Source organism: Kitasatospora sp. NPDC088861 (assembly GCF_044750105.1).
GTDB lineage: Bacteria > Actinomycetota > Actinomycetes > Streptomycetales > Streptomycetaceae > Kitasatospora.
This window is the reverse complement of sequence record NZ_JBIVJF010000025.1, coordinates 56960-103773: the sequence shown is the minus strand read 5'-3', so window position 1 is coordinate 103773 and position 46814 is coordinate 56960. Positions and strand designations below refer to the sequence as shown.

The window sequence follows — 46814 nt, the reverse complement described above, 5'->3', positions numbered from 1 at the left end:
GCCCCCGCACCACCGAACTCCTCCGGCACGTGCACCGCATGCAGGTCACTCCCCCGCAACGCGTCCAACGCCTCCTGCGGGAACCGCCCCTGCTCGTCCACCTCCGCCGCGAACGGAGCGATCTTCGCCTCGGCCAGCGAACGCACCGCCTCACGGAGCATCTCGTGCTCCTCGGAGATACGGAAGAGATCGAACTCCTGGCTCATGATCGCCACTCCTGTTTCACGACGGTACTCAGTACCCTTCATTATGCACCCACGCGGCAAAAAGGGAACTCAGTGCCTTCACATGGCGGCACTGAGTTCCCTATCCTTTTTTCTGCCGAACTTCTGCCGAACAAGCCGGTCCGAGCGCAGGGAGATGACAGCGTGGTCCACTCAGCCATCGATGCCGACACCCGGAGCACCACGCTGTACTTCCAGCGCTGCTCGTGGTGCTGCAATCCGACCTTCCAGCGGCTGCTCTGCCCCACCTGCGGCTCCACCGAGCTGCGGCTGGAGCCCAGCGAGGGCACCGGCGTGGTCCGGCGCTGCGAGGTCGAGCAGGCCCGGACGCCGCTGGTCCGCCAGAAGTCCCTGATCCGGATGGCCGAGGGCTTCGACGTCTGGTGCATCGTCGACGGGCTGCGCAGCACCGTCCCGGTCGGGACGCGGGTGCGGCTGCTGTCCGCCCCCGGCTCCGACCAGCCCGAGCTGCGGCTGCTGCCGATGGAGGGGCCGCAGCCGCCGGTGGACGTCGAGCCGCGCCCGCTGCCGCCCGTCCAGGGCGGGTTCACCCAGCACCTCGCGGCCTTCGCCGAATAGCGTCCACCGCACGGCGGAGGGCGTGGCACCGGGTACCCGGTGCCACGCCCTCCCACTGCCGTGTGCGGGGATCAGCCCTTGCGGGCCTTCACCTCGGCGGTCAGCTGCGGCAGCACGGCGAACAGGTCGCCGACCACGCCGTAGTCCGCCAGCTCGAAGATCGGGGCCTCCGGGTCCTTGTTGACGGCCACGATGGTCTTCGAGGTCTGCATGCCCGCCCGGTGCTGGATGGCGCCGGAGATGCCGTTGGCCACGTACAGCTGCGGCGAGACCTGCTTGCCGGTCTGGCCGACCTGGTTGCTGTGCGGGTACCAGCCCGCGTCGACGGCGGCACGCGAGGCGCCGACGGCCGCGCCCAGCACGTCCGCGAGCTCCTCGACGACGCCGAAGCCGGCCGCCTCACCGACGCCACGGCCGCCCGAGACCACGATCGCGGCCTCGGTCAGCTCCGGACGGCCGGTCGAGACCCGCGGGGTGCGCGAGGTGACCTTGGCCGCGTTGCCGGTGAACTCCACCGCCACGTTCTCCACCGCGCCCGCGCCCGCAACGGCCTCGGGGGCCACCGCGTTCGGCTTGACGGTGATGACCGGCACGCCGTTGCTGACGCGCGAGTCGACGGTGTACGAGGCGGCGAACACCGACTGGGTGGCGATCGGGCCGCTGTCGCCCGCACGCAGGTCGATGGCGTCGGTGATGATGCCGGAGCCCAGCCGCAGTGCGACGCGGGCGGCGATCTCCTTGCCCTCGCCGGAGGAGGTGACCAGGACGGCGGCGGCGTCGTTGGCCTTGGCGATCTGGGTGAGGGCGTCCACCTTCGGGACGACCAGCTGGTCGGTGAACTCCGCGCCGTCGGCGACGTACACCTTGGCCGCGCCGTACTCGGCGGCCTTGGCCGCGAGGTCGGCGGCGGCGACACCGGCGCCGAGCACGACCGCGGACGGCTCGCCGATCCTGCGGGCCAGGGTCAGCAGTTCGAGGGCCGGCTTGCGGACCGCACCGTCGGCGTGGTCCACCAGGACGAGAATCTCAGCCATTGCTCAATGTCTCCGTGTTTCGCTGTGGCAGGGGGTGGGTGGCTCGGCCGGGCCGGCTCAGATGAACTTCTGGTCGGCGAGGAAGCCGGCGAGCTGCCTGCCGCCCTCGCCCTCGTCCTTGACGACCGTGCCCGCGGTCCGCGCCGGACGCGCCGCCACCGACTCCACCGCCGTCCACGCACCCGCCAGACCGACCTCGTCGGCCTCGATGCCCAGATCGTCCAGGTCCAGCGACTGGACCGGCTTCTTCTTCGCCGCCATGATCCCCTTGAACGACGGGTACCGGGCCTCACCCGACTGGTCCGTCACCGACACCACCGCCGGCAGCGCCGCCTCCACCAGCTCCGTCGCCGCGTCACCGTCACGACGGCCCCGCACCACACCGCCCTCGACCGACACCTCCGACAGCAGCGTCACCTGCGCCACGCCGAGCCGCTCCGCCAGCAGCGCCGGCAGCACACCCATCGAACCGTCCGTCGACGCCATCCCACCGATCACCAGGTCGAACCCGGTCTTCTCCAACGCCTTCGCCAGCACCGCCGACGTCCCGATCACATCCGAACCGTGGATGTCCTCGTCGTTCACGTGCACGGCCTTGTCCGCACCCATCGACAGCGCCTTGCGCAGCGCGTCCTTCGCGTCGTCCGGCCCGACCGTCAGCACCGTCACCTCGGCACCCTCGTTCGCCGCCGCGATCCGCAGCGCCTGCTCCACGCCGTACTCGTCGAGCTCCGACAGAAGGCCGTCCACACCCTCCCGGTCGGTGGTGTGGTCGTCCGCGAACCGACGGTCACCCGTCGCGTCCGGCACGTACTTCACACAGACGACGATCCTCAAGCTCATGAGTGGTTCTCCTGTCACGGTCGCGCTGGTCGATGGCCTCACGTCATGCCGAGGGTACTGAGTGCCAATCCCGGCCCGGCCGCGCCCTGCGCGCCGTGGGCGCCACCTGGACCGGCATACCGTGTCGGCGCTCTTCGACTGGTGTCGGAGGCTCCGTGAAGAGGATACGGCACTCAGTACCCCTGGTAAAGGAACTCAGTACCCTTCCCGGTGTGTGCTGGGCCTCAGGACGCCCTCAGGCGGCCAGCACCACGGCGGCCTCTCCCGTGTAGACGCGGAAGGTGAGGGACTCCTGGAGGTAGAGCCGCACGGTGTCGGCGTCGTGGGAGAGGTAGCCGACGGAGACGTCCTGGCCGAGGAAGAGTTCGAAGTCGCCGCCCCGGGTGGAGAGGAGGAGGGCGCCCTCGATGGCGGGGGCCCAGATGATGTCCCCGTCGAGGAGGCGGGCGAGGTGGTTGTGGACGGGGTAGCCGTGGTCGCTGGTCTCGTTGACGGCGGTGAAGGTGTCCGCGCCGAGCAGGAGCGAGTAGGGGCCGCCGACGCCGGCCAGGCGCAGCGCGGTGAGGGCGCGGCTGACCGCCTCGGGGTACTCGCGGACGTCCTCGGGGAGCTGGACCGGCGGGTTGGTGGAGCCGGCTCGGATGCCCTCGATGGCGGCGGCGCGGTAGCCCTCGAAGACGGCGCGGTCCTCGGCGAGGGCGATGGTGCGGGCGGCGTCCTTCACCGGCTGCCAGTCGGAGTCGCGGGAGCCGCGCTCGACGTCGTCGACGGCCTCGCGGCGGACGGTGAAGGGGACGCGCAGCTCGACCACCGGCTGGGCGGCGCGGGCGTGGGCCTGGACGCCGTCGGCGGGCGGTTCGATGCCGGTCAGGTGGCCGGTGCCGACGGCGGCGAGGGTGGAGCCGTCGGGGCCGTTCAGGTCGACCACGCGGCGGCCGGCGATGTGGAGCTTGAAGGTCTGGCGGGCCTCCTCCTCGATCTCCGCCCAGGCTGCGGCGGAGACGGGGGCGAGGTCGCGGTGCAGGTTGTTCATGGTGCGGGTCCTTGTCGGGAGGTCCGGTTCAGGGCGTGCCGCGCAGGCTGCCGATGCCGAGCGAGCCGCTCGCGGGGGGAGCACTCGGCGCGGGCGGAGCGGGCGGAGTCGTCCGCACCGGGGGCGCCGACGGCGCGGGCGGCGGGGCGTCGAGGAAGTCGGCGGTCGGGACGAAGAACAGCGAGCCGGTGGCGGCGGTGGAGAAGTCGAGCAGCCGGTCGGTGGTGCCGGGCGGGCGGCCCACGAACATGTTGCGCAGCATCTCCTCGGTCACCTCGGGATCGCGCGCGTAGCCGATGAAGTAGGTGCCGAACTCGCCGCCGCGGTCGAACGAGCCGAAGGCCATGTTGTAGCGGACGATCTTCCGTTCCTCGCCGTCCGGCCCGGTCACGGTGCTGAGCGCGACGTGCGAGTCGGCCGGTTTGACGGCGTCGTCGAGCTCGATGTCGGTGAGCTTGGTGCGGCCGACCGCCCGCTCCTGGTCCTCGACGCTCAGCGCGTTCCACGCGTCCAGGTCGTGCAGGTACTTCTGGACGATGACGTAGCTGCCGCCGGTGAAGTCCGGGTCCTCGGCGCCGACCACGGCGGCGGTCTCGGCGGCCCGGCCCTCGGGGTTCTCGGTGCCGTCGACGAAGCCGAGCAGGTCCCGGTCGTCGAAGTACTTGAAGCCCTGGACGGAGTCCACCACGGTGGCCGCCCCGGCCAGCCGGCCGGTGAGCTGGCCGGCCAGCTCGAAGCAGAGGTCCATCCGGGCGGCCCGCAGGTGCAGCAGCAGGTCACCGGGGGTGGCCGGGGCCCGGTGACGGGTGCCGGCCACCTCCCGGAAGGGGTGCAGGCCGGCCGGCCTGGGGCCGTCGAAGAGCCGGTCCCAGGCGTCCGAGCCGACGCCGGTGACGCAGGTGAGGCCCCCCTCGGGGACCCGGAAGCCGACCGCGCGGCGCAGCCCGGCGAGGTCGGGCAGCAGGTCGCGGACGGCGTCCTCGCCGCCGGGCTCGACGGTGAGGACCAGGAAGACCGCCGCGCTGGTCAGCGGGGAGAGCACGGCTTGCGGTTCGGCCTGCATGGCGAGGGTTCCTCCACGGTGGCGCGGGAGGCCGGGCGGCGTCCCGCTCATGGCCGGTGGTCAGCGTGCCGCGGCTGCCGCCGACCGGGCGGGCCGACGGTGTGACGGACCAGCGGCGTGACGGACCAACGGACATCTGATCATGCGTACGATTACACCCCATAGCGGACCATTCGGCGCGGGCGGCACTCCCCCGAACGGCCCTCCCGGACGCGCCGTCCGCCGAGGCCGTTCGGGGGCGCCCGCGGCCGGTGGGCACGCGGAAGGGGCGGACGCGCCGTCACGCGCCCGCCCCTTCCACCCCGGCTGTCAGACCCGCAGGGCCGCCAGCTGCTCGGCGAACGGCACCACCTGTTCGGGCAGCGCCGGCGCCGCCGGGCCGCGGCCGGCCAGCAGTGCCGCCAGTTCGCCCGCCGCGCGGTCGATCCGGCCCGGGAGGCCGTCGGTGAGCCCGTCCCCCGCCGCGCCCCAGTCGTCGGTGGCCGCGTAGACGGCGGTCGGCACCACCACCGCGCGCAGGTAGCTGAACAGTGGCCGGACGGCGTGCTCCAGGGCGAGCGAGTGCCGGGGCGTGCCGCCGGTGGCGGCGATCAGCACCGGCTTGCCGGTGAGCGCGTCGTGGTCGACCAGGTCGAAGAAGGACTTGAACAGGCCGCTGTAGGAGGCGGTGAAGATCGGTGTCACCGCGATCACCGCGTCCGCCCCGGTCACCGCGTCGATCGCCCCGCGCAGCGCCGCGCCGGGGAAGCCGGTGACGAAGTGGTGGGCGATCTCCGTGGCCAGGTCGCGCAGTTCGACCACCGTGACGTCCACCTGCCGTCCGTCATCGGACAGTTGACGGATCGTCGATTCGGAGAGGCGGTGGGCCAGCAGCCGGGTCGAGGACGGCTTGCTCAGCCCGGCGCTCACCACCACCAGCCGGTACGCGCTCACTTGGCCACCTCCACGATCTCCCCGTCGACGGACTTCCCGTCGGCGGACTCCTCGTCGCGGGCCGCGACCCGCGCGGCGTGCGTCGGCCCGTCCGGCACCGCGGCCGGGCGGTTCCTGGCGAACTCCTCGCGCAGCACCGGTACGACCTCCTCGCCGAGCAGGTCCAGCTGCTCCAGCACGGTCTTCAGCGGCAGGCCGGCGTGGTCCATCAGGAACAGCTGGCGCTGGTAGTCGCCGAAGGACTCGCGGAAGGCCAGCGTCTTCTCGATGACCTCCTGCGGGCTGCCCACGGTCAGCGGGGTCTGCTCGGTGAACTCCTCCAGCGAGGGCCCGTGCCCGTACACCGGCGCGTTGTCGAAGTACGGGCGGAACTCCCGCACCGCGTCCTGCGAGTTGCGCCGCATGAACACCTGCCCGCCGAGGCCGACGTACGCCTGCTCGGGCGTGCCGTGGCCGTAGTGGGCGTAGCGCTCGCGGTAGAGGGCGATCAGCTTCTGGAAGTGCTCCTTGGGCCAGAAGATGTTGTTCGCGAAGAAGCCGTCCCCGTAGTAGGCGGCCTGTTCGGCGATCTCCGGGCTGCGGATCGAGCCGTGCCAGACGAACGGCGCGACGCCGTCCAGCGGGCGCGGGGTGGAGGTGAAGGACTGCAGCGGGGTGCGGAAGCGGCCCTGCCAGTCCACCACCTCCTCGCGCCACAGCTGGTGCAGCAGCGCGTAGTTCTCGATCGCGAGCGGGATGCCCTGGCGGATGTCCTTGCCGAACCACGGGTAGACCGGGCCGGTGTTGCCGCGGCCCATCATGAGGTCCACCCGGCCGTCGGCGAGGTGCTGGAGCATCGCGAAGTCCTCGGCGATCTTCACCGGGTCGTTGGTGGTGATCAGCGTGGTCGAGGTGGAGAGGATGATGCGGTCGGTCTGCGCGGCGATGTAGCCGAGCATGGTCGTCGGCGAGGACGGGACGAACGGCGGGTTGTGGTGCTCGCCGGTCGCGAAGACGTCGAGGCCGACCTCCTCGGCCTTGCGCGCGATGGCCACCATGGCCTTGATCCGCTCGTGCTCGCTCGGGGTGCGGCCGGTGGTCGGGTCGGGGGTGACGTCGCCGACGGTGAAGATTCCGAACTGCATGCTGCTCACCACACTCCAGGTCGGCCCCTCGCCCGGGCGCTCGGGGCGCACGGGGCTCTCGGGGCGGATCGTTAAACTTTCAACCACCTTAGCACCCGGGTGCGGATCGTTATTCCCGCCCACAATTGAGGGGGGGCTCCGGAAGGGCGGCGAACCGATGGCGACGTACATCGCGGTGAGCGCGCTGAGCCACGAGGGCCTGGTGCGGCAGCACAACGAGGACAGCCTCACGGTCGGGCCGTGGACACTCTGCGCCACCGTGACCGGCAACCCGCAGACCCTGCTGTTCCCGCTCGGCCCGCCCTGCGTGGTCGCCGTGGCGGACGGCCTGGGCGGCCACCCCGGCGGCGAGGTCGCCAGCGCCCTGGTGGCCCGCCGGCTGGCCGCCGACGGCACCGGACTGGACGGCGAGGAGGCCGTCCGGGAGGAACTCCAGGAGTGCAACCGGGCGGTGTACGCGGCCGCCGCCGGCGAACCCGAGCTGGCCGCGATGGGCACCACGGTGGCCGGCCTGGTACTGCTGCCCGACCGGGCGGTGGCCTTCAACGTGGGCGACAGCCGGGTCTACCAGGTCACCCCGGACGGGCTGCGCCGGGTGAGCGTGGACGACAGCCCGCCGCTGCCGCCCGGCCGGCGCACCACCTCGGTGGTCACCCAGACCCTGGGCGGCTCGCTCGGACTGACCTTCGTCGAGCCGCACGTGCGCGCCGCACCGCTGGCCGCCGGCGACCGCTACCTGGTGTGCAGCGACGGCCTGACCGACCCGGTGCCGGAGGAGGAGCTGGCCGCGCTGCTCGCCCGGCCGCACGACGGCTCCGACCGCGCCGACGGGAGGGCCGCGTTCGAGCTCTGGAAGGCGGCGATCGCGGCCGGCGGGCCGGACAACATCACCCTGGCGCTGGTCCGGATCGGCGAATAGGCCCTGTCACCGACCTCCGTGGTCAGTACACCTGGCCGCCGACGGGAACGGACCCGCCCCGGCGGGGCGCCGAAGCGCTCCGCCGGGGCGGTCACCTGTCCGTGTTCGGTCGCTCGACGAGCGTCCGGTCAGAGTTCGCTCGTGACGCTCACCCCGCTGAAGCCCTGCTGGGCGTAGAGGCTGAAGTAGACGTAGCCGGCCGGCGGGTTGGTGATCGTCAGGGTCTCGGAGTTGTCCGGCCCCGCCGAGTGCGCCGTGCTGGCGTCGGTGTACGCCCAGGAGGCCGGGTTGTAGTAGAGGTCGCCGTTGCCGGTGCCGCCGCTGGTGGTGACCTTCACCTGCTTGGTGCCGGCCGGCACCAGGAGGTAGAAGTGCGCGTAGTTGCCGGTGGTCGCCGCGATGTTGCTGCGGGCGCAGTTGGCGTCCAGCTTGCGGATGTCGGTGCCGGCGCACTCCGGCAGCTGCGGCTGGGTGGGCGTGCCACCGCCGGAGGCGCAGGCGCCGTTGGCGCACGCCGTCAGCCAGCTGTCGAAGCCGGCGTCGTAGCGGGTGCCGATGGTGGTCTTGAGCAGGGTGCGGGCGCCGGCCCAGTCGCCCGCGCGGTACTTGGCGAGGACGGAGTCCAGGTCGCCGCGGTGCTGCTCCAGCATGTAGCGGACGGCGAGGTAGCCCCAGCGGTAGACCCGGTCCTGGTCACCGTAGGCGGTGTCGAAGAGGTCGCTCAGCTTGTAGGTGTGCTGGGCGGCCGCCGCGATGGCGGCGTCGTTGGTCACCTTGCGGTACGAGTACGAGATGTACTCGGCGAAGCCCTCGACCCACCAGACGGTCGGGGTGGTCATGCCGGCGTTGAAGTCGCCGTACATGTCGAACCGGCCGTCGAGGTAGTGGGTGTACTCGTGGTTGAGGTTCCAGATCTCGAACGACGGGCGGGCCCACTCGGCCTCGTAGCAGAGGAAGCGCGGCTGGTTGCCGGCCTTGGCCGGGTCGCCCTCCAGGTACATGCCGCCGTTGTTGGTGTCGATGCCGTAGATGGCCGCGGCCAGCACCTGGTAGTCCAAGGAGGAGTGGAAGACCACGACCTCGATCGTGGTGTTGCTGTCGTCCTTGACCGGACCGTTGTCGCGCACCACCGAGTGGAAGTACGCGTCCTGGCCGGTGAGGCTGGTGCAGGCGGTGCCCAGCTGGGTGTTGTCCAGCGCCTGGGCGATCAGCTTGATGCTCGGGCTGCAGGTGTAGTTGACCGTCAGCACGCCCGCCTTGAGCTGGTCGGAGGCGTTGCAGGTGCCGTAGTAGGCGCAGTTGGCGGCGTCGTAGTAGCCGACCCCGTCCGCGACCGCGGCCCACTGGTAGACGGTGCGACCGTTCGGCGCGGACTGCGCGACCAGCGACTTGGCGAGCGGACGGACCTTGGGCTGGAGCGCCGTGTCCTTCAGGAAGCGGGTCAGCTCCTTGGCCGCGTTGTAGACCAGCACGCCGAAGTCGCCGCCGAGCTGGTCGTTGTTGCGGGTCGCGAAGCCGGACAGCGCGTCCAGCACGCTCGGGTCGGCCTCGACCGCCGCGTCGAAGCCGGTCACCTGGTGGCCGCGGAACAGCACCGTGAAGACCGGGTTCACCGCCCAGGCCATGCCGGCCGGGTTCCAGGTGGCGCTGTTGTAGTCGTTCAGCAGCTGCTTGACCACCGGGAGGTAGCGGATGTTCTCCTGCGCGCTGTCGATCAGGGTGACGGCCTCGCCCAGGATGGGCGCGTTGCCCGCGGCGACGTCCCGCACGTGCGCGCCGCCGAAGAAGGCGTCCAGCCCGGAGCGGATCGCCGTCTGGAGGGCGGTGCCGTAGGTGCCGACGTCGTCCTTGTGGTACCACTGCGCGAAGTACCCGGCGCGCAGGTACAGCACCAGTTGCTCGACGGAGGTCGAGTTGTCGCCCGGGTAGCTGCCGGACGCGTCGCGCAGCGCGTACGCCACGGTGGTCATCTGCTCCTCACGGAACGCGCCCCTCGCGTCCGCGCCGGTGAGCTGGAAGAGCCCGTTGATGCACTGGATGTCGGCGGCCTTGATGTGCTGGACCAGGTCGCCGCCCGTCCGGCCGGTGAAGTCGCCGACATTGCAGGGCTGTGCGGCCGCCGCGCCGAGGGCGAAGGCCTTGGCGGTCGGCCGGGCCTCGGCCGGCCGGGTGTCGAGCGGGAGCGGGGCTCGCTGGTCGGCAGAGGCGAACTGCCGGTCGGTGTGGCCGCGTTCGGGGGCGCCGGCGGCGGGCTGCGGCGCCGGTCCGGCGGGGGTGGTGGGGGCGGACGCGCCGCCGCCGGGAGCGGCGGCGGGGGCGGCCTTGCTCTGCGGGGCGAACAGGCCGATCGTCAGGAACATGGTCAGGGCGAGTACTAACAGCCTTGCCAGCTGTGGGAGTCGCAGCAGACGCGCGGAACTCACGTGGGGGCCTCCGGGCCGTCGTCGGCCGCATTGGGGGTGCGGCCGGTGGGGTGGTGAGGACCGTTGGCGACGGCGCCTCGTGGGCGGCTCCGTCGTGCACACGGTGGGGAGTGTGACATGTACCATGGCACACATCACATGACGTTGGATAGCCCCGCTCATGTGAGCGATTGGCGGGGGAACGACGCAGGGGCCGTGATGGCGAATCGCCACCACGGCCCCTGCGTTTGGGGGTTGACGCCCCGCTCGACTACTTCCGCAGCAGCAGGATCACGCCGGCCGTCACCAGGCCGACCAGGACCGCCGCCGCGCCGTACGCCAGCCGGTGCGCGCGCAGCACCGGCAGGAAGCGGTCCACGGCGTAGCGGCCCGGGCCGGTGAGGGCGAGCGCGGCGGCACCCGCCGTGAGGAGCAGCTCGTACTCGCTGCCCTTCGGGGCGAAGAAGCCGCCGCCCCAGGTGACGGCGATCGCGTTGACCATCGTGCCGACGATCGCGGCGCCCGCCAGCGGGGTCAGCAGGCCGACGGCGAGGGCGAGTCCGCCGAGCGTCTCGGTGAGGCCCGCGACCACGGCCATGGCGTTGCCCGCCGGGTAGCCGCTCATGGTGAAGAACTGACCGGTGCCGTCGATCCCGCCGCCGCCGAACCAGCCGAACAGCTTCTGGCTGCCGTGCGCGGCCATGGTCAGGCCGAGGGCCAGGCGCAGGAGCAGGAGTCCGGCGTCGTAGGCGTGCGGGGAGGTCGTCGCGGAGTCGGGGGTCACCCGGCCCGGGAGGACGGTGGTGGTGGGGGCGGTCGTGCTCGGGCTGCTGCTCGGCATGCGCGTCTCCATCGATCGGGATCGGTCGTAGGGGTGTGGTGGCGCGGCCGGGCGGGTCGTCCCGCGGCTGTTGTTCAAATTTGAACCGGCCACTCCTCGACCGTACCTTGGAGTTCGAATTTGAACAACTGACGCATCGTGGACAACTCGCGGGCCGGACCCCGCCCGGGGCAGGGTGGAGACATGGCTCAACGCAGGCAGCACCGGCGGACCGCGAAACCCGGCACGCCCTACCCCGAGGCCCTCGCCGCCTTCGGCGAACGCGTCCGGCTGATCACCCCCCGCCAGTGGGACGCCCCCACCCCGTGCGCCGGCTGGTCCGTCCGCGAGCTCGTCAACCACCTCACCGGCGAACAGCTGTGGATCCCCGAACTGCTGATGGGCGCCACCATCTCCGAGGTCGGCGGCCGCTTCGACGGCGACGTCCTCGGCGACGACCCGGTCACCACCTGGACGGAAGCCGCCGACGCCGCCCGGGACGCCTTCGCCGTCCCCGGCGCCACCGAACTCACCGTCCACCTCTCCTTCGGGGACGTCTCCGGGCAGTACTACCTGGACCAGCTCACCACCGACCTGGTCATCCACAGCTGGGACCTCGCCGAAGCCATCGGACGGCGCACCCGGCTCCCGGCGGAACTCGTCGACTTCGCCCTCGGCGAGTTCGCCGGCTACGGGGACCTCTCCGGGAGCGGCCAGTTCGACCCGCCCCTGCCCGTCCCCGACGACGCCGGTCCGCAGACCCGCCTGCTCGCCCTCACCGGGCGGCGCGACCGGCCCTGACCTGCGGCGACCGGCGTGGTGCCGGACGCCGGATACTGGAAGGAGCGGGGGCCGCGATCCGTGCGAGAGGCGGGCACGCCATGAGCCGCAGGCCGGACATCCTCGGCGAGTTCACCGCCGACCACCGGGCGGTCACCGAGCTGCTCGACCGGATCGAGCAGGCACCCACCGGCGCCGCCGAGCGCACCGACCTGCTGGCCCGGCTGACCGACCTGCTGTTCACCCACTGCGCGGCCGAGGAGGAACACCTCTTCCCGCTCGTGCAGCACGACGTGCCGGACGGCGGGGCGCTGGTGTTCGGCAGCATCCACGAGCACCTGGCGATCGGGCAGTACCTCTCCGACCTCCAGGGGCTCGGCCCGGCCGACCCGGCCTTCGACACCCTGCTGCGCGGCCTCGCCGACACCCTGCGGCGCCACCTCGCCGTCGAGGAGAAGCAGCTCTTCCCGGCCGCCCGCAAGGCCCTGCCGGCCACCACCCGAGCCGCGCTCGGCGACCGGCTGCGGGCCGAACGCGCGGAAACCGCCGAAGACGCCGAAGACGCCGAGGCCACCGGGCCCGCCGAGGCAGGCACCGCCGAGGCAGGCACCGCCGAGGCAGGCACCGCCGAGCCGTGAGCCTCAGTTCTTCGGGCTGATCACCGCGAAGCGGCCGCCCTCCCGGTCCTGCAACCGGGCCACCCGCCCGTACGGGGAGTCGAAGGCGGCTCCCACCGCCGAACCGCCCAGCTCCACGGCCCGGGCCAGCGCCCGGTCCGCGTCCGGGACGGCGAAGGACACCTCCCAGTGCGGCGGCAGCCCCGCCGCACCGCCCGCCTGCTCCCGCGCCAGCGCGGCCACGCTGTGGCCCTCCGCCCGCAGCACCACCCGGTCGTGCTCCCAGCGGACGTCGAACCGCTCCGGGTCACGGCCGTCCCAGCGGAACACCTGCCCGTAGAACAGGGCCGCCGCGAACGGGTCCGGCGTGCGCAGCTCGATCCAGACCGGTGCGCCCGGCAGGTCCAGCCGCCGGGCCCGGCCCAGCGGGCCCTCCCAGATGCCGAACACCGCCCCGGCCGGGTCCGCCGCGAAGGCCACCCGCCCGGCGTCGAAGGCCAGCGGGCCCACCGCCAGGGTCGCGCCGCGCTCGCGCACCGCGTCGGCGGCCTCGTCCGCGCTCTCCGTACCGAAGTAGCTGGTCCACGCCACCGGCATCGCCCAGTCGCTGCCCGCGACCCCCAGCCCGGCCACCGCCTCCCCGCCGGTCACCGCGTGCAGGTACGGGCCGAAGCGGTCCGGCCCCGGCTCGAACTCCCAGCCGAGCAGCGGCCCGTAGAACGCCTTCGCCCCCTCCAGGTCCCGGGCCGTCAGGCTCACCCAGCACGGAACGGCCGCCACGCAGCGCACCTCGGCGGTCTCACCGCTGCCCATCGCGGACCTCCTCGCCACCCGGCCGCCGGGCCCCTCCCGACTCCCACGGCCCACCGGCCGCCCGGGACGCCCACAGCCTAGGCCGAAGGGCGTAGCGCGTTCCGGGAGGCATGGCCGGGATCAGCACACCCAGTTCTTGAGCGGCTCGGTGTCCAGCGAGATCCCCACCGGCTCGGGGAGGTGGACGGTCTTGCCGAACGGGAGGATCTGCGCGGTCTCGTAACGGACGCCGTCGGGCTGGCTGTGGACGGTGACCTCGGCGGAGTCGCGGTCGATCAACAGGTAGACGGGGATGCCGGCCTCCGCATAGGCCCGAGGCTTCTCGACACGGTCCCGCTGATTGGTATCGGAGTCGCAGGAGGTGACCTCGGCGACCATCAGCACGCCGCTGGTCTCGGCCCACTCCGCCGTGCCGACGAAGGCGTCTGCGTGCGCCAACGTGCCGTCCGGGCGGGCAAAACTGCCACGGTAGCCCTGGATCTTCAGCCCCTGATCGTGCAGATAGAGCTCAGGCCGAGCCTGAATGCAGATCCGCAGCAGCCACTGAATCATTCGGCCGTGGTCGCCGCCTGGCACGGGCTTGACCCCCAGCTTCCCGTTGATGAGCTCCGGCCGGATGCGTTCGGCAGTTCGAGCCAGAAGACGAGCGAACTCCTCGAACTCCTCGGGCAGCATCTGCGGGCGGTCGGAGATCGCGGTCACGGGCTTTCCTCCTTCGCCTGGGCACCCTGTGGTGCAACGAACACACCGGCAAGTGGTCACGGGCCATCTGGATTCCGACGATAGCGCCCACCGCCCGGCCCTCCCGGTCACACCAGAGCGGGTAAATGTGACCCAGGTCACATGGAAAGGCGAAATTTCCGGGGAAGGAATCCCCGTTTGGTCTTTCGTAGACAGAAGCGGGGAGAACTTCCCCGGTATCCTGAAGGAGCAGTCGCCGTGACCACCGCCGCCACCGAGCCGGTCCGACCCGTGGAGAACGTCCGTGCGCCCAAGCTGCGCGCTGACGCGACCCGCAACCGGGAGCGGATCGTCCTGGCGGCTCGCGACGCCTTCGTCGAGCACGGCGCGGACGTGCCGCTGGACGAGATCGCGAAGCGGGCCGGGGTCGGCAACGCCACGCTGTACCGGAACTTCCCGGACCGCTCGGCGCTGGTCCGCGAGGTGGCACTGCTCGTCAAGAGCCGTATCCTGGCCCTCGCCGAGACGGCGACGGTCGAGGCGGACGCCCCTGACGGCGTCCCGTTCGACGCCCTGCAGCGGTTCGCGCACGCGACCGTCGCGGAGAAGCTCGGCGCGCTCTGCCCGATGTTCACCAGCCATGTCGACCCGTTCGACCCGGACCTCACCGAGGCCCGCGAGCGTCTGACGGCCGCCGTGGGCGGTCTGATGGAGCGCGCCCGGGCGGCGGGTGAACTGCGGGCGGACGTCGACCACGGTGACCTGTTCATCGCGATCAGCCAGCTGACCCGGCCGCTGCCGGGGACGTCCTGCCAACTGCTCGACGACTTCGTCCACCGGCACCTGCAGCTGTTCCTGGACGGGCTGCGCACGCCGGCCCGTTCGGTGCTGCCCGGCCGGGCCGCGACCTTCGAGGACTTCCAACCCCACCACTGACCCACCAGCGGTACCCCGACCGACCGACCGACCCTCCGGACCAGGCCGACCACCGGCCCGCCAGGAGCCGATCCCCGCACGCCCCGCACCGACGCCCCGTACGGCGACCAGCCGTCCCCGTACGGCGGTCGACCCTTGTCGCACGCCACGCACCGTGAAGTGAGTACCCCCATGCCTGAAACCGACGCCCGACCGGCGACGCTGCCCGATCCCCGGCGCTGGAAGGCGCTGATATTCATCGGCCTCGCCCAGCTGATGGTCGTCCTGGACGCCACCATCGTGAACATCGCCCTTCCGTCCGCCCAGCGGGACCTGGGCATCTCCGACGGCAACCGCCAGTGGGTGATCACCGCCTACGCGCTGGCCTTCGGCGGCCTGCTGCTGTTCGGCGGCCGGATCGCGGACCTCTGGGGCCGCAAGCGGACCTTCGTGGTCGGCCTGGCCGGCTTCGCCCTCGCCTCCGCGCTCGGCGGCGCCGCGGCCAACACCGCGATGCTGCTCGGCGCCCGCGCCCTCCAGGGCGTGTTCGGCGCACTGCTCGCCCCGGCCGCGCTGTCGCTGCTGGCGGTGACCTTCACCGAGGCCAAGGAGCGCGCCAAGGCCTTCGGTATCTACGGCGCGATCGCCGGTGGCGGTGGCGCGATCGGCCTGATCCTCGGCGGCCTGCTGACCGAGTACATGAACTGGCGCTGGACCTTCTTCGTCAACGTCCCGTTCGCCATCGTCGCCGCCGCGGGCGCCGTCCTGGTGATCCGCGAGCCCGCCGAGGGCCGCAACCGCAACCGGCTGGACGTCCCCGGCGTGCTGCTGGTGACCACCGGCCTGGTCTCGCTGGTGTACGGCTTCACCCGCGCCGAGTCCAGCGGCTGGACGGCCGCCAGCACGCTGGCGCTGTTCGTCGCGGCCGCCGTGCTGCTGACCGCGTTCGTCCTGGTGGAGCGCCGGGTCAAGGCCCCGCTGCTGCCGCTGCGCGTGGTGCTGGACCGCAACCGCGGCGGGGTGTACCTGTCGCTCGGCCTGGCCGTGATCGGCATGTTCGGCCTGTTCCTGTTCCTGACCTACTACCTGCAGCTCGTGCGCGGCTACAGCCCGGTGCTGACCGGCGTCGCGTTCCTGCCGATGGTGGCGGGCATGATCACCGGCTCGACCCAGATCGGCGCCCGGCTGATGACCCGCGTCCCGGCGCGGTTCCTGATGGCCCCCGGCTTCCTGGTCGCCTCGATCGGCATGCTGCTGCTGAGCAACATCGGCCTGGACACCTCCTACCCGATGCTGATCCTGCCCGGCCTGGTCCTGATGGGCCTCGGCATGGGCACCGCGTTCATGCCGGCGATGAGCCTGGCCACGCACGGCGTCCAGCCGCGCGACGCGGGCGTCGCCTCGGCGATGGTCAACACCTCGCAGCAGGTCGGCGGCGCCATCGGCACCGCGCTGCTGAACACCATCGCGGCCAGTGCCACCACCAGTTGGCTGGCCTCGCACGCGGCCGCCGCGGCGGCCGCGTCGCCGGCCGCCGCCCAGACCCTGCAGTTCCAGGGCATGGTGCACGGCTTCACGACCGCGATCTGGGTGTCCTTCGGGATCCTGGTGGCGGCCTCCGCGATCGCCTTCACCCTCGTGAACGCCGGTCGCCCGGACGCGGCGTCGGCGTCGGGTGCCGGTGCGGCGAAGAACGACGAGGTGCCGGTGCTGGTGCACTGACGCCTGCGGGTTGCTCGGGTGCGTACGCGGCCCGTCCGGTGTCCCCTTCCTGGGGCTCCGGGCGGGCCGCTCGCCGTTCCGGGTCGACGGTTCCGGGGTCGACGGTTCCGGGGTCGGCCATTCGGGGTCTGGATCACAGCGACCCCGGGTAGAAGTGGGGACCGCTCCCCGATTATGGTGGCCCCAGCGAGAAGCGGGGAACTATCCCCACTTCCTTCCGACCGAGGTGCGTGCACATGACCCGGAATCAGAACCCAGGACGGGGGCGGCGGGCCGTCGACTGGGCGGACGGCCGGCTGGGGATCCACACCCTGGCCAGGGCCAACCTGCGCAAGATCTTCCCGGACCACTGGTCCTTCATGCTGGGCGAGATCTGCCTGTACACCTTCCTGATCATCATCCTGACCGGCGTCTGGCTGACCCTGTTCTTCAAGCCCTCCATGGGCGAGGTGATCTACGACGGCTCGTACGTGCCGCTCAAGGGCGTGCCCATGTCGCAGGCCTACGCCTCGACGGTGGACATCAGCTTCGAGGTCCGCGGCGGGCTGCTGATCCGGCAGATCCACCACTGGGCCGCCGTGGTCTTCGTCGCGGCCATGTTCGTGCACATGATGCGGGTCTTCTTCACCGGCGCGTTCCGCAAGCCGCGCGAGGTCAACTGGGTCTTCGGCTTCCTGCTGCTCTTCCTCGGCATGCTGGACGGCTTCTTCGGCTACTCGCTCCCGGACGACCTGCTCTCCGGCACCGGCATCCGGTTCATCGAGGGCGTGCTGCTGGCCATCCCGCTGGTCGGCACCTACCTCCAGATGTTCCTGTTCGGCGGCGAGTTCCCCGGGCACGACATCATCCCGCGGTTCTTCACCGTCCACGTGCTGCTCGTGCCCGGCATCATGCTCGGCCTGCTGGTGGCGCACCTGATCCTGGTCTTCTACCACAAGCACACCCAGTGGGCGGGCCCGGGCAAGACCGAGAAGAACGTCGTCGGCATGCCGCTGATGCCGGTCTACATGGCCAAGGCCGGCGGGTTCTTCTTCCTGGTCTTCGGCATCGTCGCGCTGATGTCCGCCGTCGCCACCATCAACCCGATCTGGGCGTACGGCCCGTACCGCCCCGACCAGGTCTCCACCGACGCCCAGCCCGACTGGTACATGGGCTTCGCCGAGGGCCTGATCCGGGTGATGCCCGGCTGGGAGGTCGGGCTCTGGGGGCACACCCTCAACCTCGGCGTGCTGATCCCGTTCACGCTGTTCCCGGTGATCCTCGGCGCGATCGCGGTCCACCCGTTCGTCGAGAGCTGGGTGACCGACGACAAGCGTGAACACCACCTGCTGGACCGGCCGCGCAACGCGCCCGTCCGCACCGCGCTCGGCGCCGCCTGGATCAGCCTCTACCTGGTGATGCTGGCCGGCGGCGGCAACGACCTCATCGCCACCCATCTGCACCTGTCGCTCGACACCATCACCTACGCGGTGCGGATCGGCTTCTTCGCCGTCCCGGTGGCCGTCTTCGTCATCACCAAGCGCTGGTGCCTCGGCCTCCAGCGCCGCGACCGCGACAAGGTGCTGCACGGACGCGAGACCGGCGTCGTCAAGCGCCTGCCGCACGGCGAGTTCACCGAGGTGCACGCCGGGCTCGCGCCCGCCGAACTGCACCGGCTCACCGCACACGAGCAGCCCCGCCCCCTCGAACTGCCGGCCCCCGTCGACGAGAATGGAGTCGCCCGGAGCGCGGGCGTGCTCACCCGCACCCGCGCCCGGCTGTCCCGCGGATTCCACGGCGAACACGCCCGGATCGCCAAGCCCACCGCCGAGGAGTACCGCGAGATCACCGAGGGCCACGGGCACTGACCCACGGCCCCGGTCCCCACGCCAGAGGGAGGACAGATGCACGACCGATCCGACCAGCTCGCCGACAACAGATACCTCCTGCTCACCACCTTCGGCGAGGACGGCACCCGCCAGGACTCGCAGATCTGGGTGGTGCCCGACGGCACGGCGCTCGGCGTCTGGACCCCGGCCCACTCCGGCGAGGCCGAACGGATCCGGCGCCACCCCCGGGTGCTGGTCGGCCCGTGCGACTCCCACGGGCGCCCGACCGGGCGGCCGGTGCCGGCCCGCGCACGGCTCTGCGACCCGGACGACACCGCCCGCTACCGCACCTCGCTGATCAACAAGTACGGCCTGACGGCGCTGATCGCCCTGGCCCGCAGCCGGTTCCGGGTCGGACTGGCCGGGACGGTCGGCATCCGGATCACGCTCAACGAGCTGGAGCAGCGGCTGGTCGGGCCCGAGTGGCAGCTGCCGACGACGTACTGCGTCAACTGACCCCGTCGGGCCACCTGATGACGCCGGGGGCAGGACCGGGCACGGACCGGCCCGGCCCCCGGCGCCGTTCGCGTGGTGAAGCGTTCGCGCTGCCGGGGAGCGCTGTCAGGGCCCGTCGTCCGGCGCCTTCGCCAGGTCCCCGGGTTCGCACGCCTCCCGGCCCGTCGCCACGTGCACGACCCTGACCGCCCGGTCGGGGCCGCCGGGCACGACCTGCTGTTCGTGCCCGCAGCGCGGGCAGATCAGCGGGATGCGCGGACGGTGCTCCCGGCCGCCGGCGTGGCCGCCGTCCGGGTGCGGGGCGCTCACGTCAACGGGTGGGTCGGGACCGGGCTGACCTCCTGGATCTCGCCGTGGGCCTTGGTGAGCAGCTGCGAGGCCAGGTCGTTGAGGGCTCTGGCCCCCGCGATCTCCTCGCCGACCCGCAGCTGTTCCGGGTCCGAGGGGTGGCGGCTGCTGTAGCCGTGGGCCCGTAGTTCCCTGCCGTCGCGCAGCCGCAGCATGGCCGCGGCGGTCGTGCGCGGGCCGTCCTCGCGGAACTCCATCTCGATGTGCCAACCGACCAGAGTCTGCATGGCGGATCACCTCCATCGGTTACTCCTCCAGAGTGCGCCGCACCCACCGTGAACACCAGGGCAGGCGGACCGGGGGCGAGTTGAACGCGTTCAACTCTGCGGCGTAGAGTCGTCGACGACCAAGATTTGAACGCGTTCAAGGAGGCGCTTCCGGCATGGGCAAGGGCACGACGGAGCTGGTGAACCTGCTGGTCCTGCTCGGTATGGGCGCCGTCGTCCCGCTCGGCCTCGCCCTGATCGGCGAACCCGGCCTCGCCCGCGTCCGCCGGCTCTGGCCGCTCGCCGCCGTCCCCGGCGCGCTCTCGCTCTGGCTCCCGCGCGGCGGCCTCGCCACCGGCAGCGCCGCCCTCTACGCGCTCGGCACCCTGGCCGTCGCCCTCCACGCACCGCTGCGGCTGCGCCGGACCCGCTCGCTCGCGCCCGCCGAACTCGCCGTCCTCACCGCGCTCGCCGCCCCGGCGGTGGCCGGCACCGCCCTGGTCGCCGAGCGCTCCGGCTACCCGCTGTTCGACTTCGAACCACACGTCCTGGCGCTGACCGTCCCGCACTTCCACTACGCCGGATTCACCGCCGCCCTCGTCGCCGGGCTGGTCTGCCGCAGCACCCGGGCGGGTTCCGGCGCCGCCCGCTGCGCCGCGCTCAGCGTGCCGGCCGGGACGCTGCTGGTGCTCGCCGGGTACTTCCTCGGCACCTGGGTCCAGTTCGCCGGGGCCTGCGTGCTCACCACCGGGATGTGGCTGGTCGGCCTGGTCACCTGGCGCGACCTGCGGCCGCGCGCCGCCGACCCGGTCACCGCCCGGCTGCTCACCGCCTCCTCGGCCGTCCTCGCCCTCACCATGCTGCTCGCCCTGTGGTGGGCCCTCGGCCAGGCGTCCGGGCTCCCCCACCCCACCCTGGCCTGGATGGCCGCCACCCACGGCGTCGGCAACGCGCTCGGCTTCGCGCTCTGCTCGCTGCTCGCCTGGCGCCGGATCACCACCGCGGAGGACCACCGATGACCGACCTCAGCTACCCGGAGCAGGGCGCCAGCGCCACCGGCCACCTGCCCGGCGGGTACCGCCACCTGCGCCACCGGGCGCTCGTCGGCCGGGGCCGCCCCGCCCTGGAGGTGGCCGGGGCCGCCCTGCTCGGCTGGCGGATGCACCGGCTGGCCGGCGTGCGGATCGACGCCGACGCGGACCAGGCCGCCCCCGGCGTCGCCGTGCACTGCGCGATCGGCGTCGGCCCGCTCCGGGCCGGCGCCCCCAACCGGGTGCTGGCCACCGTCGACGGCCCGGACCGGTACGGCTTCACCTACGGCACCCGGGCCGGCCATCTGGCCCGCGGCGAGGAGACGTTCCTGGTCGAACTGGAGGCGGACGGGGCGGTCTGGTTCAGCGTGACCGCCTTCAGCCGTCCGGTCGCCCGGTACGCCCGGCTGGCGGGGCCGCTGCTGCCGCTCGCGCAACGGGCCTTCGCCCGGCGCTGCGGCCGGGTCCTGGCCCGGATCGCGGCGGACGCGGGGTAACGCCTTGGCCCGACGGGCGGGCCGTCCGACATGATCACCCGGTGATGCGCACACAGTCGGCCCCCGACGTCACCGCGGGGCAGCCGTGACCAGCTTCCTGACCCACCGGGCCCGGGTGCACGACGAGCGGCTGCCGGCGCGCCGCCGGTTCAACGCCCTGCGGACCTGCCTGACCTGCTTCGCGCCGTACGGCTTCCGGGCCACCTACCACCACCTCACGCTCAGCGCCCGGATGCCCCGGCTGCTGGAGGCCGACCCGGACTCGCTGGTGCGGGCCGTGGAGGAACTGCACGAGGCACGGGTCCTGTGGCTGGCCGGGGCGCAGGAGTACGCGGCGCGGCGCCGGGCGGAGAAGCGGGCCGGGCGGCGGCAACCGCCCGAGCCGGTGTGGTGGAACCGCCCCTGGTGGGGCGCACCGGACGCGGCCTGGCGGGCGGACCCCTTCCTCCACCCGCCGCTGCGGCTGCCCGACTACGTCCGTCGGCAGAACGCGCTGCTGGACGGCGCCGAACTGCCCGGCTGCCCGGCCTGCGGGGACGAGGAGCCGGTGCTGTCGCGCTCGACCGGCCACGGCCTGGCCGAACTCTGCCGGACCTGCGCCTGGGTGCGGCAGCCGTGCCCCTGCGGACGGTGGCACAGCTTCGAGCCCGCCCTGCGGGTCGGCTGGAACCGCATCTGGCAACGGCAGCACCTGATCGGCGACGCCACGCCGAACCCGCGCTGGCCCGGCGTGCAGGGGCCGGCCCGGGTCGAGCGGCTGGCGGTGTACGAGGTCTCCCGCCCGTGGGGTTTCCGCTCCGCACGGTGTGTGGCGCCCGGGCGCTGAACCGGCGCGGGCAGCTGCCGGCAGAGGCGGCCACCGGCGCGCGGCCGCGGAATACCCCGTCGGGGCGCGCGGTTGTCGCGAGCACGTGATCGGTAGCGCCGCCTCCGGAAGGGAAGGAATCGCGAGATGAGCAGCACGGTCGAGCTGACCAAGGAGAACTTCGACGACATCGTCCCTGGTCCGGAGGGCCAGGACTTCGTCCTCATCGACTTCTGGGCCGGGTGGTGCGGGCCGTGCCGCCAGTTCGCCCCGGTGTACGAGAAGGCGGCCGAGCGCCACACGGACCTCGTCTTCGCCAAGGTGGACACCGAGGCGCAGGTGGAGCTGGCCGCCGCGTTCGGGATCCAGTCGATCCCCACGCTGGCGATCATCCGTGAGGGCGTGCTCGTCTTCTCGCAGGCCGGTGCGCTGCCGGAGTCGGTGTTCGAGGACCTGATCGGCCAGGCCAGGAAGCTGGACATGGCCGAGGTGAAGCGCAAGGTGGCGCAGGAGCAGGCGGCCGGGGGCCAGGCCTGACCCGCCCGGGCGTCCGGGCGTCCGTTCGTCCGAGGGCCCGGGGAGTCACGCTCCCCGGGCCCGGCCGCTCGGAAATCCGGACGAAGTCCGGCCGGGGTCGGTCCTAGAGTCGTCCGCGACGGAGATCCCGCCCGACCGCGAGGAGCGACCCACCATGAGCACGTTCGTACTGGTCCCCGGTTTCTGGCTCGGCGCCTGGGCCTGGGACGAGGTCGCCGCGCCGCTGCGCGCCGCCGGGCACACCGTCCACCCCGTGACCCTGCCCGGGCTGGCGGAGCGCGCGGGCGAGGCCGAGCCGATCGGGCTGGCGGAGCACATCGCCGCGCTGGCCGACCTGCTGGTCCGCGAGGACCTTTGGGAGGTGGTGCTGGTCGCGCACAGCGGTGCCTGCGCCCCGGCCGGCGGTATCGCGGACCGGATGCCGGAGCGGATCCGCCGGGTGGTCTACCTGGACAGCGGCCCGATGATCGACGGCGGTTCGCTGTACGACCTCTGGCAGCCCGACCACCGTGCGGCGGCCGATGCCTCGGTGGTCGACGGCCGCCTCCCGATGCCCTCCTGGGCCGACCTCGCCGCCGACGGCGCCGACGTGGAGGGCCTGGACGAGGCCGCGCTCGCCCGGATCCGCGAGCGGGCCACCCCGCACCCGGCCGGGGCGTACCGGGACCGGCTGCGGCTGACGGGCGCCTCGGCCGCGCTGCCGCAGGCGCTGGTGACCTGTTCCTTCCCGCTCGCCCAGGTGCAGGCGATGATCACGGCCGGGCACCCGTGGTTCGCCGGGCTCGACGGGCCGAACTGGGAGCTGCGCGAACTGCCCACCGGGCACTGGCCGATGTTCTCCCGCCCGGCCGACACGGCGGCGGTGCTGGCCGAGCTCGCGGCGCTCTGACCCGCCCTCGGCTCCCACCCGCCCTCGACTCGGGCCCGTCGGCGGGTTCGACTGCGCGAAGCCCCGCCGGCGTCGCAGGATGGGCACGGCGCCGGGCACGCGGCCCGGCGCCCGTCCGGCCGGGGGCCGGATCCCACGGGAAGGCGAGCCCCTGCGGATGCACGCGGAGCGCGAGAAGTGGCCGCCGGAGGCCGTTCGGGTCAGGCTCGGGTACGAGACGAACGGCAGCCGCGGGCCGACCTCCCGGAAGGTCGCCCTCACCGGCGCGCCGGCCGACGCCCGGCGCGCCCGGCTGCTCGACGTCCGCGACCACATGCCCGTCACCCTGGCCCTGCGGGCCGGGGTGGCCATCGACACCACGGAGGACCGGGTATGACCAGCAGCGCCGAGGAGTACGACGTCATCGTCCTGGGGGGCGGCCCGACCGGCGAGAACGTCGCCGACCGGACGGCCTCCGCCGGGCTGCGCACGGTGGTCGTTGAGGCCGAACTGGTCGGCGGCGAGTGCTCGTACTGGGCCTGCATGCCGAGCAAGGCGCTGCTGCGCCCGGTGGCCGCGCTGGCCGAGGCCCGCGCGGTGGCGGGCTCCCGGGAGGCGGTCGGCGGCAGGCGGCTGGACCCGGCCGCGGTGCTGGCCCGGCGGGACTCCTTCACCTCGCACTGGAACGACGACGGCCAGGTGCAGTGGCTGCGGGACGCCGGCATCGAGCTGGTGCGCGGCCACGGCCGGCTGGCGGGCGTGCGGACCGTCACCGTGGAGGCCGAGGACGGCACCGAACGGGTGCTCACCGCCCGGCACGCCGTAGCCGTGTGCACCGGCAGCCGTCCCGTGCTGCCCACGGGCGTGCCGGGGCTGGCGGAGGCCCACCCGTGGACCAACCGGGAGGCGACCGCCGCTCCGGCCGTGCCCGGGCGGCTGGCGGTGGTCGGCGGCGGCGTGGTCGGGGTGGAGCTCGCGACCGCCTGGCGGGCGCTCGGCTCCGAGGTGGTGCTGCTGGTGCGCGGCGACCACCTGCTGCCGCGGATGGAACCGTTCGCGGGCGAGCTGGTCGCGGAGGGCCTGCGCGAGGCCGGGGTGGACCTCCGGTTCGGGACGGAGGCCACCGCGCTGGAGCGGGCGGACGGCGCCGGGCCGGTGGTCCTGACGCTCGGTGGCGGCGAGCGGCTGACCGTGGACGAGGTGTTGTACGCGACCGGACGGGCCCCGCGCACCGCCGACGTCGGGTTGGAGCAGGTCGGGCTGAAGCCGGGCGGCTGGCTGGAGGTGGACGACAGCTGCACCGTGCTCGGCGTCGACGGCGAGTGGCTGTACGCCGCCGGGGACGTCAACCACCGGGCGCTGCTCACCCACCAGGGCAAGTACCAGGCCCGGATCACGGGCGCGGCGATCGTGGCCCGCGCCCAGGGGCGTGCGCTGGACACCTCCCGCTGGGGCGCGCACGCCGCGTCGGCCGACAGCGCGGGCGCGCCGCAGGTCGTGTTCACCCATCCGGAGGTCGCCGCCGTCGGACTGACCCTGGCGGCGGCCGAAGGGGCCGGTCTGCGGGTCAAGGCCGTCGACCACGACTTCGGCGCCGTCGCCGGGGCCTCGCTGTACGGCGACCACTACCGCGGCCGGGCCCGGGTGGTCTTCGACCTGGACCGCGAGGTGCTGGTCGGCGCCTGCCTGGTCGGCCCCGGGGTCGCCGAACTGCTGCACTCGGCGACCGTCGCCGTGGTCGGCGAGGTACCGATCGACCGGCTCTGGCACGCCGTGCCCTCCTACCCGACGATCAGCGAGGTGTGGCTGCGGCTGCTGGAGGGCTGCCGGGGGTGAGCCGGGCGGGTGAGCCGGACGCACGGGTGAGCCGGACGCACGGGCCTTCCTGGTGAGCGGGCCTTCCGGGTGATCGGGCGCGGCGAGATGTGGCCACCGGTGGACGGCGGGACACTGGGCGCCGGGGGCCGTCCCGGGGGGCCGTACTCGTCACCAGGTGGTGTGGGGCATGACCGAAGTGCTGTTGGCCGTCGGAACCGAGAAGGGCCTCTTTCTCGGCCGCAGCCGCGACCGGCTGGACTGGGAGTTCAGCGGGCCGCACTTCCGGATGAACGCGATCTACTCCGTCTCCATCGACCGCCGCGACGGCCGCACCCGGTTGCTGGTCGGCGCCGACAGCAGCCACTGGGGGCCTTCCGTCTGGCGCTCCGACGACCTCGGCGCCACCTGGTACGAGCCGCCGCGGCCGGCGATCCGCTTCCCCGAAGCCACCGGCGCCTCGCTCACCAGGGTCTGGCAGCTCCAGCCGGCCGGCCCGGAGGCCCCCGGCGTCGTCTACGCGGGCACCGAGCCCGCCGCGCTGTTCCGCTCCGAGGACGGCGGCGAGACCTTCCGCCTGGTCGAGTCGCTCTGGAACCACCCGCACCGGACCGACTGGGGCGCCGGCTACGGCGGCCAGGGCCTGCACACCGTCGTCACCGACCCCCGCGACCCGCAGCGGCTGCTGGTCGCCGTCTCCACCGGCGGCGTCTACCGCAGCAAGGACGGCGGCGACAGCTGGGAGCCCGCCAACACCGGTCTGCGCGCCGAGTTCCTCCCGGAGGAGGGCCAGTACCCCGAGTTCGGCCAGTGCGTGCACAAGATCGCCCCCGACCCCGTCGACCCCGACCGGCTGTACCTGCAGAACCACGGCGGTGTCTACCGCAGCGACGACTGGGGCGCGAGCTGGCGCTCCGTCGCCGACGGACTGCCCGCCGCGTTCGGCTTCGCCGTCGCCTCCCACCCGCGCCGGGGCGACACCGCCTACCTGTTCCCGCTCGGCGGCGCGGACGACCGCATCCCGCCCGACCGCCGTTGCCGGGTCTTCCGCACCACCGACGGCGGCACCAGCTGGCAACCGCTCGCCGACGGCCTGCCCGGCGAGGACCACTACGGCATCGTGCTGCGCGACGCGCTGCGCACCGACGACGCCGAACCGGCCGGGATCTACTTCGGCAACCGGACCGGCGACGTCTACGGCAGCCACGACGAGGGCGAGAGCTGGTTGTTGCTGACTTCCCACCTGCCGGACGTGCTCTGCGTCCGCGCCGCGGTGGTGGCCTGACAATTCGGTTGCCCCCGGGAGCGCTCTCGTCGACCATGACAGCGGACGAACGACCGTACGAATGGGGCTTGGTGTGACCGAGACGGATTTGATGATCGGGCGTAACGGCGAGGGCGTACCGGTGGTGCGCTACCTCCCGGGCGAGCGGGAGGGCCGGCCCTGGGCCGACCTGCTGGAGGTGGTGGACGAGACCGGCGGCATCGACCCGGTGGAGTTCGTGCGCACCGAGATGGCCGGGTGGGTGGTCTCCGGGACGCCCGAGTTCGGCCTCGCCCTGCTGGAGCACGGCGCCACCGTGCTCCGGCACGCCCACGCCATGCGGCGCGACCTGGTCGCCGACCCGCCGCCCGCCGACTGGACCGGGGCCCCGCTGCGCGGCGGCCTGCGGGCCGTGCCCTGCGACCGCGCGCCCGAGGACCTGTTCGAGGCCTGGCGGGCCGCGTTCGCCCCGGGGCACCCGGACCACTTCGCGGGCGACGACCGGCAGGCGCTGGCGGAACGGATCGCCCCGCTGCTCGCCGGCGAGGTCATCGGGCCGGTGCTGCCGTCCAGCCTGCTCGCCGTGGACGCGCAGGACCGGGTGGTGGCCGGGATCGTCCTCACCGACCGCGGCGGCCTGCCGTGGATCGCCGACGTCTTCCGGCACCCGGAGCTCGGCTACCGGGGCCTCGGCGCGGACCTGCTGCGCCGCGCCCTCGCCGACGCCGCCGAACGCGGGCTCGTCGAGGTGCAGTTGGCCGTCACCGACGGCAACCCGGCCCGCCGGCTCTACGAGTCCCTGGGCTTCGAGCTGCTGAGCACCGCGCTGACCGTGATCGTGCCGGAGAAGGGCTGACGGCCACCGGGCCCTGTCCGGCCGGTCTCGGGGGATCGGCCCGCGATCGGCCGGACAGGGCCTACGGCCGGGCCAGCTCCAGGACGGCTATCCCGGCCAACACGGTGAGGCTGGCGCTCAGCCGCAGACGGCCGAGCCGCTCGCGGAACACCACGGTGGCGATCAGGGCGGCGATCACGATGCTCGTCTCGCGCAGCGCCGCGATCGTCGCCAAGTCCCCCCGGGACTGCGCCCACACCACCAGGCCGTAGGCCGTCAGCGAGAGCACGCCTCCCGCGATCCCCACCGGCACCACCTTGCCGACCCCGGTCAGCAGCGAACGGCCGCGCCGGGCCCAGGCGATCAGCGCGAGCGTCGGCCCCTGCAACAGGAACAGCCAGGCCACATAACCGCCGACCGTCCCGGCGTGCCGGACGCCGCTGCCGTCCAGCACCGTGTAGACGGCGATCATCACGCCCGTCCCGGCGGCGGCCCCGAGCGCGGGCAGTTGCGCCCGCCCCGGGACGCCCTTGGCGAAGGCCAGCCCGATCAGGCCGCAGGAGATCACCACCACGCCCAGCAGCTCGCCCGCGCCCGGGTGCTGACCGAGCACGGTGGCCGACAGCAGGGCCACCAGCAGCGGCGCCGAGCCGCGCGCGATCGGGTACATCTGCCCGAAGTCGCCCAGCTGGTAGGCGCGTAGCAGCAGGACCGTCGACGTCGTCTGGACGGCGACCGAGGCCAGCAGGTACGGCCAGGACGAGGCCGCCGGCAGCGGGTTGAGCAGCACCAGGACGAGCGCGCACGCGGTGTAGGTCAGGTTGATCAGCGCGAAGCCGACCAGCTTGTCCGCGATCCGGTGGGCCAGGCCGTTCCAGACAGCGTGCAGCCCGGCCGCGGCGAGCACGGCCACCGGCACGGCCGGCACGATCTCGGACATGGCGAAGCTCCCCTCCGACGGCCTTCCGGCGATCCGGCACGGCCTGGAACCAAATTCCACGCTACCCTAGCGCCATGGAAGGACATTCCGACATGACGCCCCTGGAGTCCCAGCTCGCCGCGCGGATCCGGGCCCGGCTCGGCGACCTGCGCGGCGCCGAGGCGCGGGTGGCCGAGGTGGTGCTCGACCGGGGCGCCGGCCTGGTGCACCTGAGCGTCAGCGACGTCGCCGCACTGGCCGGCACCGCCCCCTCCTCCGTGGTCCGGGCCTGCCAGCGGCTCGGCTTCCGCGGCTACCAGGAGCTGAAGATCGCCGCCGCCCGGCACTCCCCCGCCACGGCCCCGGCCCCCGCCGACGACGCGCGCGACCCGGCCGCCCGGGCCCTCGCCGACACCCTGCGGGCCGCCCGCGCGGCCCTGGACGGGATCACCGCCACGCTCACCGCCGACGACCTGCGGGCGGCCGCCGAGGTGCTGGCCGGCTCCGGCCAGGTGGTACTGGTCGGCTCCGGACTGTCCGGCGCGGTGGTGCTCGACCTCGCCTACCGGCTGCGCGCGCTCGGCCTGCGCGTCGACGCCCCCGCCGACCCGCTCACCGCCCAGCTGGCCGCCGCCCAGCTCCCGCCCGGCGGCGTCTGCTTCGCGGTCAGCCACGGCGGCGCCACTCCGCTGGTGATCGACGCCGCGCGCCGGGCCCGGGCGGCCGGGGCGGCCGTGGTCGCACTCACCAGCTACGCCCGCTCACCGCTCACCGAGACGGCCACCCACACCCTGGTCGCGGGCGGGCAGGACCTGGTCTTCGGCCTGGAGACCACGGCCAGCCGGCTCGCCCACCTGGCCGCCGTCGACGCGCTGGCCCAGACCCTGCTGGCGCTGCGCGGGCGACCCGCCGAACAGGCCCTCGGCCTCTCGGCGGACATCACCGCGGACCACACGTACTGACCGCGGCGGGCGTCCGGCGGCGACGGCAGCCCGGAGCCGTCGGAGGCGCTGTGTAGGCTCGCGGGCATGGCGAGGGTGACACGGGACGATGTGGCGCGGGTGGCGGGGACGTCCACGGCGGTCGTGAGTTATGTGATCAACGACGGGCCGCGGCCGGTGGCGCCCGCGACCCGGGCGCGGGTGCTCGCGGCGGTCGAGGAGCTCGGCTACCGCCCCAACCGGGTCGCCCAGGCGATGGCACGGCGGCGGACCAACCTGCTCGGCATGGTCGTGCCGGACGCCCGCCAGCCGTTCTTCGCCGGGCTCGCGCACGCCGTCGAGCAGGCCGCCGCCGACCACGGCCGGCTCCTGCTGATCGGCAACTCCGACTACGTGGACGAGCGCGAGGCGCACTACATCCGCGCGTTCCTCGGCATGCAGGTCGACGGGCTGATCCTGGTCACCCAGGACCCGGCCACCCCCGGGCTCACCGGCTTCGACGTGGGCGACGGCACCTCGGTCGTGCTGCTGCACCACCGGGCGGAGACCGCCGACGGCGTCGCGGTGGTGGCGGACGACGAGGGCGGCGCCCGCGAGGTGGTCCGGCACCTGCTCGGGCACGGCCACGCCGAGGTGCACTGCTTCGGCGGCACCCTCGCGCTCAGCCCGCACGACCCGGTCACCGGGCGGACGGCCGGCTGGGCCGCCGCGCTGGCCGAGGCCGGGCTGGCGACCGAGGGGCGGCTGGTGCCGGCGCCGTTCGACCGCGTCCGGGCGCACGCCGAGGCGCTCGCCCTGCTGGCCCGGCCCGACCGGCCGTCCGCCGTGTTCTGCACGACCGACGACCAGGCGATCGGCCTGCTGCGGGCCGCCGACGACCTGGGCATCCGGGTGCCGGAGCAGCTCGCGGTGGCCGGTTTCGACGACATCGCCGAGGCGGTGATCGCCGGCCCGGCGCTGACCACCGTCGCGACCGCGCAGGACGAGATGGCCCGCGCCGCGGTGGACCTGGTCCTCGGCGGGGCCGAGCGGCGCTCCACCGGCGCGCGGACCTTCCCGGCCCGGCTGGTGCTGCGACGCACCTGCGGGTGCCCGGCGCCGGAGCGGGCGACCGCGGGCGCAGCCGCGATCTGACTCCGCGTCACGCGCGCTCCGGTTCGGTCGAGGCGCTGCCGGGCCGCCCACCACCGCGCGGGCGCACCGGTCAGCGGAGTTCGTCCGCGAGGAGGTCCATCAGCAGGTTGTCGTGCCAGGTGCCGTCCGGACCGCGCTCGTACTGGCGCATGGTGCCGACGGAGCGGAAGCCGACCTTCGCGTAGCAGCGGATCGCGGCCGTGTTGTCGGCCGCCGGATCGATGATCAGCCGGTGGTAGTGGTGGTGGTCGACGAGGTGGCGGGCCAGCGTGCGGACGGCGTCGGCGCCGAGGCCGACGCCGTGGACCTCCGGGTCGAGGTAGATGTCGATGCCGGCGTGCCGGTACTCGTCGTCGTTGTTGGCGTACCACTGGATGGCGCCGACGATCTTCCCGCCCACCTCGACGGCGAGGGTCTCGGTGTCGGGCTCCTCCAGGTCGCTGGCGACGGCGTCGGCGAGGTCGTCACCGCCCCGCCAACGGGCGAACACCTCGGGCGTGCCGCGGATGGCCGCGAGCGCCGGGATGTCGTCGGTGTCGGCGGTGCGGAGGGTCACCAGGGTGCCGTGCAGAATCGTCCCCATATGGGGCATGTTGGCACGGAAACAGGCATCCGGCGAGCTGTTTTCCGGTATTCCCCGCGATCGACCGCACCCCCTCCGAGCAGCGACGATGCTCCACCGCGAAGCACTCGCCGAGAGCGGGCCCCGGGGCGGGGCCAAGGCCCGCCCGCGGCCGGGGCTCAGGCCTCCGGTTCACCCAGCGGGCCGAGCCACACGGCCGTGACCCCGCTGACGTAGCGGGCGCCGCAGTGGTCGTCGGGGACGACGAGCTGCGGGCCGACGGCGTCCAGCGGGGCGCCGTCCATGCTGGTGGCCAGCAGGATCCGCTGGCCGCCGAAGTCGGGATCGATCTCGGCCCAGGAGACGACGGCCCGGTGGCCGTCCGCGCCGCTGACCGACAGCAGGAAGCGCAGCCGCTGCTTGCGGCCGGAGAAGTCGATCCGGGGCCGGGCCGCGCACAGCACGTCCCAGAGCGCGGGCCCCTCGTAGTCGTGCCGCTGCTCGCCCTCGGCCAGGCAGTCGAAGCTGACCTCGACGCGGTGCGCGGGGAGGGCGCGCAGCTGGTCGACCGACAGCTCGGCGGGCCGGTCGAAGTGGCCGTGCAACCGGACGGTGGGGCTCGACGGGGTCATGGCGTTCCCTCCTCCCGGGCCGCGCCGCCGCGACCCGGGAGGGGGTTACCCGAGGGAGGGCCCGGGCATTCGCAGCTGCGGCACCGAAAGGATGATTTCAGCGGTATCTGCGATGGGTGAAGCCGCTTTCCGCCAGCAGCTGCGATGGCACGGGCGGGCATGTCCGAGGAGACGGCTCGACGCGCCCCGCACCGGCGGAAGCCGATCGAAGCCGGCGGAAACCGCTGGAAGCAGCACCGCAATCGGGCGGACGACTGGTTCCGCACACCCGCCGAGGGGCCCACGCTGGATGATCCGACAAGAAGAATCACTGCCGCATGACTTGCATTTACGATGCCCAAGAGCATCTGAACCTTGCACTTGCGAGGCACAGCCGGGCGCGGCACGCAAGGGCGAGAGCGAGATGAGCGAGAGCGAGATGAGCGAGAGATGATCGTCGGCGACCTGCTGCACCTCGACGACCTGGACATCCGCCTGGCCTGGGGCACCCCGGACCTGCTCGACCGCCCGGTCACCGGGCTCAGCTCCACCGACCTCCAGGACCCGGCCCGCTACCTCCAGCCCGGCGAACTCGTCCTCACCGGCCTGGTCTGGTGGCGGCCCGCCGACGCCTCCGACGCGCTGCGCTTCGCCACCGCCCTGCGCAGCGCGGGCGTGGCGGCGCTGCTGGCCGGCGAGGGCACCCACGGCAGCGTCCCGGACAGCCTCGCCGACGCCTGTCGCACCCACGGCATCCCGCTGCTGACGGTGCCCGCCGGAGTCAGCTTCCGCGCCGTCACCGACCGCGTCTACCTGCGGCTCTGGGGGGACCTGCGGGTCGGCGCCCAGGACACCGCAGCAATCCCGGAGACCGTCCGGCACGAGCTGCTCGACCTGCTGCACGCGGACGCCGGGGCCGGCGAGGTGCTGGCCCACGCGGTCGGCCGGCTCGGGGTCCCGGACTGCTCGATCACCACCGCCGGCGGCCGGGCCGTCACCGCCACCGTCGGACCCGCCGCCGCACCCGCACCCGCACCCGCCAATGCCGCACCTACCACCGCCGCATCCGTCCCGCCCGCCGGGCGCGGCGACACCGGGCTGCCCGTCGGGCCCCAGGACGGCTCGCCGTTCGACGGCTGGCGGCTGCGCCCGCACCTGCGCTCGGCGGCGGCCGAACCGGTGCTCCAGTCCCTGGCCGAACTGCTCGCCCCGCTCGCCGCCCGTGCCCACGCCGACGCGAGCGCGCGGCGCCGGGCCGCCGGGCGGCTACTGGACGCGCTCGCCGGGGAGGCCGGGCTCACCGAGCCGCTCGCCGCCTGCGGGCTGGGCGGGGCCGAGTCGCTGGTGGCGGTCACCACGCGGATCGACGGCGGCCGGGCGGGCGAGGCGGGTGCCACGCCGGGCGACGGCCCGCCCGCCGCCTGGGCGGCGCACGCACTGGCCGAGGCACTGCACTCGCTCGGCGCGCCGTACGCCGCCGGGACCGACCGCGACGGGCGGTCCGCCGCGCTGGTCGCCGCGCCGGTCGAGCAGGTCGCCGAACGGCTGCGCCGGGCCCGGCCCGCGCTGCAGAGCCGGCTGACCGGCGGGCGCACCCTGCGGGTCGGCGTCGGCCCGGCCGCCCCGCCCGCCCCCGCCGCACTGCGGGCGGCGCTGGTGCAGGCCCGCTACGTCCTGGAGGGCTCGGCCGGCCCGGTCGGCAGCGCCGCCGAACTGGACTCGCTGGACGGACTGCTGCGCAGCATCCCGCCGGAGGTGACGGCCGCCTTCCACGTCCGGCTGCTGGCCCCGCTGGCCGCCCACGACCGGGAGAACAGCGTCTCGCTGCTGGGCACCCTGGCGGTCTTCCTGGACCACGACGGCTCGTGGGCGCGGACGGCCGAGGCGCTGTGCATCCACGTCAACACCGTGCACTACCGGATCCGCCGGATCGAGGAGCTGACCGGCCGCAGCCTGGCCAGGCTGCGGGACCGGCTCGACCTGCGGACCGCCCTGCTCTGCGCCCCGCAGCCGGCCCGGGCTCAGGCTCAGGCTCAGGCTCCGGCTCGGTAGATCGCCGAACGGGAGCGGCAGTTGCTGCTGCGGGGAGCAGCGCGGGGGGACTGACTGAGGGGCTCGGGGCCGGGATTCAGGGCTTCAGGGTGTGTCGTCGAGGCGCAGCCGGGCACTGACCTCGCCGAGGCTTTCGGCGAGCACGGCCAGCTGCTCGCGGGTGAGCACGTCGATCAGCAGCTCGCGGACCAGGGCGACGTGCCCGGGTGCGGCCTGCCGCAGCGACTCCCGCCCCTGGTCGGTGAGTTCGGCGATGACGCCGCGCACGTCGCTGGGACAGGAGCGGCGGGCGACCAGGCCCATCCGCTCCAGCTGGGTGACCTGGTAGGTGAGGCCGCTCTTGGAGGTGACCAGCTTGTCGGCGAGTTCGGTCATCCGCAGCGCGTGGGCCGGGGCCGCGGACAGGTGCACCAGGATCTCGTACTGCTGGTGCGAGAGGCCGGAGTCCTCCTTGAGCTGGCGCTCCAGTCGGCGGTTGAGCAGGTTGCTCGCGACGACGAAGCCCCGCCAGGCAGCCATCTCGTCCTGGTCCAGCCAGCGGGGTTCGTTCAGTGTGGACATGTGGTGAAGTCTACTCCTGTTGTTCAAATTCGAACGAAGGTGTACGGTCAGCGAGTAGAGGTTCAAATTTGAACTACTCTTCTGAGCCACCCGTTCCGTTCGACCCAGGAGGAGGACGCCATGAGCACCGCGGCCCCCGAGCGTATGCCCGCCCTGTACCTTTCGCACGGCGCGCCGCCGCTCGCCGACGACCCGGTCTGGCCCGGCGAACTGGCCGCCTGGTCCGCCGACCTGCCCCGGCCCAAGGCCGTCCTGATGGTCTCCGCCCACTGGGAGGAGGCACCGCTCGCCCTCGGCGCCGTCACCACCGTGCCGCTGGTGTACGACTTCTGGGGCTTCCCCGAGCACTACTACCAGGTCCAGTACGCCGCTCCCGGCGCACCGGCGCTCGCCGACCGCGTCCGCAAGCTGCTGCGCGCCCCCGGCACGCCCGTCCAGGACATCCCCGACCGCGGCCTCGACCACGGCGCGTACGTCCCGCTGGTGGAGATGTTCCCGGAGGCCGACATCCCCGTCCTCCAGATCTCCATGCCCACGCTCGACCCGCAGCGACTGCTGGAGATCGGCCGCCGGCTCGCCCCGCTGCGCGACGAGGGCGTGCTGATCGTCGGCAGCGGCTTCTTCACCCACAACCTGCGGGCGCTCAGCAACGACGGCCGGATCAGCTCGGTGATGGCCGAGTTCGACGACTGGGGCCGGCGCGCCCTGGACGCCCACGACCTGGACGCGCTGCTCGACTTCGAGCGCAAGGCCCCCGCCGGGCGGCTCGCCCACCCGCGCACCGAGCACTTCGCCCCGCTCTTCGTCACCCTCGGCGCCGGTGAGGCCGACCTCGGCAGCCAGCGCAGCGTCATCGACGGGTTCTGGATGGGGCTCGCCAAGCGGTCGATCCAGCTGGGCTGACCGGGCTCACCGTAACCGAGAGTCACAGCGCGCAGCAGGTGAAGCGCTCGCCGATGTGCTCGGGCTGCTCGGCCTCGTCGACCAGGGCGACCACGTAGTCCGGCACCGAGATCCGGCTGCGCCCGGCAGCATCCGTGAGCAGCTGCTCCAGGCCCGTCCGGTAGCGGCCGGTCCGCTCCCCCGGGCCGATCTCGGCGGCCGGGCTGAGCACCGTCCAGCGGACGTCGGAGACCGCCCGGTAGTAGTCCAGCGCCGCGCCGTGCGCGTGCATGATCTCCAGCACCGGCTCCGGCAGTCCCGGCGCGTCCCAGACCCGCACCCCTGGCGCGGTCTCCAGGCTGCCCGCTCCACCGACCGCGATCAGCCGGGGTGCGGCGTCGCCGAGCGAGCGCAGGCCCTCCACCAGCGACCGCGCGGCCGGCTCGATCAGCGCCAGGTGGCCCGGGCCGTCGCCGCCGCCGACCGCGCTCACCAGGACGTCCTGGCCGGCCGCCACCCGGGCCACCTGGGCCCGATCCAGGACGTCCGCGCGTTCGACGAAGGCCGCCTCACCCCGGTAGTGGTCCGGGTCGCGGACCACTGCGGTGACTTCGTGCCCGCGCGCGGCCGCCTCCGCGACGGCGGCGCTGCCGATGGTGCCGTTGGCGCCGATCACGGCGATCCTGGCCATGGGGTACCTGCCTGTCTCTCGGGTGGCGGGGTCGGGGAAAATCGCCGCGACGTGGCATCAGCCAGGTTCGATTATCGGACGGTTCTACTGCGACGGCCCGAGACATCGGCCTGTCGTGTGACGGGTGCACCGGGCGGGGCGAAACGAACGGCCGCCGGGTCCTCGTGGACTCGGCGGCCGTTCGTTCAGGCGGTGGCCCAGGCGGTGGCCCGAACGTTGGCTCAGGCGTTGGCTCAGGCGTTGGCTCAGGCGTTGCCGGTGGCGATGCGCTCGGCCTGGCTGCGCTCGACGCACAGCTCGTTGCCCTCGGGGTCGCCCAGGGTGACCCAGCCCTTGCCGTCCGGGGTGCGGTGGTCGCCGAGCACCGTCGCGCCGAGCGCGACCAGGCGCTCCACCTCCTCGTCCCGGCTGCGGTCCTGCGGCTGGAGGTCGAGGTGGACCCGGTTCTTCACCGACTTGCCGTCGGGCACCCGGATGAACAGCAGCGAGGCGCCGGCGGACTGCACCACCGCCTCCTCGTCACCCGGGTTGTCGTCCTCGGCCAGGGTGCCGTCCAGCGCCTGGGCCCAGAACTGCGCGAGGCCGTACGGGTCGGCGCAGTCGATCGTCACGTGTCGTACCAGAGATCCCATCCGGCTACTCTGACCTGCCGTGTTCGGTTCCGTCCAGCCTTTTCCTGGAGTGCCGGTGACCGTCCGACGGGAACTCCGGCGGCAAGGCCGTCAGCACCTCCTGGAAGGCGTAGCCGCTCTTCTCCGCGACCCGGCAGGAGGCCGGGTTGTCCACCTGGTGCAGCAGGTCGATCCGGACCAGGCCATCGTCGGCGAGCACGTCGAAGGCCCAGGCGGTGAGCGCCACCACCGCGCGCGGGGCCACCCCCCGGCCGCGGGCGGCGGCCGCCGTCCAGTAGCCCACCTCGGCCGCCTCCCCGCCCGGGGTGCCGCGCTTGAGCGCGACGTTGCCGAGCAGTTCGCCCGTGCCGGGCTCCAGCACCGCGAAGCTGTACCGGCGGCCCTCCGCCCGGCCCCGGTACTGCAACCCGAGCCAGTGCGCGGCCTCCTCGGCGTTACCCACCGGGACGCGGGTGAAGCGGCGCAGCGTCTCGTCCCGGTACGCCGCTATCAGGGCCGGTGCGTCCGCGTCCTCGAAGGGGCGCAGCAGCAGGCCCTCGGCCCTCGGGTGCGCGGTGGCGGGGGCGGGGGCGGTCACCGCAGTCCCCCGGCCTCGTGGAGGGTGCCCGGGTCGTCGGTCGCTCATGGTGCTTCTCCCCGTGGGTGTGTGGCCGTTCGCTGCGATCTTCCCAGCAGGAGGCCGGCCGGCCCACCGCATCGGCCACCCGTCTGTTCGCGACGGGCTCAGCAGACGGAATCCGCCCCTTCCGCCCGACTTTCGCTCTCCTTCTGCCCGACTTTCACTCTCCTTCCGCCCTTCCGCAGGTGATACCCCCGATCGGGGGTGTCCGGCGGGCGGCCGGGAGAGGACAGTGGGCGCATGCAGATTCCACTCTCCGTGATGGACTTCCTCGACCGGGCCGAGCTGGTCTACGGCGACCGGGTCGGCATCGTCGACGAGCCGGTGCAGCCGGCCGAATCCTGGGGCGAGCTGAGCTACCGCCGGGTCGCCGAACTGGCCCGGGCGCAGGCGGCCGGGCTGGACCGGCTGGGCGTCGGGCCGGGCGAGCGGGTCGCCGTCGTGTCGCACAACTCGGCCCGGCTGCTGACCTCCCTGTTCGGGGTGAGCGGGCACGGGCGGGTGCTGGTCCCGGTGAACTTCCGGCTGAAGGCCGAGGAGGTGGCGTACATCGTCGAGCAGAGCGGCGCGTCCGTCCTGCTGGTCGACCCCGAACTCGCCGACGCGCTGGACGGGGTGGCGGCCAAGCACAAGTTCGTGCTCGGCGCGGACAGCGACGCGCTGCTGCACGACTTCGACAACTCCCCCCGGCGGTACGAAATCGCCGAGAACGACACCGCCACGATCAACTACACCAGCGGAACCACCGCCCGCCCCAAGGGCGTTCAGCTCACCCACCGCAACATCTGGCTGAACGCGGTACTGATGGGCCTGCACTACGGCGTCGGCGACCGGGACGTCTACCTACACACCCTGCCGATGTTCCACGCCAACGGCTGGGGCCTGCCGTTCGCCCTCACCGGGCTCGGCGCCCGGCACATCGTGCTGCGCAAGGTGGACGGCGCGGAGATCCTGCGCCGGGTCGAGCGGCACGGGGTGACCTTCCTCAGCGGCGCGCCCGCCGTGGTCCAGATGGTGCTGGACGCGGCCGCCGAGTGGGACGGCCCGGTGCCGGGCCGGGACCGGGTGCGGATCGTGGTGGCCGGCGCGCCGCCGCCGACCTCGGTGGTGCAGCAGGTCGAGTCCGAGCTGGGCTGGGAGTTCATGCAGCTCTACGGCCTGACCGAGACCTCCCCGGCGGTCACGGTCAACCGCTCGCGCGCCGAGTGGGACGCCCTGCCCGCCGCCGAACGGGCCGAGAAGCTGGTGCAGGCGGGCGCCCCGGCGCTCGGCACCCGGCTGCGGGTCGACGCCTCCGGCGAGGTCCTGGTGCGCTCCAACACCGTGCTGGACGGCTACTGGCAGCAGCCCGCGGCCACCGCCGACGCCCTGCGGGACGGCTGGTTCCACACCGGCGACGGCGGCGTCCTCGGCCAGGACGGCCAACTGACCATCTCGGACCGGAAGAAGGACGTCATCATCAGCGGCGGGGAGAACGTCTCCTCGATCGAGGTGGAGGACTGCCTGTACGGCCACCCGGCGGTCGCCGAGGCCGCGGTGATCGGAGTGCCGCACGAGAAGTGGGGCGAGACCGTCAAGGCGCTGGTGGTCCTCCGAGAGGGCCAGGAGGCCGTCACCGAGGCCGAGTTGATCGCGCACTGCAAGCAGCGGCTGGCCGGCTACAAGTCGCCCACCTCGGTGGAGTTCCGGGCGGCCCTGCCGCGGACCGCCACCGGGAAGCTACAGAAGTTCCGGCTGCGCGAGCCGTACTGGACGGGGCGGGATCGGCAGGTCGGCTGAGGCCCGCCACCGGCCGACCGGGCGCGCTCACCGGCCGACCAGGCCGGACTCGCGCGCCGCCAGGGCGAGTTCGGTGCGGTTGCGAACACCGAGCTTGTGCATCGCGGACTTCAGGTAGCCCGTCACGGTGTTGCAGGTGAGGCCCAGCCGGGCGGCGATCTCCGGGTTGGTCCGGCCGGTCGCCGCCCAGCGCAGCACCTCGTGCTCGCGCGGGGTCAACGGCCGTACGGGGGCGGCCCGTCGGGGCGGCGCGGAGCGCCAGGCGGCCGCCCCGGCCAGGGCCCGGGTCGCGGTCGCGGCCAGTTCGCCGACGGCGGCGATCCGCACGTCCCCGAACGGGACGACGGCGCGCAGCGACGCGTACACCACGCCGTACACGGTGTCGCCGTGCAGCAGCGGCACGGTGAGCATCGCGTACAGGTCCTCGGCGCTGACGGCGGCGTCGTGGTCGTGCGAGATCGTGGTGGCGGCACGGTAGTCGGGCACCCAACTGGGCGCCCGCTCGGCCAGTGCCCGCCCGCCCAGGCCGGTGCCGGTCGGGACGGCCCGGTCGTGCAGCAGGTCGGCCCGGGTGCCGGCCCAGTGGCGCAGCACCATGCCCGCGTCGCTCCCCCGGGGCCCGGACGGCGGCTGCGGCACGCCGACCAGTCCGACGTCGGCCCCGCACTCGGCCACCACCCGCCGCGCGAGGTCGCCGAGCACGGCGTCCCGCACCAACTCGGCGGCGCGGGCGGCGAGCCCGGGATCGTCCGGGTGCGCCGGGGTGGTGAGGGTGTCCGCGGCCCCGGGGCCCGTCTTCGCCCTTGTCATCGCGAGATTGTCACACGCGGCACGGCCGCTGGCGAGAGTGCTGACGTGGGTGTTCCCCGCGTCTTCGACGGAGTGGCGGGCGCGGCGGCCGGGCCGGGCGTAGGGTGCGGCCGTGGCTTACCGGCGGGTAACGCGCCGGACCCGGAAGGAGGGAACCCGATGACGGACCCGAACACCCCGACGACGCCCGCGGCGGACGTCCTGACCGCGCTGCTGGACGACCTGCGGGCCGAGAGCGCGGCGCTGGACGCCCTGGTGGCCGGGCTGGACCCGGCCGGCTGGGCGCGCCCGACGCCCGCCGAGGGCTGGACGATCGCGCACCAGATCGCCCACCTCGCCTGGACCGACGACTGGACGGCGCTGGCCGCGCGCGACGCGGACGGCTTCGCCGCCGCGCGCGACGAGCGCTTCGGCACGCTGCCGGCCGTCGGCGCCGACCCGGTGGACGAGGGCGCGGCGAGCGGTGCGGCCGCCGCGCCCGCGGACCTGCTCGCCCGCTGGCGCGCCGGCCGGGAGGAGGTGTCGGCCGCACTGGCCGCCACCCCGACCGGCACCCGGCTGCCGTGGTTCGGCCCGCCGATGAAGCCCGCCTCGATGGCCACCGCCCGGCTGATGGAGACCTGGGCGCATGGCCAGGACGTCGCCGACGCGCTCGGCGCCGCCCGCGAGCCCACCGCCCGGCTGCGGCACATCGCCCACCTGGGGCTGCGCACCCTCGGCTTCGCGTTCACCCTGCACGGGCTGCCCGCCCCCGACTCGCCCGTCCGGCTCGAACTGACCGCGCCCGACGGCGGCCTGTGGACCTTCGGGCCGGACGGCGCCACGGACCGGGTGACCGGACCGGCCCTGGACTTCTGCCTCCTGGTGACCCAGCGCCGCCACCGCGACGACCTCGCCCTCACCGCCACCGGCCCCACCGCGACCGCCTGGCTCCCCATCGCCCAGGTCTTCGCCGGCGCCCCGGGCAAGGGGCGGACGCCCGCCTGAGCCGACCGGGTCGCCATCTGCGGCGGTGCGGACGGCAGGCCTGGAGGCCACCCCCCTGCCCCGCTCAGAGTCCGATCCGCAGCGGGGTGAGCCGGGTGGCGATCAGGTTGGTGGCGCCGCGGTCGCGCTCGATGCGGCCGTGGACCAGCAGGCCGGCCCGGTCGAGGGCCGTACGGCGCTGGGACTCCCAGACCGGGCGGTTGCAGACCACGTTGATCAGGCCGGTCTCGTCCTCCAGGCTGAGGAAGAGCACCCCGCCGGCCGTCGGCGGCCGCTGCCGGTGGGTGACCAGGCCGCCGACCACCACCTCCGATCCCGGTGCCGCGTCCGGGAGTTCGGCGGCGGACAGGGCGCCGCCGCGCTCCAGGCGGGCGCGCAGGTGCTGGAGCGGGTGGCTGGTGGCGGAGGTTCCGGTGGCCCACAGGTCGGCGATGGTCTCCTCGACCGGGCTCATGCCGGGCAGCGGCGGCGCCTCCGTCCCGGGGGTGGTCCCCGGGATCAGTGCGGCCGAGATACCGGCGAACGCACCGGCGGTCCACAGCGCCTGACGTCTCGTCAGTCCGAAGCAGTCGAAGGCGCCGGCCGTCGCCAGCGCCTCCAGCGCCGGCGCGGGCAGACCGGTACGGCGCGCGAAGTCCTCCAGGTCGGCGTACGGTTGACCGGCCGCGATCGCTGCGGCCTGCGGGGCGCCGATGCCGCGCACCGTCTCCAGGCCCAGCCGGATCGCCGGCTGCGGGCGGCCCGCGGTCAGCGGCGGCTCCGGCGTCGGCCCCCGGTGCGGCTCCAGGGTGGGGCGCGGCGCGCTGGCGTTGACGTCCACCCCGCGCACCCGCACGCCGTGCCGCCGGGCGTCCGCGACCAGGCTCAGCGGCGAGTAGAAGCCCATCGGCTGGTTGGCCAGCAGGGCGCAGGTGAAGGCCGCCGGGAAGTGGTACTTGAGCCAGGCGCTGGCGTACACCAGGTAGGCGAAGCTGATCGCGTGGCTCTCCGGGAAGCCGTAGTTGGAGAACGCCTCGATCTTGCCGTAGACGTCCTCGGCGACCTCCTCGGGGATGCCGCGCTCGGCCATCCCGCCGAGCAGCCGCTCGCGCAGCCGGGCGACCCGCTCGTGCGAGCGCTTGGCGCCCATCGCCTGCCGCAGCCGGTCCGCCTCGGCGGGCGTGAACCCGGCGCAGTCGATGGCGAGTTGCATCATCTGCTCCTGGAACAGCGGCACCCCGAGGGTCTTGCCGAGCGCGTTCTCCATCAACGGGTGCGGGCAGCCGGCCGGTTCGGCGCCCGCCCGGCGGCGCAGGTACGGGTGGACGGAGCCGCCCTGGATCGGGCCGGGCCGGATCAGCGCGACCTCGACCACCAGGTCGTAGAAGTGGTCCGGCTTGAGCCGGGGCAGCGTCGCCATCTGGGCCCGCGACTCGACCTGGAACACGCCGACGGTGTCCGCCCGGCGCAGCATCGCGTACACGCCCGCGTCGCCGTCCGGGATGGTGGCCAGGTCGTAGCGCAGGCCGTGGTGCTCGGCGACCAGGTCGCAGGCGTCGTGCAGCGCGGCGAGCATGCCGAGGCCGAGCAGGTCGATCTTCACCAGCCCGGCGCCGGCCGTGGACTCCTTGTCCCACTGCAGCACCGAGCGCCCGGGCATCCGGGCCCACTCGGTCGGGCAGATCTCGCCGATCGGCTCCCTGGTGAGCACCATGCCGCCCGAGTGGATGCCCAGGTGGCGCGGCAGGCCGTGGAGTTGGCCGGCGAGCGAGAGCACGTCGGCGGGGATCACGGCGTCCGCGCCGGGCGCGGAGCGGAAGTCGGTCTGCCGGCTGAACGCATCCACCTGGCCCTGCGGGTAGCCGAGCACCCTGGCCGCGTCGCGGATCGCCAGCCGGGGCCGGTAGGTGATCACGTTGGCGACCTGCGCGGCGTGCTCGCGGCCGTAGCGGCGGTAGACGTACTGGATGACCTCCTCGCGGCGGCGGTTCTCGATGTCCAGGTCGATGTCGGGCGGCCCGTCCCGGGCGGTGGACAGGAAGCGTTCGAACAGCAGCTTGTAGTGGACCGGGTCGACGGCGGTGATCCCCAGGGCGTAGCAGACCGCCGAGTTGGCGGCCGAGCCGCGGCCCTGGCACCAGATGTCCTGGCTCCGGCAGAAGTCGACGATGTCGTGCACGATCAGGAAGTAGCCGGCCAGGTCGAGGTCGTCGATGACGTCCAGTTCCAGGGCCAGCTGGCGTCGGGCGGCGGCGTTGCCGGGCCCGAAGCGGACCGGGCCGTCGGCGGCGACCAGGGCGCGCAGGTGGCTGATCTCGCTCTCGCCCTCCGGGACGGGGAAACCCGGGAGCTCCGGGTCCAGCCCGGTGAAGTCGAAGGCGCAGGAACGGCCGAGTTCGGCGGTGGCCCGCCGCACCCCCGGGAAGCGGGCCAGCCGGGCGGCCATCTCCCGGCCGGAGCGCAGGTGCGCGGTGCCCGCGGCCCGTGTCCAGCCGACCGCGTCCTGGAGGGTGCGGCGCCCGCGCAGCGCGGCCAGGCTCTGTGCCAGCCGGCCCTGGGCCGGGCCGGCGTGGTGGGCGTTGGTGGAGGCGACCACCGGGAGGCCCTGCTCGGCGGCGAGCGCGGCGAGGGCGTCATTGCGCCGGTCGTCGCCGGGAAGCCACTGGTCGATCAGCTCCACGTGGACGTTGTCGCGGCCGAACGCATCGGTCAGGGTGCGGAGTTGGTGCCCGGCCGTGCCGTCGTCGAGTTTTGCCGGGACGCGGCCGAGGCGGCAGCCGGTGAGCACCGCCCAGTGCCCGTCGTGCGCCCCGGCCAGTGCCGCGAGGTCGTACGCCGGGCGGCCCTTCGCGCCGCCGGCCAGCTGGGCGGCGGCGATCGCGGCGGACAGCCGGCGGTAGCCGGCCGGGTCTCGGGCCAGGACCAGCAAGTGTTCCACCTCTGCGCCGTTGTGACGGATCGTCAGTTCGGCGCCGAACGCGGTGGCCACGCCCGTCCCCCGGGCCGCCTCGGCCAGCCGGACCGCGCCGTACAGGCCGTCGTGGTCGGTGATCGCCAGCGTCTCCACGCCCAGCCGGGCCGCCTCGGCGACCAGGTCCTCCGGGTCGCTGGCGCCGTCCAGGAAGCTGAAGGCGGAGTGGACGTGCAGTTCGGCCCAGGGCTCGCCGCCGTCGCCGGGGGCTCCGGGGGCGGGGGCTCCGGGGACTCCGGGGGCGGGCTCCTCCTGGGCGGGGCGGCGCAGGGGGACGACCGTACGGTCCGGCACGGCGCCGGTCAGGCGGCGGTGCAGCTCGCTCCAGGGGAGGGTGGGGTGGCTGGTGAAGCCCATCGGGGGTCGCCTTCGTTCTCGCGGTTCGTCACCTCTCCCCCCTCGGGTCCCCCTCGGATCCCCCCCTCGGGCCGGCGGCCGTCAGTCGTAGCCAGCCTCCAGGTACCACGCGCCCCCCTCCACCGTGAGCAGCAGCGCCCGGCCACCGCCCAGCACGACCTGGAACCGGGCCCGGCGGCGGGCGAGCGACTGGTCCCACCAGTACTCGACCGCCGGCCAGGGGCCGGTCCAGCCGTCCACCCGCTCCTGTCGCCCCTGTCCCCCACGGCCCGGCCGTCCACCCTGGAACACCACCAGGGCCGGCCGGGCCGACACCCCCGCCCGGCCGTCCACCGTGACCGGCAGCCCGGCCTCGTCCAGCACCCGCACCGGCACCGGTTCCCGCAGCACCACCGCCGGCCACACGTCCGGCAGCCGCCCGGGCCAGGGCGCGCCGGCCGGCCCCGCCGCCTCGTACGGCTCGCCCCACGGCACCTTGACCGCCTGCTCACCCGGACCGCGCCCGCCGGCCGGCTCGATCCGGCGCAGCCCGGCGTGTCCGAGCACCGCCTGCACTCGGGCCACCGCCCGCTCCACCCGGTCGTCCGCGACCGCCTGGCCCCACAGCGCCAACTGACGGCCCTGGTCCGGGGAGAGGCCGTCGGGGGCCAGCCGGAGCAGGGCGAACCCGGCGTCGGGCGCTTCCCCGGACGCGGCGAACGTGCCCGCGCCCTGCCAGGCCTGGAGCTGCCAGCGGACCCGCTCGGCCAGCGCCGTCGCCGACAGCCCGCCCTCGTGCCGCCACAGCCGCGAGGCCGTCCGCCCGTCCGCGCAGGCCACCTCGACGGCCACCCGGCGGCAGGTCAGCCCGGCCCCGGCCAGCCGCTGGTGCAGCTGCTCGGCCAGTGTGCGGGCGACGAACACCAGCGGCTCCGCCAGCGGCTCGGGCGGGTCGAAGCGCTGCTCGACGGCGAGGTCCGGCTCCTGGTCGCGCGGCACCAGCGGACGCGGCTGCAAGCCCCGGGCCAGCCGGTGCGCCACCGCCCCGGCCGGGCCGAAGCGGTCCACGACCGCCTCGGGCGGCAGCGCGGCGAACGCCCCGACGGTCGGCAGGCCGAGCCGCCCCAGCACCTCCGCCAGCGCCTCGTCGCCGAGCACGCCCACCGGGTACGGCGCGAGGAACTCCGCCGTCCGCCCGGCCGGCACCAGCACTCCGGCGCGGGCGGCGAGCACGGCGGCGAACAGGCCGTCGGCGACCCCGACCTGGGCGGGCGGGGGCGGGGGGTGCTCGGTCCCGGTGGGGGCGGGGGGCGTGGCGGCAGGGGTGGCGGGGGGTGTGGTGGCGGGGGTGGCGTCCGTACCGGGCACGGAGACCGCGCCGGGGGCGGCGTCCGGGACCGGCTCCCGCGCCAGCGCGTCCGCCACCGCCGTCCGGACCTTGGCCGCCAACGCCTCCTCACCGCCGAAGTAGCGGCCCGGCCCCTTCACCGGGATCGCGCACAGGCCCGGGCGGACCACCTCCACCCGGGGCGTGAACGCCTCCACCGCCGCGACCACCGGCTCGAAGCGGCCGGCCTCCGCCTCCGGGTCGCGGTCGCGCAGCTCCAGCGCCGGGCAGAGCCGCTGGGCCAGCTTGAGCCGCTGCCCCTGCCGCACCCCGGCCGCCCGGGCACCCGCCGAGCAGGCGAGGATCCGCCCGCCCTCGGTCACCGCCACCGGGTCGTCGCCGGTGACGGCCGCCACTGGCCAGTCCGGGCACCAGACCACCAGCACCCGCGGTGTCCTGTCGTCCGCCATCGCTCACACCACCGCTACCCGTTCGAGCGGCTGCCCGACGACCCCGGGCCGCCCCGGAACGGGGCGCTCCAGGACGGGGCGCTCCAGGGGCGGCCGGTCCAGGACCGGTCTGTCCGGGACCGCCCGTACCGCGCCGTGCTCGTCCGGCAGCCAGAGCCGGGCGGTCCGCCCGCGCACCGCCGAACCGCGCCCCTCGGCCACCACCTCCACCTGCCGCCCGGCGAGCTGCCCGTAACCGTCCCCCAGCCCGAACCAGCGCCCGGACCGGACCCCGAGCCGCAGGGCCGCCCCCGGCCACGGCCCGGCCACCAGCAGCACGCAGCCGCTGCGCCGCAGCACCGCCGCCAGCCGGGTGGCCAGCTTCGGCGGCACCGGGCCGTCCGGGCGCAGCATGACCAGTTCGACCGCGCCGGCCAGCACCGACACCACCTCGGCCCAGTGCGGCCCCGGGTCGTCCGCGACCAGCAGCCGCCGCAGGTCCAGCCCGTACCCCTCGGCCGCGGCCAGCCCCAGGTCCGGCAGCCCGACGGCCGCCGCCCAGCCGCCCTCGGTCTCCTTCACCCCGGCTGCCAGCGCCAGCAGCAGCCCGGTGTCCCCGCCCGCCACCGACACCGCCGTCCCCCGCCGCAGCCCGCCGTCCGGCAGCACCTCCCGCAGCGCCGGCACCACCGGCACCACGCCCCGCCCGGCCCGCCCTTCCGCCGGCACGGCGGCCGACGCCACCGGCCGGAGCGTCGGTCGCTCGGCGATGGAATCGAAAACAGGTTCGAAAACGGACACAACCCCAGGATCGAACATTCGTTCGCAAAGATTCAAGTCCACACCCTCCCCGCCCCACCCGTCACACTCCGTAGTTCCCCTTGCCGGCCCCTGGGTGCGCGGAATTCGGTGGACAGGTCCGACGCGATCAACAGACTGATGCCATGACGGCAACCGATCCCAAGACCGATCCCAGGACCGACCTCCGGATCTATCTCCAGGACGCCCGCGACGTCCTGCTGTGGAAGCTCGACGGCCTCTCCGAATACGACCTCCGGCGCCCGCTGACCCCGACCGGGACCAATCTGCTGGGGCTGGTCAAACACGTCACCGGGGCCGAGGCGATGTACTTCGGCGACACCTTCGGGCGGCCGTTCCCCGAACCGACGCCGCTGTGGTTCACCGGCGACGCCGAGCCGAACGCCGACCTGTGGGCGCGGGCGGACGAGACCACGGAGGAGATCACCGGACGCTACCGCCGGGTCTGGGCGCACACCGACGCCACTATCGAGGCGCTGCCGCTGGACGCGATCGGCCGGATACCGTTCGGCCGGCGGGCCGAGCAGACCTTGCACCGGGTCCTCGTCCACATGATCGCCGAGACCCACCGCCACGCCGGCCACGCCGACCTCCTCCGCGAACTCGTCGACGGCACCACCGGCCAGCGCCCGGACGGGATCAACACCGCCCCCGGCGACGCGGCCTGGTGGCAGGCCCACCACGCCCGCGTGGAGCGGGCCGCCCAGGAGGCCGGCGGGCT

The 46814-nt window shown here is 74.0% G+C and carries 47 protein-coding genes and 1 pseudogene (1 of these 48 cut by a window edge); 24 read left to right on the top strand and 24 right to left on the bottom strand.

All coding sequences use genetic code 11. The features are described from left to right. Positions 1-206, bottom strand: a 206-nt coding sequence (locus ACIP37_RS30355; RefSeq protein WP_380488116.1) for an acyl-CoA dehydrogenase family protein, incomplete at its 3' end; no start/stop codon positions are given. A 162-nt stretch (positions 207-368) separates the two neighbouring features. Here ACIP37_RS30355 and ACIP37_RS30350 point away from each other — a divergent pair. Next, positions 369-803: a hypothetical protein gene (locus ACIP37_RS30350; protein ID WP_363585622.1), complete on the top strand. Its 435-nt coding sequence runs from the start codon at positions 369-371 to the stop codon at positions 801-803. A 71-nt stretch (positions 804-874) separates the two neighbouring features. On the opposite strand, the gene ACIP37_RS30345 is transcribed toward ACIP37_RS30350, so the two are convergent. From ACIP37_RS30345 to ACIP37_RS30320, 6 genes are all read right to left on the bottom strand, one after another. Beyond that, positions 875-1837, bottom strand: a complete 963-nt coding sequence (locus ACIP37_RS30345) for an electron transfer flavoprotein subunit alpha/FixB family protein (RefSeq protein ID WP_400844815.1) — start codon at positions 1835-1837, stop codon at positions 875-877. Between the two features lie 57 nt (positions 1838-1894). Beyond that, complete coding sequence (locus tag ACIP37_RS30340) at positions 1895-2680, bottom strand: electron transfer flavoprotein subunit beta/FixA family protein (RefSeq protein ID WP_363585624.1); 786 nt, start codon at positions 2678-2680, stop codon at positions 1895-1897. Positions 2681-2915: 235 nt separating this feature from the next. Next, positions 2916-3713 (bottom strand): family 1 encapsulin nanocompartment shell protein, encoded by a 798-nt coding sequence (locus tag ACIP37_RS30335; protein WP_350884446.1) that lies wholly within the window; start codon positions 3711-3713, stop codon positions 2916-2918. Positions 3714-3741: 28 nt separating this feature from the next. Then, positions 3742-4776 carry a Dyp-type peroxidase gene (locus ACIP37_RS30330; RefSeq protein WP_400844812.1) on the bottom strand — a complete coding sequence of 345 codons (1035 nt, stop codon included), beginning with the start codon at positions 4774-4776 and terminating at the stop codon, positions 3742-3744. A 309-nt stretch (positions 4777-5085) separates the two neighbouring features. Next, on the bottom strand, positions 5086-5709 hold the full coding sequence (locus ACIP37_RS30325; RefSeq protein ID WP_400844809.1) for an FMN reductase: 624 nt from the start codon (positions 5707-5709) through the stop codon (positions 5086-5088). Next, entirely contained in the window at positions 5706-6833 is a 1128-nt protein-coding gene (locus ACIP37_RS30320; RefSeq protein WP_400844807.1) for an LLM class flavin-dependent oxidoreductase, read from the bottom strand. Before ACIP37_RS30320 ends, ACIP37_RS30325 begins: the two co-directional genes overlap by 4 nt. A 157-nt stretch (positions 6834-6990) precedes the next feature. On the opposite strand from ACIP37_RS30320, the gene ACIP37_RS30315 reads away from it, so the two are divergent. Further along, on the top strand, positions 6991-7752 hold the full coding sequence (locus tag ACIP37_RS30315) for a protein phosphatase 2C domain-containing protein (RefSeq protein WP_363585628.1): 762 nt from the start codon (positions 6991-6993) through the stop codon (positions 7750-7752). 128 nt (positions 7753-7880) lie between these two features. On the opposite strand, the gene ACIP37_RS30310 is transcribed toward ACIP37_RS30315, so the two are convergent. Continuing rightward, positions 7881-10112, bottom strand: coding sequence for a M9 family metallopeptidase (locus ACIP37_RS30310; RefSeq protein WP_363585629.1), 2232 nt, complete (start codon positions 10110-10112; stop codon positions 7881-7883). A 313-nt stretch (positions 10113-10425) separates the two neighbouring features. Further along, a complete protein-coding gene (locus ACIP37_RS30305) occupies positions 10426-10995 on the bottom strand; it encodes a DoxX family protein (protein ID WP_363585630.1) in 570 nt (189 codons plus the stop codon). 183 nt (positions 10996-11178) lie between these two features. Here ACIP37_RS30305 and ACIP37_RS30300 point away from each other — a divergent pair, with 183 nt between their 5' ends. Together ACIP37_RS30300 and ACIP37_RS30295 are read left to right on the top strand one after the other, a co-directional pair. Continuing rightward, positions 11179-11775, top strand: a complete 597-nt coding sequence (locus ACIP37_RS30300) for a TIGR03086 family metal-binding protein (protein ID WP_400811448.1) — start codon at positions 11179-11181, stop codon at positions 11773-11775. Positions 11776-11855: 80 nt separating this feature from the next. Further along, positions 11856-12392, top strand: a complete 537-nt coding sequence (locus ACIP37_RS30295) for a hemerythrin domain-containing protein (RefSeq protein WP_400811446.1) — start codon at positions 11856-11858, stop codon at positions 12390-12392. A gap of 3 nt (positions 12393-12395) precedes the next feature. Here ACIP37_RS30295 and ACIP37_RS30290 read toward each other — a convergent pair whose 3' ends face one another. After that, positions 12396-13184: a VOC family protein gene (locus tag ACIP37_RS30290; protein ID WP_363585633.1), complete on the bottom strand. Its 789-nt coding sequence runs from the start codon at positions 13182-13184 to the stop codon at positions 12396-12398. Positions 13185-13304: 120 nt separating this feature from the next. Further along, entirely contained in the window at positions 13305-13886 is a 582-nt protein-coding gene (locus tag ACIP37_RS30285) for a Uma2 family endonuclease (protein ID WP_400811444.1), read from the bottom strand. A gap of 237 nt (positions 13887-14123) precedes the next feature. On the opposite strand from ACIP37_RS30285, the gene ACIP37_RS30280 reads away from it, so the two are divergent. The 4 genes from ACIP37_RS30280 to ACIP37_RS30265 all read left to right on the top strand — a co-directional run bounded on the left by ACIP37_RS30280 (position 14124) and on the right by ACIP37_RS30265 (position 18826). Continuing rightward, complete coding sequence (locus ACIP37_RS30280; protein WP_363631384.1) at positions 14124-14801, top strand: TetR/AcrR family transcriptional regulator; 678 nt, start codon at positions 14124-14126, stop codon at positions 14799-14801. A gap of 171 nt (positions 14802-14972) precedes the next feature. After that, positions 14973-16502 (top strand): MFS transporter, encoded by a 1530-nt coding sequence (locus ACIP37_RS30275; protein WP_363585636.1) that lies wholly within the window; start codon positions 14973-14975, stop codon positions 16500-16502. Between the two features lie 236 nt (positions 16503-16738). After that, a complete protein-coding gene (locus tag ACIP37_RS30270) occupies positions 16739-18349 on the top strand; it encodes a cytochrome bc complex cytochrome b subunit (protein ID WP_363631386.1) in 1611 nt (536 codons plus the stop codon). A gap of 36 nt (positions 18350-18385) precedes the next feature. Beyond that, positions 18386-18826, top strand: coding sequence for a PPOX class F420-dependent oxidoreductase (locus tag ACIP37_RS30265; protein WP_363585638.1), 441 nt, complete (start codon positions 18386-18388; stop codon positions 18824-18826). A 105-nt stretch (positions 18827-18931) separates the two neighbouring features. Here ACIP37_RS30265 and ACIP37_RS30260 read toward each other — a convergent pair whose 3' ends face one another. Together ACIP37_RS30260 and ACIP37_RS30255 are read right to left on the bottom strand one after the other, a co-directional pair. Further along, on the bottom strand, positions 18932-19135 hold the full coding sequence (locus ACIP37_RS30260) for a hypothetical protein (protein WP_363585639.1): 204 nt from the start codon (positions 19133-19135) through the stop codon (positions 18932-18934). Then, a complete protein-coding gene (locus ACIP37_RS30255) occupies positions 19132-19401 on the bottom strand; it encodes a DUF1876 domain-containing protein (RefSeq protein WP_063346968.1) in 270 nt (89 codons plus the stop codon). The genes ACIP37_RS30260 and ACIP37_RS30255 overlap by 4 nt, the downstream gene beginning before the upstream one ends. A 155-nt stretch (positions 19402-19556) precedes the next feature. Here ACIP37_RS30255 and ACIP37_RS30250 point away from each other — a divergent pair, with 155 nt between their 5' ends. From ACIP37_RS30250 to ACIP37_RS30210, 9 genes and pseudogenes are all read left to right on the top strand, one after another. Beyond that, positions 19557-20399, top strand: coding sequence for a YndJ family protein (locus ACIP37_RS30250; protein ID WP_363631387.1), 843 nt, complete (start codon positions 19557-19559; stop codon positions 20397-20399). Then, the gene (locus ACIP37_RS30245; RefSeq protein WP_363631389.1) at positions 20396-20908 is read left to right on the top strand and encodes a DUF1990 domain-containing protein; all 513 of its coding nucleotides are present in this window, start codon (positions 20396-20398) and stop codon (positions 20906-20908) included. Before ACIP37_RS30250 ends, ACIP37_RS30245 begins: the two co-directional genes overlap by 4 nt. Before the next feature lie 85 nt (positions 20909-20993). Then, positions 20994-21734, top strand: a complete 741-nt coding sequence (locus ACIP37_RS30240; RefSeq protein WP_363631391.1) for a hypothetical protein — start codon at positions 20994-20996, stop codon at positions 21732-21734. A gap of 114 nt (positions 21735-21848) precedes the next feature. Next, a pseudogene (locus tag ACIP37_RS30235) lies at positions 21849-22250 on the top strand (thioredoxin family protein); the annotation flags it as partial. A gap of 154 nt (positions 22251-22404) precedes the next feature. Next, the gene (locus tag ACIP37_RS30230; protein WP_363631392.1) at positions 22405-23139 is read left to right on the top strand and encodes an alpha/beta hydrolase; all 735 of its coding nucleotides are present in this window, start codon (positions 22405-22407) and stop codon (positions 23137-23139) included. A 157-nt stretch (positions 23140-23296) separates the two neighbouring features. Further along, positions 23297-23515: a hypothetical protein gene (locus ACIP37_RS30225; RefSeq protein WP_400844800.1), complete on the top strand. Its 219-nt coding sequence runs from the start codon at positions 23297-23299 to the stop codon at positions 23513-23515. After that, a complete protein-coding gene (locus tag ACIP37_RS30220; protein WP_363585645.1) occupies positions 23512-24954 on the top strand; it encodes an NAD(P)/FAD-dependent oxidoreductase in 1443 nt (480 codons plus the stop codon). The genes ACIP37_RS30225 and ACIP37_RS30220 overlap by 4 nt, the downstream gene beginning before the upstream one ends. Positions 24955-25123: 169 nt before the next feature. Next, positions 25124-26218 (top strand): WD40/YVTN/BNR-like repeat-containing protein, encoded by a 1095-nt coding sequence (locus tag ACIP37_RS30215; protein ID WP_400811431.1) that lies wholly within the window; start codon positions 25124-25126, stop codon positions 26216-26218. A gap of 73 nt (positions 26219-26291) precedes the next feature. Then, positions 26292-27053 (top strand): GNAT family N-acetyltransferase, encoded by a 762-nt coding sequence (locus ACIP37_RS30210; RefSeq protein ID WP_363585647.1) that lies wholly within the window; start codon positions 26292-26294, stop codon positions 27051-27053. Between the two features lie 61 nt (positions 27054-27114). Here ACIP37_RS30210 and ACIP37_RS30205 read toward each other — a convergent pair whose 3' ends face one another. Beyond that, positions 27115-27972: an EamA family transporter gene (locus tag ACIP37_RS30205; protein WP_400811429.1), complete on the bottom strand. Its 858-nt coding sequence runs from the start codon at positions 27970-27972 to the stop codon at positions 27115-27117. Between the two features lie 74 nt (positions 27973-28046). On the opposite strand from ACIP37_RS30205, the gene ACIP37_RS30200 reads away from it, so the two are divergent. Both ACIP37_RS30200 and ACIP37_RS30195 read left to right on the top strand, forming a co-directional pair. Beyond that, a complete protein-coding gene (locus ACIP37_RS30200; protein ID WP_400811427.1) occupies positions 28047-28913 on the top strand; it encodes a MurR/RpiR family transcriptional regulator in 867 nt (288 codons plus the stop codon). A gap of 66 nt (positions 28914-28979) precedes the next feature. Further along, positions 28980-30026, top strand: a complete 1047-nt coding sequence (locus ACIP37_RS30195; RefSeq protein WP_063346980.1) for a LacI family DNA-binding transcriptional regulator — start codon at positions 28980-28982, stop codon at positions 30024-30026. 70 nt (positions 30027-30096) lie between these two features. On the opposite strand, the gene ACIP37_RS30190 is transcribed toward ACIP37_RS30195, so the two are convergent. After that, the gene (locus tag ACIP37_RS30190) at positions 30097-30609 is read right to left on the bottom strand and encodes a GNAT family protein (RefSeq protein WP_363631401.1); all 513 of its coding nucleotides are present in this window, start codon (positions 30607-30609) and stop codon (positions 30097-30099) included. Positions 30610-30767: 158 nt separating this feature from the next. Further along, the gene (locus tag ACIP37_RS30185) at positions 30768-31220 is read right to left on the bottom strand and encodes a molybdopterin-dependent oxidoreductase (protein ID WP_400811424.1); all 453 of its coding nucleotides are present in this window, start codon (positions 31218-31220) and stop codon (positions 30768-30770) included. Between the two features lie 429 nt (positions 31221-31649). On the opposite strand from ACIP37_RS30185, the gene ACIP37_RS30180 reads away from it, so the two are divergent. Further along, positions 31650-33251, top strand: coding sequence for a PucR family transcriptional regulator (locus tag ACIP37_RS30180; protein ID WP_400811422.1), 1602 nt, complete (start codon positions 31650-31652; stop codon positions 33249-33251). 84 nt (positions 33252-33335) lie between these two features. Here the strand turns inward: ACIP37_RS30180 and ACIP37_RS30175 are convergent, their stop codons facing one another. Further along, positions 33336-33803, bottom strand: a complete 468-nt coding sequence (locus ACIP37_RS30175) for a MarR family winged helix-turn-helix transcriptional regulator (RefSeq protein WP_063350998.1) — start codon at positions 33801-33803, stop codon at positions 33336-33338. A gap of 129 nt (positions 33804-33932) precedes the next feature. Here ACIP37_RS30175 and ACIP37_RS30170 point away from each other — a divergent pair, with 129 nt between their 5' ends. After that, on the top strand, positions 33933-34715 hold the full coding sequence (locus ACIP37_RS30170; RefSeq protein ID WP_363631404.1) for a class III extradiol ring-cleavage dioxygenase: 783 nt from the start codon (positions 33933-33935) through the stop codon (positions 34713-34715). A gap of 22 nt (positions 34716-34737) precedes the next feature. Here ACIP37_RS30170 and ACIP37_RS30165 read toward each other — a convergent pair whose 3' ends face one another. The 3 genes from ACIP37_RS30165 to ACIP37_RS30155 form a co-directional block, all read right to left on the bottom strand. Further along, a complete protein-coding gene (locus tag ACIP37_RS30165; RefSeq protein WP_400811420.1) occupies positions 34738-35385 on the bottom strand; it encodes an NAD(P)-dependent oxidoreductase in 648 nt (215 codons plus the stop codon). Between the two features lie 245 nt (positions 35386-35630). Continuing rightward, complete coding sequence (locus ACIP37_RS30160; protein WP_363585656.1) at positions 35631-36017, bottom strand: VOC family protein; 387 nt, start codon at positions 36015-36017, stop codon at positions 35631-35633. A 4-nt stretch (positions 36018-36021) separates the two neighbouring features. After that, positions 36022-36594, bottom strand: coding sequence for a GNAT family N-acetyltransferase (locus ACIP37_RS30155; RefSeq protein ID WP_400811418.1), 573 nt, complete (start codon positions 36592-36594; stop codon positions 36022-36024). A gap of 282 nt (positions 36595-36876) precedes the next feature. Between ACIP37_RS30155 and ACIP37_RS30150 the strand changes: the two genes are divergently transcribed. Next, positions 36877-38415: an AMP-binding protein gene (locus tag ACIP37_RS30150; RefSeq protein WP_363585658.1), complete on the top strand. Its 1539-nt coding sequence runs from the start codon at positions 36877-36879 to the stop codon at positions 38413-38415. 27 nt (positions 38416-38442) lie between these two features. Here ACIP37_RS30150 and ACIP37_RS30145 read toward each other — a convergent pair whose 3' ends face one another. Further along, complete coding sequence (locus tag ACIP37_RS30145; RefSeq protein ID WP_363631407.1) at positions 38443-39225, bottom strand: LuxR C-terminal-related transcriptional regulator; 783 nt, start codon at positions 39223-39225, stop codon at positions 38443-38445. Positions 39226-39384: 159 nt separating this feature from the next. Between ACIP37_RS30145 and ACIP37_RS30140 the strand changes: the two genes are divergently transcribed. Beyond that, complete coding sequence (locus ACIP37_RS30140; protein ID WP_400811415.1) at positions 39385-40212, top strand: TIGR03084 family metal-binding protein; 828 nt, start codon at positions 39385-39387, stop codon at positions 40210-40212. A gap of 64 nt (positions 40213-40276) precedes the next feature. On the opposite strand, the gene ACIP37_RS30135 is transcribed toward ACIP37_RS30140, so the two are convergent. The 3 genes from ACIP37_RS30135 to ACIP37_RS30125 form a co-directional block, all read right to left on the bottom strand. After that, entirely contained in the window at positions 40277-43519 is a 3243-nt protein-coding gene (locus ACIP37_RS30135; protein WP_400811413.1) for an error-prone DNA polymerase, read from the bottom strand. Positions 43520-43600: 81 nt separating this feature from the next. Beyond that, positions 43601-45295 (bottom strand): DNA polymerase Y family protein, encoded by a 1695-nt coding sequence (locus tag ACIP37_RS30130; RefSeq protein WP_400811412.1) that lies wholly within the window; start codon positions 45293-45295, stop codon positions 43601-43603. A 3-nt stretch (positions 45296-45298) separates the two neighbouring features. After that, a complete protein-coding gene (locus ACIP37_RS30125) occupies positions 45299-46018 on the bottom strand; it encodes a hypothetical protein (protein ID WP_400811410.1) in 720 nt (239 codons plus the stop codon). 200 nt (positions 46019-46218) lie between these two features. On the opposite strand from ACIP37_RS30125, the gene ACIP37_RS30120 reads away from it, so the two are divergent. Continuing rightward, positions 46219-46814, top strand: partial view of a DinB family protein gene (locus ACIP37_RS30120; RefSeq protein ID WP_363631416.1) — the 5' portion only. It continues 7 nt past the right edge of the window; 596 of the gene's 603 nt are visible here — the first part of the coding sequence; the start codon lies at positions 46219-46221; the stop codon falls past the right edge of the window.

Coding starts and splice junctions, on each gene's coding strand:
- ACIP37_RS30345 (WP_400844815.1), bottom strand. CDS start 1,837: ATGGCTGAGATTCTCGTCCTGGTGGACCACGCCGACGGTGCGGTCCGC.
- ACIP37_RS30340 (WP_363585624.1), bottom strand. CDS start 2,680: ATGAGCTTGAGGATCGTCGTCTGTGTGAAGTACGTGCCGGACGCGACG.
- ACIP37_RS30335 (WP_350884446.1), bottom strand. CDS start 3,713: ATGAACAACCTGCACCGCGACCTCGCCCCCGTCTCCGCCGCAGCCTGG.
- ACIP37_RS30330 (WP_400844812.1), bottom strand. CDS start 4,776: ATGCAGGCCGAACCGCAAGCCGTGCTCTCCCCGCTGACCAGCGCGGCG.
- ACIP37_RS30320 (WP_400844807.1), bottom strand. CDS start 6,833: ATGCAGTTCGGAATCTTCACCGTCGGCGACGTCACCCCCGACCCGACC.
- ACIP37_RS30315 (WP_363585628.1), top strand. CDS start 6,991: ATGGCGACGTACATCGCGGTGAGCGCGCTGAGCCACGAGGGCCTGGTG.
- ACIP37_RS30310 (WP_363585629.1), bottom strand. CDS start 10,112: ATGTTCCTGACGATCGGCCTGTTCGCCCCGCAGAGCAAGGCCGCCCCC.
- ACIP37_RS30305 (WP_363585630.1), bottom strand. CDS start 10,995: ATGCCGAGCAGCAGCCCGAGCACGACCGCCCCCACCACCACCGTCCTC.
- ACIP37_RS30300 (WP_400811448.1), top strand. CDS start 11,179: ATGGCTCAACGCAGGCAGCACCGGCGGACCGCGAAACCCGGCACGCCC.
- ACIP37_RS30295 (WP_400811446.1), top strand. CDS start 11,856: ATGAGCCGCAGGCCGGACATCCTCGGCGAGTTCACCGCCGACCACCGG.
- ACIP37_RS30290 (WP_363585633.1), bottom strand. CDS start 13,184: ATGGGCAGCGGTGAGACCGCCGAGGTGCGCTGCGTGGCGGCCGTTCCG.
- ACIP37_RS30275 (WP_363585636.1), top strand. CDS start 14,973: ATGCCTGAAACCGACGCCCGACCGGCGACGCTGCCCGATCCCCGGCGC.
- ACIP37_RS30270 (WP_363631386.1), top strand. CDS start 16,739: ATGACCCGGAATCAGAACCCAGGACGGGGGCGGCGGGCCGTCGACTGG.
- ACIP37_RS30265 (WP_363585638.1), top strand. CDS start 18,386: ATGCACGACCGATCCGACCAGCTCGCCGACAACAGATACCTCCTGCTC.
- ACIP37_RS30255 (WP_063346968.1), bottom strand. CDS start 19,401: ATGCAGACTCTGGTCGGTTGGCACATCGAGATGGAGTTCCGCGAGGAC.
- ACIP37_RS30250 (WP_363631387.1), top strand. CDS start 19,557: ATGGGCAAGGGCACGACGGAGCTGGTGAACCTGCTGGTCCTGCTCGGT.
- ACIP37_RS30245 (WP_363631389.1), top strand. CDS start 20,396: ATGACCGACCTCAGCTACCCGGAGCAGGGCGCCAGCGCCACCGGCCAC.
- ACIP37_RS30230 (WP_363631392.1), top strand. CDS start 22,405: ATGAGCACGTTCGTACTGGTCCCCGGTTTCTGGCTCGGCGCCTGGGCC.
- ACIP37_RS30225 (WP_400844800.1), top strand. CDS start 23,297: ATGCACGCGGAGCGCGAGAAGTGGCCGCCGGAGGCCGTTCGGGTCAGG.
- ACIP37_RS30220 (WP_363585645.1), top strand. CDS start 23,512: ATGACCAGCAGCGCCGAGGAGTACGACGTCATCGTCCTGGGGGGCGGC.
- ACIP37_RS30215 (WP_400811431.1), top strand. CDS start 25,124: ATGACCGAAGTGCTGTTGGCCGTCGGAACCGAGAAGGGCCTCTTTCTC.
- ACIP37_RS30205 (WP_400811429.1), bottom strand. CDS start 27,972: ATGTCCGAGATCGTGCCGGCCGTGCCGGTGGCCGTGCTCGCCGCGGCC.
- ACIP37_RS30200 (WP_400811427.1), top strand. CDS start 28,047: ATGGAAGGACATTCCGACATGACGCCCCTGGAGTCCCAGCTCGCCGCG.
- ACIP37_RS30195 (WP_063346980.1), top strand. CDS start 28,980: ATGGCGAGGGTGACACGGGACGATGTGGCGCGGGTGGCGGGGACGTCC.
- ACIP37_RS30190 (WP_363631401.1), bottom strand. CDS start 30,609: ATGGGGACGATTCTGCACGGCACCCTGGTGACCCTCCGCACCGCCGAC.
- ACIP37_RS30185 (WP_400811424.1), bottom strand. CDS start 31,220: ATGACCCCGTCGAGCCCCACCGTCCGGTTGCACGGCCACTTCGACCGG.
- ACIP37_RS30180 (WP_400811422.1), top strand. CDS start 31,650: ATGATCGTCGGCGACCTGCTGCACCTCGACGACCTGGACATCCGCCTG.
- ACIP37_RS30170 (WP_363631404.1), top strand. CDS start 33,933: ATGAGCACCGCGGCCCCCGAGCGTATGCCCGCCCTGTACCTTTCGCAC.
- ACIP37_RS30165 (WP_400811420.1), bottom strand. CDS start 35,385: ATGGCCAGGATCGCCGTGATCGGCGCCAACGGCACCATCGGCAGCGCC.
- ACIP37_RS30160 (WP_363585656.1), bottom strand. CDS start 36,017: ATGGGATCTCTGGTACGACACGTGACGATCGACTGCGCCGACCCGTAC.
- ACIP37_RS30150 (WP_363585658.1), top strand. CDS start 36,877: ATGCAGATTCCACTCTCCGTGATGGACTTCCTCGACCGGGCCGAGCTG.
- ACIP37_RS30145 (WP_363631407.1), bottom strand. CDS start 39,225: ATGACAAGGGCGAAGACGGGCCCCGGGGCCGCGGACACCCTCACCACC.
- ACIP37_RS30140 (WP_400811415.1), top strand. CDS start 39,385: ATGACGGACCCGAACACCCCGACGACGCCCGCGGCGGACGTCCTGACC.
- ACIP37_RS30135 (WP_400811413.1), bottom strand. CDS start 43,519: ATGGGCTTCACCAGCCACCCCACCCTCCCCTGGAGCGAGCTGCACCGC.
- ACIP37_RS30130 (WP_400811412.1), bottom strand. CDS start 45,295: ATGGCGGACGACAGGACACCGCGGGTGCTGGTGGTCTGGTGCCCGGAC.